Consider the following 57281-nt stretch of genomic DNA (forward strand, 5'->3'; position numbering starts at 1 on the left):
AGGACGCGCCGTCGAAGCCCTTCTTGGAGGAGTCGTAGCCGATCTCCAGGATCTTGTTGCGCACCAGCTGGGCGATCGGGGCGTACGCCTTGGTGGTGACTTCGCCCGCGACGTGCACGAGGCCCGTGGTGATCAGGGTCTCCACGGCGACGCGCGAACCCGGGTCCTCGGTGAGGAGTGCGTCGAGAATGGTGTCGCTGATCTGGTCAGCGATCTTGTCGGGGTGACCCTCGGTCACTGACTCCGAGGTGAAGAGACGGCGGGACACATCGCTCCCTGGGGTTGCAGCGGCTGCTGACTCGATCAGCTGATCATTGACGGCTTGAGTGCGGCCGGAGCTGCGTCCTGCCGCACTCTCGGGCCAGTTTATCGGTCACCCCGCTCCCGGAGTCCAGGCATCTCGCTCCGTGAGCGTGGTGTGGTCTGCGTTACCCGGGGCCGGAACGCCCCTCGCGCGGCCTGTCCGGGGGTTTGCCGGGTTTTCCCGCGTCGCATCCGCTTCGGCGCGCCGTCCACCCCTGGAGACGAGTGACCAGCATGCGGACAGAGTCGTCACGGGACGGGCAGCCGCGGCACCACGAGGTCCCAGACCGTGTCCGCGAGCGCCTCCTTGGGCCCGTACGGCACGGGGGTCTCACCGCCGTCCGCGGCGAGGACCACGGCCTCGCTCTCCTCGGCGCCGAAGGTCTTGTGCTCCCCCACCTCGTTGACGACGAGCAGGTCGCAGCCCTTGCGGCGCAGCTTCGCGCGGCCGTTGGCCAGGACGTCGTCCGTTTCGGCCGCGAAGCCGACGACGACCTGCCCCTGCGCGGGACGCTCCGTGGCCAGCTGGTGGAGGATGTCCGGGTTCCGCACGAGCGCCAGCGGCCCGGGTTCCGCGTCGTCCCGCTTCTTGATCTTGCCCTGGGCGTAGGCGGCGGGCCGGAAGTCCGCGACGGCTGCTGCCATCACCACGGCGTCCGCGTCGGCGGCCGCCTTCAGCGCGGCGTCCCGCAGTTCGAGGGCCGTGCCGACGTGGACGACGTCGGCGCCGGCCGGGTCCGGGAGGCCGGTGTTCGCCTCGATCAGGGTGACCCGCGCGCCGCGCGCCACCGCCGTGCGCGCCAGGGCGAAGCCCTGCTTGCCCGACGAGCGGTTGCCGAGGAAGCGCACCGGGTCGAGCGGCTCGCGGGTGCCGCCCGCGCTGACCACCACATGGCGGCCCGCGAGGTCGGCGGGGAGCGCCCCTCGGGTCAGCGCCGCGCGGCACACCTCGAAGATCTCGCCGGGGTCGGGCAGCCGCCCCTTGCCCGTGTCGACACCGGTCAGCCGGCCGACGGCCGGCTCGATGACGACGGCGCCCCTCCGGCGGAGTGTCGCCACGTTCTCCCTGGTGGCGGGGTGCTCCCACATCTCCGTGTGCATGGCGGGGGCGAAGACGACCGGACATCGCGCGGTCAGCAGGGTGTTGGTCAGCAGGTCGTCGGCGAGGCCGTGCGCGGCCCTGGCCAGCACATCGGCGGTGGCGGGGGCGACGACGACGAGGTCGGCGGCCTTGCCGATGCGCACGTGCGGCACCTCGTGCACCCCGCTCCAGACCTCGGTGGAGACCGGGTGGCCCGACAGCGCCGACCAGGTCGCCTCCCCCACGAAGTGCAGGGCCGAGGCCGTCGGCACGACCGTGACGTCGTGCCCCGACTCGGTGAGCCTGCGCAGCAGCTCGCACGCCTTGTACGCGGCGATGCCGCCCGCCACGCCCAGAACGACCCTCGGCCTGTCCACCATGCCTCCCGCTCCGACACTCTCGCGCGGGGCGGCGGTCCGCGCCCGCCGCTCCTGCTCCCATGACACACCACAGGCCCGGCAGTCGTCTGCCGGGCCTGTGGACAACGTGTCGATCATAGGACCGACTCGCACGCGGTGGGTCCGCGGTCCTGCCGCGCCTCCGCGGCACTCGCGGTACCGCTGGGCGTCCGCGCTCCTACTGCGCCGGGGCCTCGATGGCCTCGGACGTCAGCAGGCCCGCGTTGATCTCCCGCAGGGCGATCGAGAGGGGCTTCTCGTGCACATGGGTGTCCACGAGGGGGCCCACGTACTCCAGCAGGCCCTCACCGAGCTGCGAGTAGTACGCGTTGATCTGGCGCGCCCGCTTGGCCGCGTAGATCACCAGGCTGTACTTGGAGTCCGTGGCCTCAAGCAGCTCGTCGATCGGCGGGTTGATGATGCCCTCGGGCGGGGTCATGGAAGAGGACACTCTCTGGCCTTCCGAAGAATGAATCGAGATTGCGCGGCCACGGCCGCCCGGTCACACCGGCACCGTCACGTCCGCGCGGGGACGCCCGCACGGTCGCGCGCGGGCTCTGAATCAGGACACTTCCATCAAGGCTAGCAGCTCGCGCGCCACGTCCTCGACGGAGGTGTTGACCAGGGTGGTGTCGAACTCGGACTCGGCCGCGAGCTCGACCCTGGCGGCGGCCAGCCTGCGCTCGATCACGTCGGCGGGCTCGGTGCCCCGCCCGGTGAGCCTGCGGACCAGCTCGTCCCAGTCGGGCGGGGCGAGGAAGACCAGCCGCGAGTCCGCCATGGAGTCCCTCACCTGCCGGGCGCCCTGGAGGTCGATTTCCAGCAGCACCGGCTCACCGGCCTCGAGGCGGTCCATGACCGGGGCCCGGGGCGTCCCGTAGCGGTGCCCGGCGAACTCCGCCCACTCCAGCAGTTCCCCGTTGGCGACGAGCTTGTCGAACTCGTCGTCCGTCACGAAGAAGTACTGGACGCCGTGGCGCTCCCCGGGGCGTGGCTTCCTGGTCGTGGCCGACACCGAGAGCCACACCTCGGGATGAGCCTTGCGCATATGGGCGACGACCGTGCTCTTGCCGACCCCTGAGGGTCCGGAGAGCACGGTCAGCCGCTGCCGTGCCTCTGCTGCCATGCAGCGATTATCCAGGTTCCCGGGGGTGCCCGGAAACGTCACGCGGAGGTGCTGCCGAACTCGCGCTCCAGGGAGGCGATCTGGTTGGAGCCGAGGCCGCGCACCCGGCGGCTCTCTGAGATGCCGAGACGCTCCATGATCTGCTTGGCGCGGACCTTGCCGACGCCGGGCAGCGACTCCAGCAGCGCCGAGACCTTCATCTTGCCGATGACGTCGTTCTCCTGGCCCTGCTTGATGACGTCATGGAGGGAGGCGCCGGAGTGCTTGAGTCGATTCTTGACCTCGGCCCGCTCCCGGCGAGCCGCGGCGGCCTTTTCGAGCGCGGCTGCGCGCTGTTCAGGGGTAAGGGGCGGAAGAGCCACGCCTACGTCACCTCGGATGTCGAACTGTCGGATACGGACCGGCGCGGGGACTGCCGTCCCGCACCAGGCGAGCAACGGGCAACGCTCTGCTCGTTGGCTCTGGTGGGGAGACTATCGGCCAAGACCGCCGGAGTCAGCGAGAACAGATGAAAAGTCCCTGGTCAGCATCGCCCGACCGGTACATTTCCGACATTTTCCACCTCTTTTCGACTCCAGGTTTTACCTGAACCCCTCATTCCGGTGGTCCACGGCCGCCCTCACCTCGTCACGGAGCCGCTCCGCTGCCTCCCTCAGCTGCCCCTTACCGGGGCCGTGGCGCAGGATTCCGCGGCTCACGCTGGGCACGACACGGTCCACCGCGGCGCCGAAGACCGCCGGCAGGTCCGCGGGGGTCGCGCCCTGGGCGCCGATGCCGGGCGCGAGCAGCGGGCCGTTCACGTCGAGGTCGGCGCCCGTGTCGCCGAGGGTCGCGCCCACCACGGCGCCGACCGGGCCGAGGGGCTCGGCACCCGCGTTCTCCGCCGCGATGTGGTCGAGCACCACCTGCGCGAGCGTGCGCCCGTCGGGGGCCGTGGCGCGCTGTACCTCCGCCCCCTCCAGGTTGGAGGTCAGCGCCAGTACGAACACGCCGGCGCCGTTCGCCGCGGCCAGGTCGAGCGCGGGCCGCAGCGATCCGAAGCCGAGGTACGGGGAGAGCGTGACCGCGTCCGAGAACAGCGGGGAGCCGGCGTCCAGGTACGTCGCGGCGTAGGCGGCCATCGTGGAGCCGATGTCGCCGCGCTTGGCGTCGGTGAGGACCAGCGCGCCCGCGGCGCGCGCGTCGGCGACGGTGCGCTCCAGGACGGCGACGCCCCGGGAGCCGAACCGCTCGAAGAAGGCCGACTGCGGCTTCAGCACGGCGACCCGGTCCGCCAGCGCCTCGACCGTCGTACGGGCGAAGCGTTCGAGGCCCGCCACGTCGTCGCCGAGGCCCCAGGCGCTCAGCAGCGAGGCGTGCGGGTCGATACCCACGCAGAGCGGGCCGCGGGTGTCCATGGCGCGCCGCAGCCGCGCGCCGAAGGGCTCTGCCCGGCTCATGCGGTCGCCGCCTTCCTGACGTCCGCGCCGACGGCGTCGGCGAGGGTCGCGTACGGCCCTGCCGCGAGGCGCGCGGCGAGGCCCTTGTGGAGGGCGCGGCACCAGAACGGTCCCTCGTAGATGAAGGCGCTGTAGCCCTGCACCAGGGTGGCGCCGGCCAGGATGCGCTGCCAGGCGTCCTCCGCGTCCTGCACGCCGCCGACGCCGACCAGGGTGACCCGGTCGCCGACCCTCGCGTACAGGCGGCGCAGGACCTCAAGGGAGCGCTCCTTGAGCGGCGCGCCCGACAGGCCGCCGGTCTCGGCGGTCAGCGCGGGCGGCGACGAGAGGCCGAGGCCGTCGCGGGCGACGGTGGTGTTGGTGGCGATGATCCCGTCGAGCCCCAGCTCGACGGCGAGATCGGCGACGGCGTCGACGTCCTCGTCCGCGAGGTCGGGCGCGATCTTCACCAGCAGCGGGACGCGCCGGTCCGGTACGGCGCGGTCCGCGGCCTCCCGCACCGCGGTCAGCAGCGGCCTCAGATGGCCGACCGCCTGGAGGTCGCGCAGGCCGGGCGTGTTCGGGGAGCTGACGTTGACGACCAGGTAGTCGGCGTGCGGGGCGAGGCGCTCCGCGGAGGTGACGTAGTCCGCGACGGCCTCGGACTCCGGCACCGCCTTGGTCTTGCCGATGTTGACGCCGACGGCCGTGCGGAACACGGGCCGCCGCGCGCCGAGGCGCGCCGCCACCGCCGCGGAGCCGTCGTTGTTGAACCCCATGCGGTTGATCAGGGCGCGGTCGCGGACCAGCCGGAACAGCCGGGTGGGCGGGTTGCCGGGCTGCGGCCGCGCGGTGACGGTGCCGATCTCGACGTGGTCGAAGCCGAGCATCGCCATGCCGTCGATCGCCACCGCGTTCTTGTCGAAGCCCGCGGCGAGCCCGAAGGGGCCGTGCATCCGCAGCCCGAGCGCCTCGGTGCGCAGCTGCGGGTAGCGGGGCGCGAGGACCGCGGCCGCGTACGTGCGCAGCACCGGGACGCGCGCGGCGAGCCTGATCCACCGGAAGGCCAGGCGGTGCGCGCGCTCGGGGTCCATGCGGCGGAAGACGAGGCGGAAGAGGAGAGCGTACATGCGGCGCCTCAGTCCTCCCTCGCGGCGGTCAGGTGCTCGGCGTGCTCCTGGAGGGAGCGGACGCCGACCCCGCCGTGGTTGAGCGCGTCGATGCCCTGGACGGCGGCGGCGAGCGCCTGCACGGTCGTCAGGCAGGGCACGGCGCGCGCGACGGCGGCGGTGCGGATGTCGTAGCCGTCGAGCCGGCCGCCGGTGCCGTACGGGGTGTTGACGATGAGGTCGACCTCGCCCGCGTGGATGAGCTGGACGATGGTCCGCTCGCCGTTCGGCCCCTCGCCTTCGCTCTGCTTGCGCACGACGGTGGCGTTGATGCCGTTGCGCCTGAGGACCTCCGCGGTGCCCGAGGTCGCGAGCAGCTCGAAGCCGTGGGCAACCAGTTCGCGCGCCGGGAAGATCATCGAGCGCTTGTCCCGGTTGGCGACCGAGATGAAGGCGCGGCCCTTGGTGGGCAGCGGCCCGTACGCCCCGGCCTGTGACTTCGCGTACGCGGTGCCGAAGACGGAGTCGATGCCCATGACCTCGCCCGTGGAGCGCATCTCGGGGCCGAGCACGGTGTCGACGCCGCGGCCCTTGATGTCGCGGAAGCGCGACCACGGCATCACGGCTTCCTTGACGGAGATCGGCGCGTCGAGCGGCAGGTCGCCGCCGTCGCCGCCGCTGGGCAGCAGCCCCTCCTCGCGCAGCTGCGCGACCGTGGCGCCGAGGGAGATGCGGGCCGCGGCCTTGGCGAGCGGGACGGCCGTCGCCTTGGAGGTGAAGGGCACGGTGCGGGAGGCGCGCGGGTTGGCCTCCAGCACATAGAGGATGTCGCCGGCGAGCGCGAACTGGATGTTGATCAGGCCGCGTACGCCGACGCCGCGCGCGATCGCCTCGGTGGAGGCGCGCAGCCGCTTGATGTCGTGTCCGCCGAGCGTGATGGGGGGCAGGGCGCACGCGGAGTCGCCTGAGTGGATGCCGGCCTCCTCGATGTGCTCCATCACGCCGCCGAGGTAGAGCTCGGTGCCGTCGTAGAGGGCGTCGACGTCGATCTCGATGGCGTCGTCGAGGAAGCGGTCGACCAGGACGGGCCGGGTCGGGCTGATCTCCGTGGACTCCTCGATGTACGAGGCGAGGCGGCTCTCGTCGTAGACGATCTCCATGCCGCGGCCGCCGAGCACGTACGAGGGCCGGACGAGGACGGGGTAGCCGATCTCGTCGGCGATGGCCTTGGCGCCGGGGAAGGACGTGGCGGTGCCGTGCTTGGGCGCGGGCAGCCCGGCCTCGGCGAGGACGCGGCCGAAGGCGCCGCGGTCCTCCGCGAGGTGGATGGCCTCGGGCGAGGTGCCGACGACGGGCACGCCGTTGTCCTTGAGCGCCTGGGCGAGGCCGAGCGGGGTCTGGCCGCCGAGCTGGACGACGACGCCGGCGACCGGGCCCGCCTGGGTCTCCGCGTGCACGATCTCCAGCACGTCCTCCAGGGTGAGCGGCTCGAAGTAGAGCCGGTCGGAGGTGTCGTAGTCGGTGGAGACGGTCTCCGGGTTGCAGTTGACCATGACGGTCTCGTATCCGGCGTCGTGCAGCGCGAAGGAGGCGTGGACGCAGGAGTAGTCGAACTCGATGCCCTGGCCGATGCGGTTGGGCCCCGAGCCCAGGATGATCACCGCGGGCTTCTCGCGGGGCGCGACCTCGCTCTCCTCGTCGTAGGAGGAGTAGAAGTACGGCGTCCTGGCGGCGAACTCGGCCGCGCAGGTGTCGACGGTCTTGTAGACGGGCCGGACGCCCAGGGCGTGGCGCACCTCGCGGACGACGGCCTCGGGCAGGCCGCGGAGCGCGGCGATCTGCGCGTCCGAGAAGCCGTGCCGCTTGACCGCGGCGAGCAGTTCGGGGGTGAGTTCGGCGGCGGCCGCGATCTCGTCGGCCAGCTCCTTGATCAGGAACAGCTGGTCGACGAACCAGGGGTCGATCTTCGTGGCGTCGAACACCTCTTGCTGGGTGGCGCCCGCCCTGATGGCGCGCATCACGGTGTTGATGCGGCCGTCCGTGGGGGTGCCGGCGGCCTCCAGCAGGGCGGCCTTGTCGAGCCCGGCGGCGTCGCCGGCGAAGTCGAACTGGCTGCCCGCCTTCTCCAGCGAGCGCAGCGCCTTCTGGAGCGCCTCGGTGAAGTTGCGGCCGATCGCCATGGCCTCGCCGACCGACTTCATGGTGGTGGTGAGGGTGGAGTCGGCGGCCGGGAACTTCTCGAACGCGAAGCGGGGCACCTTGACGACGACGTAGTCGAGCGTGGGCTCGAAGGACGCCGGGGTCTGCTCGGTGATGTCGTTGGGGATCTCGTCGAGCGTGTAGCCGACGGCCAGCTTGGCGGCGATCTTCGCGATCGGGAAGCCGGTGGCCTTGGACGCGAGCGCGGAGGAGCGGGAGACGCGCGGGTTCATCTCGATGACGATGACCCGGCCGTCCTCGGGGTTGACCGCGAACTGGATGTTGCAGCCGCCGGTGTCGACGCCGACCTCGCGGATCACGGCGATGCCGATGTCGCGCAGGGTCTGGTACTCGCGGTCGGTGAGCGTCATCGCGGGCGCGACGGTGATCGAGTCGCCGGTGTGGACGCCCATCGGGTCGAAGTTCTCGATGGAGCAGACGACCACGACGTTGTCGTTGCGGTCGCGCATCAGCTCAAGCTCGTACTCCTTCCAGCCGAGGATGGACTCCTCCAGGAGCACCTCGGTGGTGGGCGAGAGCATCAGGCCCTGCCCCGCGATGCGGCGCAGGTCCTCCTCGGTGTGCGCGAAGCCGGAGCCCGCGCCGCCCATGGTGAAGGACGGGCGCACGACGACGGGGTAGCCGCCGAGCTCCTCGACGCCCGCCAGCACGTCGTCCATGGAGTGGCAGATCACCGAGCGGGCGGACTCGCCGTGGCCGATCTTGCGCCGCACCTCCTCCACCACGTCCTTGAAGAGGTCGCGGTCCTCGCCCTTGTTGATCGCCTCGACGTTGGCGCCGATCAGTTCGACGCCGTACTTGTCGAGGGTGCCCGCGGCGTGCAGCGAGATCGCGGTGTTGAGTGCGGTCTGGCCGCCGAGGGTGGCGAGCAGCGCGTCGGGGCGCTCCTTCGCGATGATCTTCTCGACGAACTCGGGGGTGATCGGCTCGACGTAGGTGGCGTCGGCGATCTCCGGGTCGGTCATGATCGTCGCCGGGTTCGAGTTGACGAGGACGACCCGCAGGCCCTCGGAGCGCAGGACGCGGCACGCCTGGGTGCCCGAGTAGTCGAACTCAGCGGCCTGGCCGATGACGATCGGTCCCGATCCGATGACCAGGACGGACTGGATATCGGTGCGCTTAGGCACGCTGGTCCTCCATGAGCTTGGTGAAGCGGTCGAACAGGTACGCGGCGTCGTGCGGGCCCGCGGCCGCCTCGGGGTGGTACTGCACGCTGAAGACGGGCCGGTCGACCAGCCGCAGCCCCTCGACCACGTCGTCGTTGAGGCAGACGTGGGTGACCTCGGCGAGGCCGTAGGGCGTCTCGGTGGCCCGGTCGAGCGGCGCGTCGACGGCGAAGCCGTGGTTGTGCGCGGTGACCTCGACCTTGCCCGTCGTGCGGTCCTGGACGGGCTGGTTGATGCCGCGGTGGCCGTACTTCAGCTTGTACGTGCCGAAGCCGAGGGCGCGCCCGATGAGCTGGTTGCCGAAGCAGATCCCGAACAGCGGGGTGCCGCGCTCCAGCACGGCCCGCACGACGGTGAGGTCGGCGGTGGCCGGGTCCCCCGGTCCGTTGGCGAGGAAGACGCCGTCGGGACGCACCGCGTAGACCTCCTCCACGGTGGAGGTGGCCGGCAGGACGTGCACCTCGATGCCGCGCTCGGCCATGCGCCGCGGGGTCATGCCCTTGATGCCGAGGTCGAGGGCGGCGACGGTGAACTTCTTCTCTCCGATCGCGGGCACGACGTACGGCTCCGCGGTGGTGACCTCGGCGGACAGGTCGGCGCCCGCCATCTGCGGGGCGCGGCGCACCCGGTCGAGGAGCGCCGCCTCGTCGGCGAGCGCGTCGCCGGAGAAGATGCCCACCCGCATGGCGCCGCGCTCGCGCAGGTGGCGGGTGAGGGCGCGGGTGTCGACGCCGCTGATGCCGACGACGCCCTGCTCGGTGAGCTCGTCGTCGAGGGTGCGGCGGGAGCGCCAGTTCGAGGGGGTGCGCGCGGGGTCGCGCACGACGTAGCCGGAGACCCAGATCCTGCGGGACTCGCGGTCCTCGTCGTTGACGCCGGTGTTGCCGACGTGCGGGGCCGTCATGACGACGACCTGGCGGTGGTACGAGGGGTCGGTGAGGGTCTCCTGGTAGCCGGACATGCCGGTGGAGAACACGGCCTCGCCGAAGGTCTCCCCCACGGCCCCGTAGGCGCGGCCGCGGAACGTGCGGCCGTCCTCCAGGACGAGTACGGCGGGGGACGCCTGGCTGAGGGCGGTTCCCCGGGTGGACGAGGCGGTCATCGTGCGGGGCCTTCCGTTGTGGCGGTCGTGGCGGGGGCGCGGCGGTCCGCCGCGTCCAGAGGCGCGTCGAGAGGGCGGAGGGAGTTGATCGCGCTCACCCACGCGGTGTGCTCGGCGGAGCGGTCGGAGCGGAAGCCGGAGTCGAGGAGCCTGCCGCCGTGCTCCCAGGTCACGACCAGCAGTCCGCCCTCGGCGAGGACCTTGCCCGCGATGCCCTTGTCGAGGCGGGCCTCGCGCAGCTTGTCCTTGGGCACGAAGAAGTCGTTCGCGCCGGGGCGCACGACTTCGAGTCCCGCGTCGGTGAGGGTCAGCTCGACGCGGCTGCGGGCGCCGAGGCCGTGGGCGACGATGCGGTCGAGCCACTGCCCCGCGCTGGTGGAGCCGTGGTAGCGGCCGGTCATGGTCAGCTCCACCGCGCCCTGCTCTGCGGGCACGGCCGGCAGCTCGGGCAGGTCCGACTGGAGGCTGCCGCGCCACTTCCAGCCCTGGCGCATCAGCCAGTAGACGAGCGCGATGAAGATAGCCAGGCCGATGACCCAGCCGATGCGGCCGCTCCAGTCCGTCACGGGCGCCGAGTGCTTTCCCTCGGCGAGGGTGGCGGCGGGCAGGAGGGCGGTGAGGTGCGCAGATGTCATGCCAGATTCCCGTCGGTGACCGTGGCCTTGCCCCGCAGGAAGGTGTGGGTGACGCGCCCCGGCAGGTCACGGCCCGCGTACGGGCTGTTGCGGCTGCGGGAGGCGAAGTCCGCGGGGTCCACCGCTCCACGGTATGCCGGGTCGACGAGGACCAGGTTCGCGGGCTCGCCAGGGGCGACGGGCCGGCCGTGGCCGGTGACCCGGCCGATGGCGGCCGGGCGGTACGCCATCCGGTCGGCGACGCCCGCCCAGTCGAGCAGACCGGTGTCGACCATGGTCTCCTGCACCACCGACAGGGCCGTCTCCAGGCCGACCATGCCCATGGCGGCGGCGGCCCACTCGCAGTCCTTGTCCTCGTGCGGGTGGGGCGCGTGGTCGGTGGCGACGCAGTCGATGGTGCCGTCGGCGAGCGCCTCGCGCAGGGCGACCACGTCGGCGTCGGTGCGCAGCGGCGGGTTGACCTTGTAGACGGGGTCGTAGGAGCGGACCAGCTCGTCGGTGAGGAGCAGGTGGTGCGGGGTGACCTCGGCGGTGACGTTCCAGCCCTTGGACTTGGCCCAGCGCACGATCTCCACGGAGCCCGCGGTGGAGAGGTGGCAGATGTGCACGCGGGAGCCGACGTGTGCGGCGAGCAGCACGTCGCGGGCGATGATCGACTCCTCGGCGACGGCGGGCCAGCCGCCGAGCCCGAGCTCGGCGGAGACGGCGCCCTCGTTCATCTGGGCGCCCTCGGTCAGGCGCGGCTCCTGGGCGTGCTGGGCGACGACCCCGTCGAAGGCCTTCACGTACTCCAGGGCGCGCCGCATGATCACGGCGTCGTCCACGCACTTGCCGTCGTCGGAGAAGACCCGGACCTGCGCAGCGGAGTCGTGCATGGCGCCGAGCTCGGCGAGCTGCCTGCCCTCAAGGCCGACGGTCACGGCGCCGACGGGCCGCACGTCGCAGTAGCCGGAGGCGAGGCCGAGCCGCCAGACCTGCTCGACCACGCCCGCGGTGTCGGCGACGGGGAAGGTGTTGGCCATGGCGTGGACGGCGGTGAAGCCGCCCTTCGCCGCGGCCTTCGTGCCGGTGAGAACCGTCTCGGAGTCCTCGCGGCCCGGCTCGCGCAGGTGGGTGTGGAGATCGACGAGGCCGGGCAGCAGGACCAGGCCACCGGCGTCGACGACGACGGCGGCGGAGCCGGCGTCGAGCCCTGTGCCGACGCGACTGATCGTCTCACCTTCGACCAGGACGTCCCGCCGCTCGCCGCCGAGGATCCGTGCGCCCCGGATCAGGGTGGTGTTCGTGCTCACTTGCTCTCCTCGGTGACGCTGGTGTCGGTGGCGCTCTGGCGGGTCGTGGCGACGGCCGGTCCGTTGCCGCCGAGCAGCAGGTACAGGACGGCCATGCGGATGGAGACGCCGTTCGCGACCTGCTCCACGATGGTGGCGCGCGGGGAGTCGGCGACCTCGGCGGTGATCTCCATGCCGCGGTTCATCGGGCCCGGGTGCATCACCAGGGCGTGTTCTGGCATGCGGCGCATGCGGTCGGCGTCGAGCCCGTAGCGGCGTGAGTACTCCCGCTCGGTGGGGAAGAAGGCCGCGTTCATGCGCTCGCGCTGGACGCGCAGCATCATCACGGCGTCGCTGCCGGGCAGCGCGTCGTCCAGGTCGTAGGAGACGTCGCAGGGCCAGCGGTCGGCGCCGACGGGCACCAGGGTGGGCGGGGCGACGAGCGTGACCCTGGCACCCAGGGTGTGCAGCAGCAGGACGTTGGAGCGGGCGACGCGGCTGTGCAGGACGTCGCCGACGATCGTGACCCGGACGCCTTCGAGGTCGCGACCGAGCCCCTCGTCGGCGCCGACGATCCTGCGGCGCAGGGTGAACGCGTCGAGCAGGGCCTGCGTGGGGTGCTCGTGGGTGCCGTCGCCCGCGTTGACGACGGCGCCGTCGATCCAGCCCGAGGTGGCGAGCCGGTAGGGGGCGCCGGAGGCGCCGTGCCGGATGACGACGGCGTCCGCGCCCATCGCCTCAAGGGTGAGCGCGGTGTCCTTCAGGGACTCGCCCTTGGAGACCGACGACCCCTTGGCGGAGAAGTTGATGACGTCGGCGGAGAGCCGCTTGGCCGCGACCTCGAAGGAGGTGCGCGTCCTGGTGGAGTCCTCGAAGAAGAGGTTGACGACGGTGCGGCCGCGCAGCGTCGGCAGCTTCTTGATCGGCCGGTCGGCGACGCGGGCCATCTCCTCGGCCGTGTCGAGGATCAGGACGGCGTCGTCGCGGGTGAGGTCGGCGGCGGAGATCAGGTGGCCTGGTGTCCGGGGGCTCGCCCCGGGGAGACGCAGCATCTCGGTGTGCTCCGGTGGGTCTGGTGCGCGGGCGCGCGGCGGCGCGCCCGCTGCCGTGTGGCAGGTCGGGACGGGGTTCGGCCCTGGGGCCCGCGGGTGCCTAGCCCTCGCCCGTGCCGAGCAGGACGGTGTCGCGCCCGTCCATCTCGCTGAGCTGGACCTTGACGGTCTCCCTGAGGGAGGTCGGGAGGTTCTTGCCGACGTAGTCGGCGCGGATGGGCAGCTCGCGGTGGCCCCGGTCGACGAGGACCGCCAGCTGCACGGCGCGGGGGCGGCCGATGTCGCCGAGCGCGTCGAGCGCTGCGCGGATGGTGCGGCCGGAGAAGAGGACGTCGTCCACGAGGACGACCAGCCTGCCGTCGATGCCGTCGCCGGGGATGTCCGTGCGCGCGAGGGCGCGCGCGGGCCGCATCCGCAGGTCGTCGCGGTACATGGTGATGTCGAGCGAGCCGACGGGCACCGCACGGCCGGAGATCTCCTCCAGCTTGGCCGCGATCCTGCGGGCGAGGAACACACCGCGGGTGGGGATGCCGAGGATGGTCACATCGCCCGCGCCCTTGGCGCGCTCCACGATCTCGTGGGCGATGCGGGTGAGCACCCGGGCGATGTCGGGCGCCTCCAGGACTGGCCGTGCGGGCGCGCCCCCCTGAGGGTGCTGCGTACTGCTGTCTGCGTCCATGGAACTCATGGAGAACGGACCTCCTTCTCCGCCTCACGGGACGGACGTTAAAGGACGTCATGATTGCGCCATGCATCCTACCAGTGGCGGTACGGCGCCCCTCGGGGGACCCTCGGTTGTATCCGGTACGGACCATCCGGCTTGACGCATCAGGGTAACGCTGCGTAACCTTACAGTGAGTTACGAGACTTCGTCCGGGGAGCTATATGTCCAGCGAATACGCAAAACAGCTCGGGACCAAACTCCGGGCCATCCGCACCCAGCAGGGCCTCTCGCTCCATGGCGTGGAGGAGAAGTCCCAGGGGCGCTGGAAGGCCGTGGTGGTCGGTTCGTACGAGCGCGGCGACCGCGCCGTGACCGTGCAGCGCCTCGCCGAGCTCGCTGATTTCTACGGTGTCCCGGTGCAGGAGCTGCTTCCCGGCACGACCCCTGGCGGAGCCGCCGAGCCGCCGCCGAAGCTGGTCCTGGACCTGGAGCGGCTGGCCCACGTGCCGGCCGAGAAGGCGGGCCCCCTCCAGCGGTACGCGGCCACGATCCAGAGCCAGCGCGGCGACTACAACGGCAAGGTCCTCTCGATCCGCCAGGACGACCTGCGCACGCTGGCCGTGATCTACGACCAGTCGCCCTCGGTCCTGACAGAGCAGCTGATCAGCTGGGGCGTCCTGGGCGCCGACGCCAGACGAGCGGTGGCCCACGAGGAGGGCTGAGGCCCCTCCCCGGGAACGCACCAGCAGAAACGTCACGTCCTGAGGGGCGGGCTCCCGGTGGGGCCCGCCCCTCGCCGTATGCGCGCACCGTGATGGCCGGGTGCGGGCCGGGGACGCCCGCGGGTCCTGGCCGCACGCCGCGCCCGGGACGCACGGCGGCCCGTGGCGGAGGCGCCCGGGGGGGCGTCCACCACGGGCCGTGAGCCGTTTCGGCGGGTGCGCGGACCGTGCCCGGCGCCGGGGGCCCGGCCGCGGGGTCAGACGCGGCGCAGGCTCGGCTTGAGGTCCTTGAAGCGGCCGAGCAGGCCGTTGACGAAGGCGGGCGACTCGTCGGTGGAGAACTCCTTGGTGAGCCGCACCGCCTCGTCGATCACCACCGCGTCCGGCGTGCCGTCGACCCAGACCAGCTCGTACGCGGCGAGCCTGACGATGTTGCGGTCCACGACCGGCATGCGGTCGAGCGTCCAGCCCACCGCGTAGGTCGAGATCAGCTCGTCGATCCTGGCCGCCTGTGTGGCGTACCCCTCGACGAGCTCCATCGTGTACTCCGTCACCGGAGGCTGGCGGTCGTCGGTCCTGGCGTGCCGGATCCAGTCGGCCATGACCGTGGTGACGGACTCGCCGCGCTGGTCGGCCTCGAAGAGGATCTGGAACGCGCGTTTCCGGGCGTTGTTCCGAGCGGCCACGGTTAGCTGTTCACCCGGCCGAGGTACTCGCCGGAACGCGTGTCGACCTTGATCTTCTCACCGGTCGTGATGAACAGCGGGACGCCGATCTCGTACCCCGTCTCCAGCTTCGCGGGCTTGGTGCCGCCGGTGGAGCGGTCGCCCTGCACGCCCGGGTCGGTGTGCTCGATGACCAGCTCGACCGCGGCGGGCAGCTCGACGTAGAGCGGGTTGCCCTCGTACATGGCGACCGTGGCCTCGAAGCCCTCAAGGAGGAAGTTCGCGGCGTCGCCGACGACCTCCCTGCTGACGTGGATCTGGTCGTAGGTGCCCATGTCCATGAAGACGAAGTACTCGCCGTCCATGTACGAGAACTGCATGTCGCGGCGGTCGACGTTGGCCGTCTCGACCTTCACGCCGGCGTTGAAGGTCTTGTCGACCACCTTGCCGGACAGCACGTTCTTGAGCTTGGTGCGCACGAAGGCCGGGCCCTTGCCGGGCTTGACGTGCTGGAACTCGACGACGGACCAGAGCTGGTCTCCGTCGAGCTTGAGCACCAAACCGTTCTTGAGGTCGTTGGTGGATGCCACGGTTGCGGATCTCCTGGACTGAAGCAGGTGGGACCAGGGGTGCACTGCTCCCGGGCCCCGGCCCCGTACGAGGAGGGGTCCTAGAGCGCGAGCAGTTCCTTGGTCGTGATGGTGAGTAGCTCGGGTCCGCCGTCCGCCTCGGGGCGGACGACGAGCGTGTCGTCGATCCGGACGCCGCCCCTGCCCGGGAGGTGGACCCCGGGTCCGACGGTGACCGGCACACAAGCGTCCAGTTTACCCATGGACCCGGGGGCCAACTGCGGCTCCTCCGCGAATTCGAGCCCCACCCCGCGCCCGGTGACCGGGTCGAGTGCCTCCGCGTGGCCCGCGGCCGTCAGCCGCTGCCGCACCGTGCGGTCCACGTCGCGGCAGCCCACGCCGGGTGCCAGCGCCTCGCGGCCGGCCCGCTGCGCCGCGAAGACCAGCTCGTACAGCTCGATCTGCCAGTCCGCGGGTGCCGTGCCGATGACGAACGTACGGGCGACGCCGCAGCGGTAGCCCCGGTATTCGGCGCCCAGCCGGACGGTGAGGAAGTCGCCCTCCTCGACCCGCCGGTCCGTCGGCCGGTGGGCTGCGCGGCCCGAGTGCGGCCCGGTGGCGACGGAGGTACGGAAGGCGGGGCCGTCCGCGCCGTGGTCGACGAGTCTGCGCTCCAGTTCGAGGGCGAGATGGCGCTCGGTGCGGCCGACCAGGATGGACTCGAGCAGTTCGCCGAGCGCCTGGTCGGCGATCTCGGCGGCGATCCGCAGCCGGGAGATCTCCTCCTCGTCCTTGACGACCCGCAGCTGCTCGACGGCGCGGCCGAGGTCGGTGAGCGCCACCCCGGGCGCCGCTGCGGCCAGCGCGCGGTGCCGTGCGACCGTCAGGTGGTCCTCCTCCACGGCCAGCGGACCCGCGGCCCCGGCCCCTGTCCCGGACTCGGCGAGCAGGCGGGCCGCGCAGAGCGCGGTATCGCTGGACCGCTCGCACACGATGGTCCGCAGTCCCTCGTCCACCCGGCTGCCCGGCCCGCCGTCCTCGGGCACCGGGGGGTACAGAAGCACGTCCCCTTCGGGCCCGAGCAGCAGGGAGGCGCCGGGGGGCGCGCCGCCCGCGAGGTAGCGCACGTTGGCGGGGCCGCAGACCAGGGCGGCGGCGCTGCCCGCGGCGCCGTACTGGTCGCGCAGCCGGGTACGGCGGGCCGCGTACACCTCTGACATGGTCCGAGCGTACGAGAGGGGGCGCGCCCCGGCCGGTCGGGCGCGTCCGACCGGGGGGCGCGGGCCGGCGGCGCGTGGCTACCAGGCGGGCGGGCTCGCGACGGACTGCGCGAGCACGTCGTCGAGGAGCCGCGCGGTGGTGGGCACGTCGAGGGCGCTGTTGTCGATGATCGGCAGCCCCGAGCCGTACCAGCCGGCCATCCGGCCGTGGATGCCCGCGACCTCCTCGTCGGCGAGGCGCCGGTTGCCCTCGCGCTTCGCGTTGCGTTCGAGCACCACTTCGAGCCCCGGCAGCAGGACCACGGGGAGCAGTCCTGGGCCCACGTGCCGCTTCCAGCCGCCGAGGCCGACGACGGGCCGGTCGGGGAAGACGGCGTCGTCGAGGATGCAGGAGATGCCGTTGGCGAGGAAGTTGCGCGCGGCGAAGCCGCAGGTGCGGCGGGCCAGCCGGTACTGGGTCTCCGAGTGCTCGTTCCAGCCGCTCTGCGGGTCGGCGAAGCCGGAGCACACCCATTCACGCACGTCGTCGAGGCTGATGTGGGCGGTGGGGACGCGGCGGGTGCGGGCCCAGTGCCTGGCCACGGTGGTCTTGCCCGCGCCCGCGGGGCCGATGAGCAGCACGGCCAGCGTGGCGGTGCCCGTGCCGCCCTCGGACGCGGCGCCGTGCACGGGCACGGGTCCGCCGGGCGGCAGGGTGACGTGCCCGGTGGAGTCGGCGGGCCGCGGCGGGGCGGCCGGGGGGCCTGCGAGCGGGCCCGGCGGATGGCCGGCCGCTGGTCCCGCAGGCTGCGAACCCGGCACGGGGGCCGCGGGCGCCTGCCCGGGGACGGGGCGCTGGGCGGGCCCGCCCGCGGGCATCGGCGGGGCGGGGGGCGGACCCGCGGGGCGCGCGGCGGCCGGCGGGTCCTGGAGGGGGAAGCCGTCGTCCTCCCCGCCGGACGGCGCCGGCCCCGGGGGCGGGCCCCAGACCGGGAGATGCCAGTCGTCCTCGGACGCGCCCATCGCCTGCTCCATCTCCTGCCACTCCGTCTCGTACGACCGGCGTGCTGCCCTCAGAACCGTACCGTCCCCGGCCCCGGGCCCGAGAGGGGTGTCAGTCCGTCAACTCCTCGGCGAGCGCGCGCAGGGCGAGCCGGTACGAGCCGATCCCGAAGCCCGCGACCGTGCCGCTGGCGACCGAGGCCACCACGGAGTTGTGCCGGAATTCCTCGCGGGTGTGCGGGTTGGAGATGTGCACCTCGATGAGGGGCGCGGTGCGCTGCGACATCGCGTCCCGCATGCCGTACGAGTAGTGCGTGAACGCGCCGGGATTGACCACGACGGGCAGCTTGGCGTCGGCCGCCTCGTGCAGCCAGCGGATCATCTCGCCCTCGTCGTTGGTCTCGCGCACCTCGACGTCGAGCCCCAGCTCCTCGCCGAGGGACCGGCAGGTCTCGACCAGGCCCGCATAGGTCGTGGCGCCGTAGATGTCCGGCTCGCGTGAGCCGAGGCGGCCGAGGTTCGGGCCGTTGAGCACGAGCACCCTGCGGGTCACGCGGCGACCTCCCCGAAGGCGGCGACCAGGAAGGCCGGGTCAGGGCCTTCGAGCACGGAGGGCTTGCCGAGCCCGTCGAGGACGATGAAGCGCAGCAGGTCGCCGCGGGACTTCTTGTCGACCTTCATCGTGTCGAGCAGCTTCGGCCACTGGTCGCCGCGGTAGGTCAGCGGCAGGCCGACCGAGCCGAGGACCGCGCGGTGGCGGTCGGCCGTCGCGTCGTCGAGCCGCCCCGCGACGCGGCCGAGCTCGGCGGCGAAGACCATGCCGACGGAGACCGCTGCGCCGTGCCGCCACGTGTAGCGCTCGTTCTTCTCGATCGCGTGGGCCAGCGTGTGGCCGTAGTTGAGGATCTCGCGCAGGCCGGACTCCTTGAGGTCGCTGGAGACGACATCGGCCTTCACCCGGATCGACCGCTCGATCAGCTCGGCGGTGTGCGGGCCCCGCGGGCTGCGCGCGCCCTCCGGGTCCGCCTCGATCAGGTCGAGGATGGCCGGGTCGGCGATGAAGCCCGCCTTGATGATCTCGGCGAGCCCGCTGACGTAGTCGTGCGTGCCGAGCGAGTCGAGCGCGGCCAGGTCGCAGAGCACCCCGGCGGGCGGGTGGAAGGCGCCCACGAGGTTCTTGCCCTCGGCGGTGTTGATGCCGGTCTTGCCGCCGACGGCCGCGTCGACCATGGCGAGCACGGTCGTCGGCACGGCGATCCACCGCACCCCGCGCAGCCAGCTCGCGGCGACGAACCCGGCGAGATCCGTGGTGGCGCCGCCGCCGACGCCGACGATCACGTCGCTGCGGGTGAAGCCGCTCTGCCCGAGCGCCTTCCAGCAGTACGCGGCGACCTCTGCGGTCTTCGCCTCCTCGGCGTTGGGCACCTGGACGGCGACCGCCTCGTACCCCTGCCCCGCGAGGTCGTCGCGCAGCGCGGTGCCCGTCTCGGCGAGCGCCTCGGGGTGGATCACGGCGACCCGCTTGGCGCGGCCGACGAGGCCTGCGAGCTCGCCCAGCAGCCGGCGCCCGACCAGCACCTCGTAGGGGTCCGTGCCCGCGGTGCCGCCGATCCCGATGCGGATGACCGGCTGCTCCGCTGTCTGCTCCGTCATGCCTTCCTCAGCTCCAGTGCGTCCAGTACGCCGTCGGCGACCTCTTCGGGGGTGCGCCCGTCGGTGGCGACGACCACCCGGGCGACCCCCGTGTACAGGTGGCGGCGCTCCTCCATCAGCCGCTTCCACTGCTGGCGCGGGTTGACGACCGCGAGCAGCGGGCGGGCCGCGTCGAGGCCGGTGCGCCGCACGGCCTCCGCGACCTCCATCGACAGGTACGCCACGGGCAGCCCGGTGAGCAGCCGCCTGGTGTCCGCGTCGAGCACCGCGCCGCCGCCCAGCGCGAGTACGCCGTCGTGCCCGGCGAGCGCCCTGGCGACGGCCGCGCGCTCCAGGGCGCGGAAGTGCGGCTCGCCGTCGTCCACGAAGATCTCGGAGATCTCCCGGCCCTCCGCGGCGACGATGTCCGCGTCGGTGTCGCGGAAGGTGGTGCCGAGGCGCGCGGCGAGCAGCTCCCCGACCGTCGACTTGCCGACCCCCATGGGGCCGACGAGCACGATGCGCGGCCCGGTCACCGGATCGCCAGGTTGTCGAGGTACGAGGTGACGTTGCGCCGGGTCTCCGCGACGTGGTCGCCGCCGAACTTCTCCGCGACCGCGTCGGCGAGCACCAGCGCGACCATCGCCTCGGCGACGATGCCCGCGGCGGGCACGGCGCACACGTCGGAGCGCTGGTGGTGCGCCTTCGCGGGCTCGCCGGTCGCGGTGTCGACGGTGGACAGGGCGCGCGGCACGGTCGCGATGGGCTTCATCGCGGCCCGCACCCGCAGCAGTTCGCCGGTGCTCAGCCCGCCCTCGGTGCCGCCGGAGCGGCCAGTCGCCCGCCTGATGCCCTGGTCGGTGACGAGGATCTCGTCGTGCGCCTGCGATCCCGGCACCCGCGCGAGCTCGAAGCCGTCGCCGAGCTCGACGCCCTTGATGGCCTGGATGCTCATCAGGGCCCCGGCGAGGCGCGCGTCGAGCTTGCGGTCGGCGTGCACGTGCGAGCCGAGGCCGACGGGCACGCCGTAGGCGAGGACCTCCACGACGCCGCCGAGGGTGTCGCCGTCCTTGTGGGCCTGGTCGATCTCCGCGACCATCGCCTCGCTGGCGTCCGCGTCGAGGCAGCGCACCGGGTCGGCGTCGAGGCGCTCCACGTCGGCGGGGACGGGCAGCACACCGCGCGGCGCCCTGGCCGCGGCGAGTTCCACGACGTGCGAGACGATCTCGATCCCCGCGGTCTCCTTCAGGTACGAGCGGGCGACGGCGCCGAGCGCGACGCGGGCCGCGGTCTCGCGTGCGCTGGCGCGCTCCAGGATCGGGCGCGCCTCGTCGAGGCCGTACTTCTGCATGCCCGCGAGGTCGGCGTGGCCGGGGCGCGGCCGGGTCAGCGGGGCGTTGCGCGCCAGCTCGGCGAGGATCGCGGGGTCGACCGGGTCGGCCGCCATGACCTGCTCCCACTTGGGCCACTCGGTGTTGCCCACCATGACCGCGACCGGGGAGCCGAGGGTGAGGCCGTGGCGTACGCCGCCGAGGAAGGTCACCTCGTCGCGCTCGAACTTCATCCGCGCGCCGCGCCCGTACCCGAGACGCCGGCGGGCCAGGTGGTCCGCGACGACGTCCGTGGTGATCGGCACGCCGGCGGGAAGGCCCTCCAGCGTCGCGACGAGTGCGGGGCCGTGCGACTCCCCCGCCGTCAGCCAGCGCAACCTGCTCAACGGTGCTCCTCATCTCCGCGCCTGGAATACTGCGGCGCGGCCGGGCATGGGGCCCGGACGGCCGTGCCCCGATCCTCCCACGCCCGGCGCGGCGGCCCGGGCGCCGGTCCACAGGACGGACGAATCGTCCGGGAGCCGGACAGGGCCCGCCAGGACCCGGCCCGGCGTGCGGCGCTACGCGCCCCGCTCGGCCAGCGCGCGCTCCCCCGCTGTCCGCATCGCCGCGAGCGGCGCCTCGGGCAGCCCTGTCATCAACTCGACCTGGAGCGCCGCCTGGTGCACCAGCAGGTCGAGCCCGGAGACGACCTGTCCGCCGACCGCCGACCAGGCCGCGGCGAGCGGCGTGGGCCACGGCTCGTACAGCACGTCGAAGAGGGTGCCAGGGCCCGGCGGCACACCGCCCGCGAGCGCGTCCGCCGCCCCCGCCGGGGTGGTCGCGATCACCAGCTCGGCCGCGAACGCCTCGGCCGCGCGCTCCCACGGCGCGGTGCGCACGTCCACGCCGAGCCGCTCGCCCCACTGCCGCATCTCGGCGGCGCGCGCCTCGCTGCGCACGTACGCCGTCACCCGGCCGCCGCACACATTGGAGAGCGCGGCGAGCGCGGAGGAGGCGGTGGCGCCCGCGCCGAGCACGGCCGCCGAGCCGGCGGAGCGCACGCCGCGCTCCGCGAGCGCGGCCACCATGCCGGGGATGTCGGTGTTGTCGCCCCGTGCGTACCGCCCGGGGCCGAAGGTGACGGTGTTGACGGCTTCGACCGCCGCGGCCGTGTCGCCGACCTCGTCGAGCAGCGGGATCACGGCCCGTTTCAGCGGCATGGTCAGCGAGAAGCCGGCCGGCCTCGCGTCCCCGGCCCGGTCGGGGAAGGCCTTGAAGAAGCCGGGGAGGGATTCCTCGTCCACCTCGTGCCGCTCGTAGCGCCACTCGGTGAGGCCGAGTTCCGCGTAGGCGGCGCGGTGCAGGACCGGGGAGAGCGAGTGCGCGATCGGCGAGCCGAGGACCCCCGCGAGGTGCGGCCCGCGCAGGGTCCCGTCCTGGTGGGTCATCCGCCGAGGCCCTTCTGCTTGTCGTTGAACTTCTGCTTGAGCGCCTGGAACTCGGCGTACGTCTTGGCGAACTCGGTCTTGTCGTCGCCGTCCGTCGCGACGAAGTACAGCCAGCCGTCGTGGGTGGGGCTGATCGCCGCCGCGAGGGCGTCCTCGCCGGGGTTGCCGATGGGGCCGGGCGGCAGCCCCTTCTGCGTGTACGTGTTGTACGGGTCGTGGTTGCCGTTGACCTCGGCCTCGCTGATGTTGATGTGGCTCTGGCCCTTGAGGTAGTTGTACGTCGAGTCGAACTGGAGCAGTTGGTGGGTCTGCTCGTTGTCGGGCTCGAGCCGGTTGTAGACGACCTCGGCCATCTTGCGGAAGTCGTCGTGCGTCTTGCCCTCGGCCTGGACGAGGCTGGCGACCGTCAGCAGTTGCCAGGGGTCGTCGAGCCCCACCGACTTCGCCTTGGTCTGGAGGCCGTACTTGGCGTACTCGGCGTTGGCGCGGGCCACCATCTTCTTCAGGACGTCCTCGGGCTTCGAGTCCCGCGCGACCGGGTAGCTGGCGGGGAAGAGGAAGCCCTCCAGCGGGTCCTTGATGTCCCTGCCGTCGTCGGCCCAGCTCGGCAGGCCGAGGTTCTTCGTCTCGTCGAAGGCGACCGACCTGGTCGTGCCGGCCTTGAGCCCGAGCTTCTTGTCGATCATCGCGTAGACGGTCGCGTCGCGGGTGCCCTCGGGGATGATCAGCGCGTTGCGGCTGCCGGGGCTGAGCATCAGCGCGACGGCGTCCTTGCCCGACATGTGCCGTTTCAGCGTGTAGACGCCCGCCTGGATGGTGTTGCCCTTGGGATTGTGGTTCTGCGCCACGACGAACGCGCCGGCGCTCTTGACCACGCCGCTCTTGAGCAGCAGCGACGCGATGTCGGAGCCGTTCGCGCCGTCCGGGACGGTGATCTGGACCGTCCCCGTGCCCGTCCCGGTGAAGTCCGGCGGCGGGCCGAACCTGTGCTGGTAGAAGGTGTATCCGAAGTAGCCGAGCCCGCCGACGCCCCCGACCAGCACCACGGCGACGACCAGGCAGGCCACCCCGCTGCGGCCCTTGCGTTTCTTGCCGCCGCCTTGGCGGTCGTCGTACGTGTCGGGGTCGTCGTGTCCGTCGTCGTACGCGTCTTCGTCGTCGCGCCCGTCGTACCCGTCGCGGCCCGCGCGTCCGCCGCGCCCCCCGGACCGCCCGGCGGCGCGGCCCGGGGCGTCCTCGCCGGTGAAGAAGGGGTGGGTCTCCTCCGGCGGGTCGTCCCAGTCGAACCCGTCGGGCGCAGGCCCCTGCGGGCCTGGCTGCTGCTCCGGCTGCTGCTGGTCGGGCTGGTGCGGGCCCGGCTGCTGCTGGTAGGCGGCGGGCTGCTGGTGCGCGCCGGTGTCCCAGCCGCCCTGCGCGGGGTCGTACTGCGGCTGCGCGTACGGGTCGTGTCCCTGGCCCGGGTAGCCGCCCGGGACCTGCCCGTACGCCTGCGGCTGCTGCTGTTGCCAGCCGCCCTGCGGATAGCCCTGGCCGCCGTCGCCGTAGGCGAGATCCTGCTGCCCCGGGTACGGCTGCCCGTACTGCTGCTGGTCCTGGTAGCCCTGCTGCGGGTACGGCCCGTCCTGGTAGGGCGGGTACTGCGGGGCCGCGTACCCCTGCTCCTGGTAGCCGGGGTGGCCGGGCTGCTGCGGGTACTGCTGGTAGGGGTCGTGGCCTGCGCCGTAGGGGTCCTGCTGCTGCCCGTACTGGTGCTGCGCTCCGCGGTCCTCGCCGGCCTGCGGTGCCTCCCACCCCTGCTCCCCGTACAGGGGGTCGTCGGGGTGCCAGGGTGCGGAGCCTGAGCCCCGGCCATAGTCGGTCATCGATCCCCAAAATGCCGCGAGGGGTCGGCCGTGCGCCGAAGCGCCACGGCCGCGCCGCCTCTTTCTTGTGCGGCAGCTGTTCGAATCGCCGTCGCATCGCGCGGAACGTTACCGTACCGCGATCAGCCGGCCGCTTCGACGGGTTCGCCCGGGGCAGCGCCCGAGGTGCGCTCGGTCTCCAGCGCGCTCTGGAGGATGACGACGGCCGCGGCCTGGTCGATGACGGAGCGGCCCTTGCGGGAGGTGACGCCCGAGGCCCGCAGGCCGCCCGCGGCCGTCACGGTCGACATGCGCTCGTCCACCAGCCGCACGGGTACGGGGGCGACGCCGCGCGCGACCTCGCGGGCGAAGGCGCGCACCTTGGCGGCCGCCGGGCCCTCGCCGCCGCGGAGCGAGCGGGGCAGCCCGACCAGCACCTCCAGCGGCTCGTACTCCTCGACCAGAGTCCGCAGGCGCCGGTGGGCGGCCGGGACGTCGCGTCCCTGCACGGTCTCCACCGGCGTCGCGAGGATGCCGTCGGGGTCGCAGGACGCGACCCCGATCCTGGCGTCCCCCACGTCGATCGCGAGGCGGCGTCCGCGCCTCACGAGCCCTCGGCCACGAGCCGCTCGACCGCGGCGATCGCGTCGCCGACCGCGCCCGCGTCCTGCCCGCCGCCCTGGGCGACGTCCGGCTTGCCGCCGCCTCCGCCGCCGAGGGTCTTGGCCGCGGTGCGGACCAGGTCGCCGGCCTTGAGGCCGCGTTCGCGCGCGGCCTCGTTGGTGGCGATGACCGTCAGCGGGCGGCCACCCGTGGTGGTGAACAGGGCGACGACGGCCGGCCGGGAGGCCGGGATGCGGCCCCGCACGTCGAGCACGAGGCGGCGCAGGTCGTCCGCGGAGGTGCCGTCGGGGACCTGGCCGGTGACCAGAGCCGTGCCGCGCACGTCCTTGGCGCCCTCGGCGAGTCCGCCGGCGGCGGCGAGCACCTTCTCCGCGCGGAACTTCTCGATCTCCTTCTCGGCGTCCCTGAGCTTGCCGAGCATGCCGGAGACCCGCTCGGGGAGCTCGTCGGGGCGGGCGCCCTTCAGCAGCTCCTGGAGCTGGGCGACGACGGTGTGCTCCTTGGCGAGGAAGCTGTACGCGTCGACGCCGACCAGGGCCTCGATGCGGCGCACGCCTGAGCCGATGGACGACTCACCGAGCAGCTTCACCAGGCCGAGCTGGGCGGTGTTGTGCACGTGGGTGCCGCCGCACAGCTCCTTGGAGTAGTCGCCGATCGTCACGACGCGCACGCGCTCGCCGTACTTCTCGCCGAACTCGGCGATGGCGCCCTGCTTCTTGGCCTCGTCGATGCCCATCACCTCGGCCTGGACGTCCAGGTCGCGGGCGAGCACCTCGTTGATCTTCTGCTCGACGTCGGTGAGGACCGTGCCGGGCACGGCGGCGGGCGAGCCGAAGTCGAAGCGGAAGCGGCCGGGGCTGTTCTCGGAGCCCGCCTGCGCGGCGGTCGGGCCGAGGGCGTCGCGCAGCGCCTGGTGCGTGAGGTGGGTGGCGCTGTGGGCGCGGGCGATGGCCCTGCGCCGGTGGGTGTCGATGGCGGCGAAGGCGGACGCGCCCACGGTCACCTCGCCGACCTGCACGGTCCCCTTGTGCACGTAGACGCCGGGCACGGGCTGCTGGACGTCGCGGACCTCCACGACGGCGCCGCTGTCGAGCCTGATGCGGCCCTGGTCGGCGAGCTGGCCGCCGCCCTCGGCGTAGAACGGGGTCCGGTCGAGGACGACCTCGACCTCGTCGCCCTCGGAGGCGGCGGGCGAGGAGACGCCGTCGACGAGCAGGCCGACGACGGTCGACTCACCCTCGGTGAGGCTGTAGCCGGTGAACTCCGTGGCGCCGTGGGCGTCCGCGACCTCGCGGTAGGCCCGCATGTCGGCGTGGCCGGACTTCTTGGCCCTGGCGTCGGCCTTGGCGCGCTCCCGCTGCTCCTTCATCAGGCGGCGGAAGCCGGCCTCGTCCACGGAGAGGCCCTGCTCCGCCGCCATCTCCAGGGTGAGGTCGATCGGAAAGCCCCAGGTGTCGTGGAGCAGGAAGGCCTTGTCGCCGGGGAGGACGGCGGAGCCCGCGGCCTTGGTCTCGGTGACGGCGGTGTCGAGGATGTTGGTGCCGGCCTTGAGCGTCTTGAGGAAGGCGGCCTCCTCGGCGAGCGCCACCGTCTCGATGCGCCTGCGCTCGGTCTCCAGCTCCGGGTACTGCTGCCCCATCGTCTTGATGACCGTGTCGACGAGCTCCTGGACCACGGGTCCGGTGGCGCCCAGCAGGCGCATGTTGCGGATGGCGCGGCGCATGATGCGGCGCAGCACGTAGCCGCGGCCCTCGTTGCCGGGGCTGACACCGTCGCCGATGAGCATCACCGAGGTGCGCATGTGGTCGGAGACGACACGCAGCGACACGTCCGAGGCGTGGTCGGCGCCGTAGCCGACGCCGGTGAGGTCGGTGGCCTTCTTGATGACGGCCATCGACGTGTCGATCTCGTACATGTTCTGCACGCCCTGCAGGATCATCGCGAGGCGTTCGAGTCCGAGGCCGGTGTCGATGTTCTTCTGCGGCAGGTCGCCGAGGATCTCGTAGTCCTTGCCGGTGCCCTCACCGCGGATGTACTGCATGAAGACCAGGTTCCAGATCTCCACGTACCGCTCGTCGTTGACGGCCGGGCCGCCCTCGGCGCCGAACTCGGGGCCGCGGTCGTAGTTGATCTCGGAGCAGGGGCCGCAGGGACCCGGCACGCCCATGTCCCAGTAGTTGTCCTCCTTGCCGAGCCGCTGGATGCGGTCGGGCGAGACGCCGACGACGTCGCGCCAGATGCGCTCGGCCTCGTCGTCGTCCTCGTAGACCGTGATCCACAGCCGGTCGGCCTCCAGGCCGTAACCGCCCTTGTCCTGGGGGGTGGTGAGCAGCTCCCAGGCGTACTGCGCGGCGCCTTCCTTGAAGTAGTCGCCGAAGGAGAAGTTGCCGCACATCTGGAAGAACGTGCCGTGCCGCGTGGTCTTGCCGACCTCTTCGATGTCGGGGGTGCGCACGCACTTCTGGACGCTGGTGGCGCGGTCGAAGGGGGGTTTGACCTCGCCGAGGAAGTAGGGCTTGAAGGGGACCATGCCGGCGGGGACGAGCAGCAGAGTCGGGTCGTCCGCGATGAGCGACGCCGAAGGGACGACGGTGTGCCCGCGCTCCTCGAAGAAGCTCAGCCAGCGGCGGCGAATTTCAGCCGACTCCATCAGTGGTCCTCATTCCGGTTGTTTTCGTGGGAAGGGTGGGGGGTCTCGGGGCCCGCGGCGCGCCGTCCGCGCGCGCTCCCGCCGGCCGGGCGCCCCCGGTCGACGGCCCTGACCAGGCGGGGACCGGCGGCGGGCAGGGCGCGGTCCTGGGGCGCCTCGATGCCGAGCGCCTCGCCGAGTTCGGCCTCGCGCCTGACCATGCCGGTCCGCACGTCGAGGGCGAAGCCCTTGAGCCGGTGCCCGGCCTCGACGGCGCGGTTCGCGGCCTGCGCCGCGAGGCTCTCGGGGGTGAGCTGCCTGATCTTCTGGTTGACCTTGGTGGTGGCCCACACGCCGGCCGCTGCGCCCGCGGTGAACCAGAACGTACGGCGGAACATCGCTGCGTCAGCCCTTCCTCTTCTTCCTGCGTCGCGCGGCGGGCACCGTGCGGCCGACGAGCACCCGGCGGCGCTCGGGCTCCGGCTCGGGCGCCGCTCCCCTGCGGGACATCGCCTGGCGCACGCCGTAGCCGAACGCGGCGACCTTCACCAGCGGCCCGCCGAAGGTGGAGGCGACGGTCGAGGAGAGCGCGGAGGCGTTGGAGGTGACCTCCTGGACGTCGGACGCGATGGAGTCGACCCGTTCGAGCTGGGTCTGCGCCGTGCGCACCGTCGCCGAGGCGTCCGCGAGCAGCGGCACCGCCTGTTCCGTCACATCCGCCACGAGCTTGGTGGTCGCCTTGAGCGTCTGCGCGAGCCTCACCAGCACCACGGCGAGGAACGACACGAGGATTGCCCAGAACACGGCCACCAGGATCCCGGCAACCTCTCCACCGGTCACACCGCACCGCTTCCTGCTTGGTCACGGACACCCGACGGGGTCCGAAGAGTCGTGCTCCGACCCTATCGCGCCACCGCCCGGGGCCCGAACCGGATTGGGGGGCGCGCGCGGTGCCCGCGGGCGCCCTCCCGGAGGGCGCCGGCGCGCCCCGGTACCGGCCCCGTACGGCGAAGGCCCGCCCCTCCTGCGCCGGAGCGCGGGGAGCGGGCGGGCCTCGGCGCGGCTACCGCGTCCGGGTCAGCGGGCGTAGTACTCGACGACGAGCTGCTCGTCGCAGATCACCGGGATCTCCTTGCGCTGCGGGTCGCGGTCCAGGCGGAACGCCAGGGCCTTCAGGTTGACCTGCAGGTAGCGCGGGGTCTCGCCCTCGGTGTCGTTGCCGCCCTCGCGGGCCACCTGGAAGGGGACCTTGCTGCGGCTGCGCTCGCGGACCATCACGACGTCGTCGGGACGCACGCGGAACGACGGCTTGTCGACCTTGTGGCCGTTGACCTCGATGTGGCCGTGGACGACCATCTGGCGGGCCTGGTAGATCGTGCGGGCGATGCCGGAGCGCAGGATCAGCGCGTCGAGGCGGCGCTCCAGCTCGATGACCAGGGCCTCGCCCGTCTTGCCCTCGGCCTTGCGGGCGCGGTCGTAGGCGCGCGCCATCTGGCGCTCGCTGATGTCGTACTGCGCGCGCAGGCGCTGCTTCTCCAGCAGACGGACCTTGTAGTCGCTGTTCTGCTTGCGGCCGCGGCCGTGCTCGCCCGGCGGGTAGGGACGGGCCTCGAAGTACTTGACGGCCTTCGGCGTCAGCGCGATACCGAGCGCGCGCGACTTCTTGACCTTGGGACGCGACTGGTTAGGCACGTTCTCCAGACCTCCGTTGTAGGTTAGGTTAGGCTCACCTTACTTAAGGAGATCGCATGTCTCGCCCTGGGAACACCACGCGCATCACAGACGGCCCCGACAAGAGGCAGGGCACCGAATCGACGGAGGTCCGATCAGCTCATGGTCAGCCGCGTCCCTGCCACGACCACGGACGAGAGGACGACCGGGACCGGGGCAACGGGCTTGAGATCGCCCGGATGCCGTCAGCAGCCGAGCGCACACGAACTCTCGTACAGAGTACATGCTCCGCGGTACTGCTCCTGCCGGGCCTCGAACAGGCCCCGCCCTACGCGATGGTGCCGGAGGAACGCGCCGTCGGGCAGGACGGCGAGGTGCTGCTCGTGTTCCCCGAGCGCTCCCCCGCCGTGCGGGCCGCCTCCCACGCGCACGACGACGAGCTGGGCGCGGTCCTCGAAGTGACCGACGTCGCGCCCGTCGCCGTCCCCCACCGCATCCGCGGGCGCGCCTGGGTCTCCGGCTGGCTCACCCGCGTGTCCGTCAGGGCCGCGCCCGGCACCGCGACCCTGCGGCTTGAGACCGGCGACGTCTCCGTCGACGACCTGTGGGGCACCGAGGCCGTCGAGGCCGAGGAGTTCGCCGCGGCCGAGCCCGACCCGCTCGCGGAGCACGAGGCGGAGCTGCTCCAGCACCTCGCCGCCGCGCACGGCTCCGAGGTGCAGCTGCTGCGCGGCCTGCTCGGCGAGCGCACCGGCGCCCGCTGGGCCGCGGGCACCGTCGCCGTCCCCCTCGCGCTCGACCGCTTCGGGCTGCGGGTGCGGTTCGTCGGGATGCGCACCTTCGACGCCCGCTTCGACTTCCCCGAGCCCGTCACCGGGGTCGGCGGGCTGCGCCGGGCCATGCGGACGCTGTTCGAGGCTGCGGCGGGCTGACCGGGGCGGCGCTGCGGGCGGGCACCCGGCCCGGCCGAGGCCGCCGGGCCGGCCCCGAGCGCTCAGGCCCCCTCGCCCCGCAGCCGCTCGCGCACCCGCTCCACCACGTCCGCGTACCGCGCCTCGGCGCCGTAGCGCGTCGGGGAGTAGTACGTACGCCCCCGCAGCGCGTCCGGCAGGTACTGCTGGGCCGCGATGGCGCCCGGCACGTCGTGCGGATAGACATAGCCTTGCGCGTGGCCCAGCTTGGCCGCGCCCTTGTAGTGGCCGTCCCGCAGATGTGCCGGCACCTGCCCGGCCGCGCCCTTCTTCACGTCCTCAAGCGCCGCGCCGATCGCGAGCGTCGCCGCGTTCGACTTCGGCGCGAGGGCCAGGGCGATCGTCGCGTGGCTGAGGGTGAGGGCCGCCTCGGGGAAACCGATCATGGCCACGGCCTGGGCGGCGGCGACCGCGAGCGGCAGCGCCGTCGGGTCGGCGAGGCCGATGTCCTCGCTCGCCGAGATCATCAGGCGCCTGGCGATGAACCGCGGGTCCTCTCCCGCGTCGATCATCCGCGCCAGGTAGTGCAGGGCCGCGTCCACGTCGGAGCCCCTGATCGACTTGATCAGCGCGCTCGCCACGTCGTAGTGCTGATCGCCGTCCCTGTCGTAGGTGACCGCGGCGCGGTCGACGGTCTCCTCAAGCGTCGCGAGCGAGATCTCCGCCTCGCCCTTGTCCAGCGCGGCGCCCGCCGACGCCTCCAGCGCGGTCAGCGCGCGCCGGGCGTCGCCGCCCGCGATGCGCAGCAGGTGCGCCTCGGTGTCCTCGGGCAGCGCCACGGCGCCGCCGAGCCCCCGCTCCTCGGTGAGCGCCCGGCGCAGCAGCCCGCGCAGGTCGTCGTCGGTGAGGGGTTCGAGCGTCAGGAGCAGCGAGCGGGAGAGCAGCGGGGAGATCACCGAGAAGTACGGGTTCTCCGTGGTGGCCGCGACCAGGGTCACCCAGCGGTTCTCGACGGCGGGCAGCAGCGAGTCCTGCTGGGCCTTGCTGAAGCGGTGGATCTCGTCGAGGAAGAGGACGGTCTCCTTGCCGTACCCGCCGGAGGCGCGGCGGGCGCCGTCGATGACGGACCTGACCTCCTTGACGCCCGCGGTGATGGCGGAGAGTTCGACGAAGCGCTTGTCGGTGGCGCGGGAGACGACGTACGCGAGGGTGGTCTTGCCGATGCCGGGCGGGCCCCAGAGGATCACCGAGGAAGGACCCGCGGGGCCGCTGCCCTCGCCGACCAGGCGCCGCAGGGGCGAGCCCGGCCGCAGCAGGTGCTGCTGGCCGACCACCTCGTCCAGGGTGCGCGGGCGCATCCTGACCGCCAGCGGACTGCTGGAAGGATCTTTCTCCTGGCGGTCTTCCGCCGCTGCGGTAAAGAGGTCGGGCTCCACGCCTCAAAGCCTAAGGCAGGGCGCTGACAGCGCGGCGGGCGGCGGCCCGGCAGGTCAGCTGGTCCAGAAGCTCCACCAGTTCGTGAGGATCAGCAGGCCGATGATGGCGAGGTGGAGGGTCGGCAGGATCCAGGTGAAGTCGGCGAAGAAGGAGCGCAGCCAGCGCGGCGCCGGGATGACGCCGCTGCGCACGTTGTGCGAGAGCGTGTACCAGAACATGATCACCGTGCCGACCCAGGCCAGCATGCACCACAGGCACAGCGCGTGGATGCGGTACAGGGACTGGAACTGGAGCCAGGTCACGAAGCCGACACCGAACAGCGTGCCCGCCTGGAGGCCGAGCCAGTACCACCGCTGGTGCCTCGCGCCCGCCAGGACCGCGAGGCCGATGCCCATGACGACCGGGTAGGTGGCGAGTCCCAGCATCGGGTTGGAGAACCCGAAGACATGGGCCTGGTCGCTTTTCATGACGCTGCCGCAGGAGATGACCGGATTGAGGCTGCACCCGGGGACGAACCCGGGGTCCTTCAGCAGCTTGAACTCGTCCAGGGTGATCACCCAGGCGGCGAGCAGCCCGGCGGCGCCGGTGAGGACGAGCAGTATTCCGAAGGCACGGCTGCCGGCGACCGGCGCTCCGCCGAGCCGTTTCGTCTCCCCCGTGGAGGAGACGGAGTCCAGCGTGGTGGTCATATCCCTGTCCGGTCGCTAGGAAGGCGGTGTGGGCAGGGCCATTGTGCCGTACGAGTGAGGCGGCGCACCGTTCGGACGGGATAAGCGCGAGCTGCGGGGACCGGCCCCGGGCCGGTCCCCCTCGGCTGCGCCCGCGCGTCAGCCGTGGCCGAGCAGCGCGCGCACCTTGTCGACCACCGCGTCGAGTGCGACGGCGTACTGCTCGCCCGACTCCATGTCCTTGAGCTGGGCGACGCCTTCCGCGAGGTCGCGCTCACCGACGACGAGCGTGTAGCGCGCGCCCGACCTGTCGGCGCTGCGCATCGCGCCCTTGATGCCCTTGCGGCCGTAGCCGAAGTCCGCCGCGACGCCCGCCCTGCGCAGCCCGGTGACGACGGAGAACAGCGCGCGGCGCGCCTCGTCGCCCAGCGGCACCGCGAACACGCTGGTGGTGGGCGGCAGTTCGAGGGTGATGCCCTCGGCCTCCAGCGCGAGGACCGTGCGGTCCACGCCGAGCGCCCAGCCGACGGACGGCAGCGCCGGGCCGCCGATCATCTCCGAGAGGCCGTCGTAGCGTCCGCCGCCGCCGACCGCGGACTGGGAGCCCAGGCCGTCGTGGACGAACTCGAAGGTGGTGCGGGTGTAGTAGTCGAGGCCGCGCACCAGCCGCGGGTCGTCCTCGAAGGGCACGCCCTGCGCGGTCAGCAGCTCCCTGACCTCGTCGTGGTAGGCGCGGCACGCGTCGCACAGGTAGTCGCGCAGCAGGGGGGCTCCGGTGAGCTGCCGCTGCACCTCGCGCCGCTTGTCGTCGAGGACCCGCAGCGGGTTGATCTCGATGCGGCGGCGGGTCTCCTCGTCCAGGTCGAGTCCGCGCAGGAACGCCTGGAGCGCCTCGCGGTAGACGGGGCGGCACTCGCGGTCGCCGAGCGAGTTGAGCAGGATGCGGAAGCCGCGCAGCCCTAGCGAGCGGTACGCCTGGTCGGCGAGGATGATCAGCTCGGCGTCGAGCGCCGGGTCCTCGGCGCCGATGGCCTCGGCGCCGACCTGGGAGAAGTGCCGGTAGCGGCCCTTCTGCGGGCGCTCGTAGCGGTAGTACGAGCCGGAGTACCAGAGCTTGACGGGGAGGTTGCCCGCCTTGTGGAGGTTGGCTTCGAGCGCGGCGCGCAGCACGGACGCGGTGCCCTCGGGGCGCAGCGCGAGCCGGTCTCCGCCCTTGGTCTCGAAGGCGTACATCTCCTTGGTGACGATGTCGGTGGACTCGCCGACACCGCGCGCGAACAGCTCGACGTTCTCGAATCCCGGCGTCTCCGCGTAGCCGTAGCCGGAGCGGCGCAGCGGCGCGGCGAGGGCGTCGCGGACCGCCAGATACGTGGCGGAGGCGGGCGGGAGCAGGTCGTAGGTGCCCTTGGGGGCCTGGAAGGTGCTCATGGGGATCGCTGGGTTCACATTCCTCGTCGCGGTGGCGCGTCCTCGGCGTCCCCGCCCGCGCGGGCGGCTGCCGCCCTGCGGAGGTAGGGGTTGCCTGCGCGCTCCTGGCCGATGGTCGTCTGGGGGCCGTGGCCCGAGAGCACCACGGTCGAGTCGTCGAGCGGGAGGCACACCCGGCCCAGCGACTCGAACAGCTCGTCGGGGTCCCCGCCCGGCAGGTCGGTGCGTCCGACGGAGCCGGCGAACAGCAGGTCGCCGGAGAAGAGGATCGGCGGCACGCCGCCGTCCGCGGTCTCCGGCAGCCCGAAGGTCACCGACCCCTTGGTATGGCCGGGGGCGTGCGCGACGGTCAGGTCGAGGCCCGCCAGCCGGAGCGCAGCGCCGTCGGACAGCTCCCTGACGTCGTCGGGCTCCCCGACGGTCAGCTCGCCCATCAGCTGCGCGCCGACCGAGCGGCCGAGCGCCTTTTCGGGGTCGCTCATCATGAAGCGGTCGGCGGGGTGGATCCAGGCGGGCACGCCGTGGGCCCCGCACACCGGCACCACCGAGGCGACATGGTCGATGTGGCCGTGGGTGAGGATGGCCGCGACGGGCTTGAGCCGGTGCTTCGCCAGCGTCTCCGCGACGCCCTCGGCGGCGCGGTGGCCGGGGTCGATGATCACGCACTCCTCACCGGCGGCGGGGGCGACCAGGTAGCAGTTGGTCCCCCAGGCCCCGGCGGGGAACCCGGCAATGAGCACGGTCGTCCTTCATGTCGTCGAGCGGTCGTCGGTGTGCGCGCCGCCTGCCCGCGGGCGGCCCACCGGTCGGCGCCCGCTGCCGCGGCGGCTGGTCACGGGCGGGCGTCGCGGCAGATCACAGGCAGTGCACAGACCCTACCGGGACCGCGAATTCCACAGCGAACCCATATAGCGTACGGGGTCAGTCCTGCCGGACGGATCCGACATCCGACATCCGAACACCTAGGGAGTAGACCCGGTGGCCAACAACGACCAGCGGCGGCGGCAGCTTGCCAGGGAGAAGTTCGAGCGGCAGCAGCGGCGCAGGATGGAGGCGCGCAGGCGTGCCAAGCGCCGCAACGCGGTCATCGCCTCCGTGGTGGGCGCCGTGGTGGTGATCGGCGGTGGCGGCACCGCGTTCGCCGTCATCGGCGGCAAGGACGACGGGAAGAAGACCGACGCGGCCGCCTCCCCGGCCGCGGCCCCGTCCCCGTCGGCCTCGGCGTCGGCCGCGCCCGAACCGAAGATGACCGTCGACAGGACCGCGAAGTACACGATGGACCTGAAGACGAACCGGGGGACGATCGGGATCGCGATGGACGCGGCGAAGACCCCGCACACGGTCAACTCGTTCAAGTACCTCGCGGACAAGAAGTTCTTCGACGACACCAAGTGCCACCGGCTCACCGACGACGGCATCTTCGTCCTCCAGTGCGGCGACCCGAAGGGCGACGGCACGGGCGGTCCCGGCTACACGATCCCCGACGAGAACCTGACCGCGCTCGGCAAGGCGGGCGCGGACGGCTCGGTGACGTACAGGGCGGGCACGGTGGCGATGGCCAACACCGGCCAGCCGCACACCGGCGGCAGCCAGTTCTTCCTCGTCTACAAGGACTCCAAGCTGCCGCCGAGCTACACGCCGTTCGGCACCATGGACAGCGCGGGGCTGAAGGCCGTGCAGGCCGTGGCGAAGGCGGGCGTCGCGGGCAGCACCGCGAAGTCGCCGGTCCACGACGGTGCGCCCAAGGACGCGGTGACGGTGCAGAAGGCCACCGTCGACAAGCAGTGACCCGCTGTAGCGGCCAATGAATTTCGGCCGTGCGGAGTGCGGACAGCCGGGTGGCCGTTCGCCTATGTTGGCGTTATGCAGGGCGGGCGCTGCCCGCCCCGGGAACCGTGGACGACGCCGGGGGGACGCTGGTCCCTCCGGGTGTCAGCTGGAGGAGGCGCTGTGAGCAGCGACCCGTGGGGCCGTGTCGACGAGACGGGCACCGTGTACGTGCGTACGGCCGAGGGGGAAGTGGTCGCCGGGTCCTGGCAGGCGGGATCGCCGGACGAGGCCCTTGCCTACTTCGAGCGCAAGTACGAGGGCCTGGCCGTCGAGATCGGCCTCCTTGAGCGCCGGGTGAGGACCACCGACCTGTCCGCGAAGGACGCGACAGCCGCCATCGACCACCTGCGCGGCCAGGTGGACGAGCACCACGCGGTGGGCGACCTGGACGCGCTCAGGAAGCGGCTCGACGCCCTCGTCGCGACGGTGGAGGCACGCCGCGAGGAGCGCAAGGCACAGCGCGCGCGGCAGACGGACGAGGCCCGGCGGTCGAAGGAAGCCCTGGTCGCCGAGGCCGAGGAGCTGGCGCAGAGCGACCAGTGGCGGGTCGCGGGCGAACGCCTGCGGGGCCTTGTGGACACGTGGAAGGGGCTGCCGCGGCTCGACCGCAAGTCCGACGACGAGCTGTGGCACCGCTTCTCGCATGCGCGCTCGGCGTTCTCCAAGCGCCGCAAGGCGCACTTCGCGGCGCTCGACGCGCAGCGCGAGGAGGCGCGGCAGGCCAAGGAGGCGCTGGTCGCGGAGGCCGAGGCGCTCTCGGGCTCCACGGACTGGGGCGGCACGTCGGCGCGCTACCGCGAGCTGATGACGGCGTGGAAGGCCGCGGGGCGTGCGCAGCGCGAGGCGGAGGACGACCTGTGGAACCGCTTCCGCGGCGCGCAGGACGTGTTCTTCGCGGCGCGCGGCGAGGTGTTCGCCGAGCGGGACGCGGAGCAGGCGGAGAACCTCAAGCTCAAGGAGGAGCTCGCGGAGGAGGCCGAACGCCTGGTGCCGGTGCGGGACCTGAAGGCGGCGCGGGCCGCGTTCCGCGCGCTCAACGAGCGCTGGGAGGCCATCGGCCATGTGCCGAGGGACGCCCGCCCGAGAGTCGAGGGCCGCATGCAGGCGGTGGAGCGGGCGCTCCAGGAGTCCGAGGAGCGCGAGTGGCGCCGTACGAACCCCGAGGCGCGGGCGCGCGCCGAGGGGCTCACGGGCCAGCTCCAGGCGGCCGTGGACAAGCTGCGCGGCCAGATCGACCAGGCGCGGGCCGCGGGCAACAACGCGCGGGCCGACAAGCTCACCCAGGAGCTCGAGGGTCGCCAGGCCCTGCTCGACCAGGCCCTCAAGGGGCTGGAGGAGTTCGGCGGCTGAGACAGACCGCAGGACCGTAGGACACGGCAGCGGCGGGCCCCGCGGAACACCCCGCGTTCCGCGGGGCCCGCCTCGTGTGCCCGCCGGGGCGTCGCGTCAGGGTCTGCGCGCCGAGGTGACGCGGTAGACGTCGTAGACGCCCTCCACGCCGCGTACGGCCTTGAGGACGTGGCCCAGGTGCTTCGGGTCGCCCATCTCGAAGGTGAAGCGTGAGGTGGCGACGCGGTCGCGGGAGGTCTGGACCGCCGCGGACAGGATGTTCACGTGCTGGTCGGAGAGGACCCGCGTGACGTCCGACAGCAGCCGGGACCTGTCGAGCGCCTCGACCTGGATCGCGACGAGGAACACCGACGACTGGGTCGGCGCCCACTCGACGTCGAGAATCCGTTCTGGCTGCTGCGAGAGCGAGTCCACGTTGACGCAGTCGGCGCGGTGCACGGACACACCGCTCCCCCGCGTCACGAAGCCGATGATCGGGTCGCCAGGCACCGGCGTACAGCAGCGCGCGAGCTTCACCCACACGTCGTCCGCGCCCTTGACGACCACGCCGGGGTCGGCGTTGGAGCGGCGCTTGGCCCTGCTGCGCGCCGGCGGCGCCGTCTCCTCGATGTCCTCGGTGGCCGCCTCCTCGCCGCCGAGCGCCTGCACCAGCTTCTGCACGACGCCCTGCGCGGCGACATGGCCCTCGCCGATCGCCGCGTACAGCGACGAGATGTCCGGGTAGCGCATCTCGTGCGCGAGGGTCACCAGCGAGTCGCCGGTCAGTATCCGCTGGATCGGCAGGTTCTGCTTGCGCATGGCCCGCGCGATGGCGTCCTTGCCCTGCTCGATGGCCTCCTCGCGGCGCTCCTTGGAGAACCAGCCGCGAATCTTGTTGCGGGCCCGCGGGGACTTGACGAAGCCGAGCCAGTCGCGGGACGGACCGGCGCCCGACGCCTTGGAGGTGAAGACCTCCACCAGGTCGCCGTTGTCGAGGGTGGACTCCAGGGGCACAAGGCGGCCGTTGACCCGCGCGCCGATGGTGCGGTGCCCGACCTCCGTGTGCACGGCGTACGCGAAGTCGACGGGCGTCGCGCCCGCCGGCAGCGCTATCACGTCGCCCTTCGGGGTGAAGACGAAGACCTCGTTGCGCGACAGGTCGAAGCGCAGGGACTCCAGGAACTCGCTGGGGTCCTCCGTCTCCTTCTGCCAGTCGAGCAGCTGCCGCAGCCACGCCATGTCGTTGACGGTGTCCTGGCCGCCCTTGCCCGAGGCCCGCGGCACGTCCGTGCGGACCTTGGAGGCGCCCGCGACGGCGTCCTGCTTGTACTTCCAGTGCGCCGCGATGCCGTACTCGGCGCGGCGGTGCATGTCGAACGTGCGGATCTGGAGCTCGACGGGCTTGCCGCTCGGCCCGATGACCGTGGTGTGCAGCGACTGGTACATGTTGAACTTGGGCATCGCCACGTAGTCCTTGAACCGCCCCGGCACCGGGTTCCACCGGGCGTGGACGGTGCCGAGCGCCGCGTAGCAGTCGCGGACGGTGTCGACCAGGACGCGGATGCCGACCAGGTCGTAGATCTCCGCGAAGTCTCGGCCACGGACGATCATCTTCTGGTACACGCTGTAGTAGTGCTTGGGGCGGCCGGTGACGGTCGCCTTGATGCGGGCGGCCCGCAGGTCGGCCTGGACCTCGTCGGTCACTATGGCCAGGTACTCGTCGCGCTTGGGCGCCCGCTCGGCGACGAGCCGGACGATCTCGTCGTACATCTTCGGGTAGAGGATCGCGAAGGCGAGGTCCTCCAGCTCCCACTTGATGGTGTTCATGCCGAGCCGGTGGGCGAGCGGCGCGTAGATCTCCAGCGTCTCGCGGGCCTTCTTCTCCTGCTTGTCCCGCTTGAGGAAGCGCATGGTGCGCATGTTGTGGAGCCGGTCCGCGAGCTTGATCACCAGGACGCGCGGGTCCCTGGCCATGGCGACGACCATCTTGCGCACGGTCTCGGCCTGGGCGGCCTCGCCGAACTTGACCTTGTCCAGCTTGGTGACGCCGTCGACCAGCGCGGCGACCTGGTCGCCGAAGTCCTGGCGCAGCGTGTCGAGGCCGTACTCGGTATCCTCGACGGTGTCGTGCAGCAGCCCCGCCATCAGGGTGGCCGGATCCATGCCCAGCTCGGCGAGGATGGTGGTGACGGCGAGCGGGTGGGTGATGTACGGGTCGCCGCTCTTGCGCTTCTGGCCGCGGTGCCAGCGCTCCGCGACCTGGTACGCGCGCTCGATCTGGCGCAGCGTGGCCGTCTCGATCTTCGGGTCGTTGCCCCGCACGGTCCGCAGCAGCGGTTCGAGCACCGGGTTGTACGGGGACGAGCGCTGCACGCCGAGGCGCGCGAGCCTGGCCCTCACCCGGTTGGACGAGCCGGAGCGCGGCGGCGCGGCAGGGAGCGGCTTGGGCGCCGTGGGCGGCGTGTGGTTCGGCAGGACGGGCGGGGCGCCCGCGGCGCCTGGCTGCGCGTCGGAGCCGCGCGGGACCGGCCCGGCGTCGCCCGCTCGGGCCTGCTGCTGCGTCTGGGGCTCCGCCTGGGCCCGGTCGGCGTGCGGCTCGGGCGTGGCGGCCAGTGGCTTGGCCTCGTCTGGCAAGAGGGCTCCTCGTGCGGATCTGGGACCACCCGTTCAGCTCCGGAAAGGTCCATGGTAGCGATCCCGGCCATTTCGGTCGCTCCGGGAACAGCTGATCGCCCGGCGCGGGCCGGCCCGCCTCCCCCTCGAAGGGACGGAACGGCGGACGGGCACCCGGTTGTTCCCGAGTGCCCGCCGTCACACGTCCGGGGGACGGCTCAGACCGTGAGCAGGGCGGTCAGCGGGGCGCCCCGCAGCACCTTCTCCAGCCGGGCCCTGCCGTCGAGGAACCCGAGTTCCATCAGCACGGACACCCCGGCGACCTCGGCCCCGGCCCGTCTGATCAGCTCGACGGCCGCCTCTGCGGTACCGCCGGTGGCGAGCACGTCGTCGATGACGGCGACCCGGTCGCCCTCGGCGAGGTCCTCGGCGTGGACCTCGATCTCGGCGGTGCCGTACTCCAGGTCGTAGCCCTGGGAGAGCGTCGCGCCGGGCAGCTTGCCCGCCTTGCGCACCGGTACGAAGCCGATGCCGGCCGCGACCGCGACCGGCGCGGCCAGGATGAAGCCGCGCGCCTCAAGTCCGACGATCTTGGTGGCGCCCGACCTGCGGCACTCCTCGACCAGCGCGCCGGTGAGCGCCCGGAACGCGTCCGGGTCCGCGAGCAGCGGGGTGATGTCCTTGAACATGACCCCGGGCTGCGGGTAATCCGCGACGTCCCTGATGCGGCTGAGCAGCAGCTCCCGCAACTCCTCCGCGGTCACTTGCGCCTCCCCGAGGAGCGGCCGCCTCGGGAGGAGCGGTCGCGCGGGCCCGCCACGGCGGGGGTGGGGCCGTCCGGGGCGATCCCGCTCCCCTGGGCGCCGGGCCCGTCCGCGGCGGCCTCCTGCTCCGCCTTGGCCCGCTTGGCGAGGACGCGCTTGCGCAGCGCCCTCATCTGGGGCTCGCGCTCCTTGAGCTCAGCGACCAGCGGGGTCGCGATGAAGATCGAGGAGTACGCGCCGGCCGCGAGGCCGACGAACAGCGAGAGCGCGATGTCGTTGAGGTCGCCGGCGCCGAGGAAGCCGCCGCCGATGAACAGCAGGCCCGCGACCGGGAGCAGCGCCACGACGGTGGTGTTGATCGACCGGACCAGGGTGGAGTTGATCGACTGGTTGGCGACCTCGGAGTACGTGTACTTCGTCTGCTTGGTGATGCCCTTCGACTGCTCCTTGAGGCTGTCGAAGACCACGACCGTGTCGTACAGCGAGTAGCCGAGGATGGTCAGCAGGCCGATCACCGTGCCGGGCGAGACCTGGAAGCCGACCAGCGCGTACACGCCGACGGTGATGACGATGTCGTGGAGCAGTGCGACGAACGCGGCGACGGCCATGCGCCACTCGAAGGCGATCGCCAGGTAGATCACCACAAGCACCAGGAAGATGACCAGACCCGTCCACGCCTTGTTGGCGATGGTGGAGCCCCAGCTCGGGCCGACCAGGTCGGCGGTGATCTGGTTCTGGTCGACCTTGAGGTCCTTGGCGAGCTGCGCCTTGATCGGATCGGACTGCTTGGTCGTGATCTCGGCGATCTGGATGCGCAGCGAGCCGTTGCCGAGCTTCTGGACGACGGCCGTCTTGCCGGACGCGTCCTGCGCGTCGCTGACGGCCTCCTCGACCGAGACGCTCGTCTTCGGGGTGGTGAAGACCGCGCCTCCCTTGAAGTCGATGCTCTCGTTGATGCCGCGCACGGCGAGCCCGACGATCGCGGTGATCGCGATGAGCACCGAGATGCTGTACCAGATCTTGCGCTTGCCCACGAAGTCGTAGCCGACCTCGCCGCGGTAGAGACGAGCGGTGAAATCACCGATCCGCGACATCTCACGCCTCCTTCGGGTGGTCGGACGAGGAAGCGCCACCGACCCGGCGGGAGCGGCGCAGGGGCGGCTTGGCTCCGAGCCGCTTGGGGTCGAGTCCCGACCACGGGCTGCCGCTGGCGAAGAACTTCCGGCGGGCCAGCAGGGTCATCACGGGCTTGGTGAACAGGAAGACCACGACGACGTCGAGGATGGTGGTCAGGCCGAGCGTGAACGCGAAGCCCTGCACCTTGCCGACCGTGACGATGAAGAGCACGGCGGCGGCGAGGAAGGAGACGAAGTCGGAGACGAGGACCGTGCGCCGGGCGCGCGGCCAGGCGCGCTCGACGGCGGGCCGCAGGCTGCGGCCCTCTCTGATCTCGTCCCTGATCCGTTCGAAGTACACGATGAACGAGTCGGCGGTGATGCCGATCGCGACGATGGCGCCGCAGACGGCCGGCAGGTTCAGCGCGAAGCCGATACCGGAGCCGAGGAGCGACATCAGGGTGTACGTGAGGATCGCGGAGGCCACGAGGCTGAGCACCGCGATCGCGGCGAGCCCCCGGTAGTACGCGATGAGGTAGATCAGCACCAGGGCGAAGCCGACACCGCCCGCGATCAGGCCCGCCTTGAGCTGCTCGCTGCCGAGCGCGGCGGTGACGGTGGTGACGGTCTCCTCGTGGAAGGAGAGCGGGAGCGCGCCGTACGACAGGACGTTGCCGAGGTCCTTGGCGGACTGCTGGTCGAAGCTGCCGGAGATCTGGGCGCTGCCGCTGAGGGTCTGGCTGACCGAGGGGGCCGACTCCACGTTGCCGTCGAGGACGATGGCGAACTGGTTCATCGGGGACTGCTGCTGTGACAGCTGGCTGGTGATCTTCGAGAACTTCTTGCTGCCGGAGCCGGTGAAGTCCAGCGTGACGATCCACTGGGCGTTCTGGGTGTCGAAGACGCCCTGGGACTTCTTGACGTCGGTGCCTTCGAGGGCGGCCGGGCCGAGGACGTACTTCTCCCACTGCTTGTTGGAGTCCTGGCCGCAGGCGACGATGGTGTCCTTGGGTCCCGCGCCCTGGTTGGCCTTGGTGCGCTGGGCCTTGTTGCTGCAGTCCAGGGACTCGAACTTCTTCTGGAGCGCCGCGGTCGCCGCGTCGGGCGGGGTCGAGGCGTCACCGGTGGCGGGCGGGGTCGCGGGGGCGCTCGCCCCGCCGGAGGCGGAGGGGGAGGGCGCCTTCTTGAGGGCGCTGGTGACGGCGCGGCCCTGGGTGCTCGAACCGGCAGAGGGAGAGCCGGAGGACCGGTCGGAGGCGGTGGAGCCGCCGGAGCCCGCGGAGGCGGAGGCCGACGCGGAGCCGCCGGGGGACGCGCTCGCCGAGCCGCTCGGCGTGGCCTTGGAGGACCCGCTCGCGGACGGCTGGGGCGTGGGCGCGCCGGCCGCGACGGACAGCACGGGCCTGAAGTACAGCTGGGCGGTCTGGCCGACCTGCGAGCGGGCCTGGGCCTCGTTGGTCCCCTTGGGGATGTTCACGACGATGTTGTCGTTGCCCTGCGTCTGGACCTCGGCCTCGGACACGCCGAGACCGTTGACACGGCGGTTCATGATGTCGACCGCGGTGTCCATGTTGGTCTTGTTGATCGCGTTGGGCTTGCCCGGCGTGTTCTGCGCCTTCAACGTGATCGTCGTGCCGCCCGCGAGGTCGATGCCCAGGCGCGGCGCGGTGTCTCCCGACCAGAACATGCCGCCCACGAGGGCGGCGGTGACGATCAGGAACAGTGCAAGGGTGCGGCCCGGCCTGCCCGGCGACCCCGCAGGCCTCCGCCCCTTCTTGGGTGCTGCCACCTTCTCGATTCTCCCTGTCCAACCGCCTGTCGTCCGGTGGTGAGCGCCGGCGTGGGCGGCCACGAAGTGGTGTGGGGACCTGCCCCGCCAAGTTCGTTGCGGCCCGCGCACCGCCGGCAGCCGCGGTGCGGCGGCCCGCGGTCGCGGAGGTGACTACTTCGTTCCGGTCTCGCCGTCGGTCTTCGCGTCGCCCTTGCCGGTCTTCTGCTCGGCGGCCTCGTCCTGCTGAGCGGCGGTGCCGCTCTCCGCCCCTGCGGAGTCCTTCGCGGCCGCGTCCTCGGGCTCGGCCGGGGCGTCGGCGGCGGGCTCGGCGTCGTCGGAGCCCTTCTTGGTCAGGTCGGCGCCGGGCTTCTTGCCGAGGTCGATCCCCGAACCGCCCTCGGTCAGCGACGAGGCGTCGTCGGGCACGACGGGCGCGTCGAGGCCGAGGTCCGCCGCGGACGGCTCCTCGCCGTGGACGATGCGGTTGTACTCCTCGTCGTCGAGGACGGCGCCGATCGCGTTCTTCGCGTAGACCGCGTGGACGCCGGGCGCCACCTCGAGGAGGACCATCTCGTCGTGGACCTCCTTGACGGTGGCGAACATGCCGCCGATCGTGCGCACGCCCACGCCGGGCTGCACCTCGTTGCGCATCGACGCCGCGGCCGCCTGCTTCTTCTTGGCGGACCGCGTCATCAGGAACATGGCCCCGATGAGCACGATGAAGGGGAGAAGGGTCGCGTAACTCACGGGAGGGAACTTCCTTCGCACGACCGCCGTGCTGGACGGACGGCCTGGTATTCGGGGGTGGGGACGCCGACCGGAAGGGCGGCATCGGCGGAGTCTAGGCGAGTCCGCATCGTTGGAACAACGCCCAGCATGGCACCCGGGTTCCGCCCGGGGCGACTATCCGTGTTCTCAGGCCCCGAACAGGCCCTCTTGTCCGCTTGCTCCCGGTGCGTGCCGCGGGGCCGTGAGGCCCAGGTGCGCCCAGGCGGCGGGGGTGGCGACCCGGCCGCGCGGCGTGCGCGCGAGCAGTCCCTCCCGTACCAGGAAGGGCTCGGCGACCTCCTCGACCGTCTCGCGCTCCTCCCCCACGGCGACCGCGAGGGTGGACAGGCCGACGGGTCCGCCGGAGAACAGCTTGAGCAGTGCGTGCAGCACCGCGCGGTCGAGGCGGTCGAGTCCCCGCTCGTCCACCTCGTACACCCCGAGGGCGGCGGCCGCGACCTCTCTGTTGACGAAGCCGTCGCCCTTGACCTGCGCGTAGTCGCGCACGCGGCGCAGGAGGCGGTTGGCGATGCGGGGCGTGCCGCGGGAGCGCCCGGCGATCTCGGCCGCGCCCTCCGCGTCGATCTCCACGTCGAGGAGCTGCGCGGAGCGGTGCAGGACGCGCTCCAGTTCGCCGCTCGCGTAGAACTCCATGTGGCCGGTGAAGCCGAAGCGGTCGCGCAGGGGCGGCGGCAGCAGGCCGGCCCTGGTGGTGGCGCCGACCAGGGTGAAGGGCGGCAGTTCGAGCGGGATGGCCGTGGCGCCTGGCCCCTTGCCGACGATGACGTCGACCCGGAAGTCCTCCATCGCCATGTACAGCATCTCCTCGGCGGGCCTCGACATCCGGTGGATCTCGTCGAGGAACAGCACCTCGCCCTCCTGGAGCGAGGAGAGGATCGCGGCGAGGTCGCCGGCGTGCTGGATCGCGGGGCCCGAGGTGATGCGGATCGGGGCGCCCATCTCGGCGGCGACGATCATCGCGAGGGTGGTCTTGCCGAGGCCCGGGGCGCCGGAGAGCAGGACGTGGTCGGAGGTCGCGCCGCGGGCGAGCGCGGCCCTGAGGACGAGGTCGAGCTGCTCCCGTACGCGCTCCTGGCCGACGAACTCGGACAGCGACTTCGGGCGCAGCGCGGCCTCGACGGCCTGGTCCTCGCCGTCCGCGGAGGCGCCGACGAGCCGGTCGCCGGCGTCGGCTCCTGCGTCGGCGTCCGCTCCTGCGTCGGTGGCGTCCCAGTTCACTGCGTGCCCTTCGGTGGTGCCTCGTGGTCGTGCGGGTCGTGCGGGTGCCGCGGTGGGCTCAGCGCGCGCGGTTCAGGCTCTGGAGCGCGGCCCGCAGCAGCTGCGGCACGGGCGGTTCGGTGCCCTCCGCGAGGGCCGCCTCGGCCTGCGGGGTGACCTGCACGACGGCCTCCTCCGCCTCGCGGCTCTGGTAGCCGAGCCCGACGAGCGCGGAGAGCAACTGGTCGCTCCAGGGCGCGGGCCCGCTCGCCACGGCGCCCGAGCGGGCCGCCGCGCCGGTGCCGAGCGGGGCTCCGAGCCGGTCCCTCAGTTCGAGCAGGAGCTTCTGTGCGCCCTTCTTGCCGATGCCCGGCACGGCGGTGAGCGCCTTCTCGTCGCCGGTGGCGACGGCGGTGCGCAGGGCGTCGGGACTGTGCACGGCGAGCATGGCCTGGGCGAGCCTCGGCCCGACGCCGCTCGCGGTCTGGAGCAGCTCGAAGACCTGCCGCTCGTCGTCGTCGGCGAAGCCGTAGAGGGTGAGCGAGTCCTCCCGTACGACGAGGGAGGTGGCGAGCCTGGCCTGCTCGTCCATGCGGAGCCCGGCGAGGGTGGCGGGCGTGCACTGCACGGCCATGCCGACGCCGCCGACCTCGATCACGGCCGTGGTGGGGGCGAGCGCGGCGACCCTGCCGCTGACGAACGCGATCATGGGATGACCTTCCGGACGGTTGTACCGCCGCCCGGCAGCCGGGCGGGCCGTGCGGCGCGCGCCGCGGCCTCGGCCTGCTGGAGGCGGGAGGTGGCGGGGGCCCGCCAGATGTGGCAGATGGCGAGGGCGAGCGCGTCGGCGGCGTCGGCGGGCTTCGGCATGGCGGCGAGCCGGAGCAGCCGGGTCACCATGGCGCCGACCTGCGCCTTGTCCGCGCGGCCACTGCCGGTGACGGCGGCCTTCACCTCGCTCGGGGTGTGCAGGGCGACGGGGATGCCGCGGCGGGATGCGCAGAGCACGGCGACGGCGCTTGCCTGTGCCGTGCCCATCACCGTGCGCACATTGTGCTGGCTGAACACCCGCTCGACGGCGACGCGCTCCGGCCGGTGCTCGTCGAGCCAGGCTTCGATGCCCTGCTCGACGGCGACCAGCCGCGAGCCGAGGTCGCCGTCCGGCGGGGTGCGGACGACGCCGACGCCGAGCATCGTCAGCGGGCGGCCCGCGACGCCCTCGACCACGCCGATGCCGCACCTGGTGAGACCGGGGTCGACGCCCAGAACCCGCACCGCGCACTCCCCCTTCGGTCAACTGTTCCCGCCGCCTGGCACCCTAGTGGCCGCCGCCGACAAAGCGACGGACCGACGGAGACACGCTCCGTCGGCCCGTCGGATGCCTGGTGCCGGCCCTGGGCCGTGTCTGCGAAAGCCCGTCAGGCGTCGACCTTCTCCATGACCTCGTCGGAGACGTCGAAGTTCGCGAAGACGTTCTGCACGTCGTCGCTGTCCTCCAGCGCGTCGATCAGCTTGAAGATCTTCCGCGCGCCCTCCTCGTCCAGCTCGACCTGCATGGTCGGGACGAAGTTGGCGTCGGCCGAGTCGTAGTCGATGCCGGCCTCCTGGAGGGCGGTGCGCACCGCGACCAGGTCGGTGGCCTCGCTCAGCACCTCGTAGGAGTCGCCGAGGTCGTTGACCTCCTCGGCGCCCGCGTCGAGCACCGCGCCGAGCACGTCGTCCTCGGCCAGCTCACCCTTGGGGACGACGACGACGCCCTTGCGGTTGAACAGGTACGACACGGAGCCGGGGTCGGCCATGGAGCCGCCGTTGCGCGTCATCGCGACGCGCACGTCGGAGGCGGCGCGGTTGCGGTTGTCGGTGAGGCACTCGACGAGCACCGCGACGCCGTTCGGGCCGTAGCCCTCGTACATGATCGTCTCGTAGTCGGCGCCGCCCGCTTCGAGGCCGGCGCCGCGCTTGACGGCCGAGTCGATGTTCTTGTTCGGCACCGACTGCTTCTTCGCCTTCTGCACGGCGTCGAACAGCGTCGGGTTGCCCTCGATGTCGGCGCCGCCGGTGCGCGCCGCGACCTCGATGTTCTTGATCAGCTTCGCGAAGAGTTTGCCGCGCTTGGCATCGATCACGGCCTTCTTGTGCTTCGTCGTAGCCCATTTAGAGTGGCCGGACATCTGCCTGTCTCCTTCACGTAACCGATGCAGCTCTGTTCGCTGGAGATCCTACCGGGATCCGCTCATGCTACGGATCGCACCATCTCCGTGAACAGCCGGTGTACGCGGTGGTCGCCGGTGAGTTCGGGGTGGAAGGAGGTGGCGAGCGCGTTGCCCTGGCGCACGGCGACGACATGGCCCGCGTGCTCGGCGAGGACCTCGGCGCCCGCGCCCACCGACTCCACCCAGGGCGCCCGGATGAAGACGCCCTCGACGGGGCCGCCGTCGACGCCCGCGACCTCGACGGCCGCCTCGAAGGACTCGTTCTGCCGGCCGAAGGCGTTGCGGCGGACGATCATGTCGATGCCGCCGACGGTCTCCTGGCCGGACCTGGGGTCGAGGATCTTCTCGGCGAGCAGGATCATCCCCGCGCACGTCCCGTAGACCGGCAGCCCGGCCGCGACCCGCTCGCGCAGCGGCTCCATCAGGCCGAAGAGGACGGCGAGCTTGGACATGGTGGTGGACTCGCCGCCCGGGACGACGAGCCCGTCCACGGCGGCCAGCTCCTCGGGGCGGCGCACCGCGGCGGCGGTGACGCCGGACGCGGTGAGCGCCGCGAGGTGCTCGCGCACGTCGCCCTGGAGGGCGAGGACGCCCACCGTGAGGTCCCTACCAGCCACGGTTCTCGAACCGCTCGGCGTCGGGGGCCGCGTCCAGGTTGATGCCGACCATGGCCTCGCCGAGGTTGCGCGACGCGTCGGCGATGATCTTCGGGTCGTCGTAGAAGGTGGTGGCCTTGACGATCGCGGCGGCGCGCTTGGCCGGGTCGCCCGACTTGAAGATGCCGGAGCCGACGAACACGCCCTCGGCGCCGAGCTGCCGCATCAGCGCGGCGTCCGCGGGGGTGGCGACGCCGCCCGCGGAGAACAGCACGACGGGCAGCTTGCCGAGCTCGGCGACCTCGCGGACGATCTCGTACGGCGCGCGCAACTCCTTCGCCGCGGCGTACAGCTCGTTGCTGTCCGCGCCGCGCAGGCGGGCGATCTCGCCCTTGATCTGGCGCAGGTGGCGGACGGCCTCCACGACGTTGCCCGTGCCGGCCTCGCCCTTGGAGCGGATCATGGCCGCGCCCTCGGCGATGCGGCGCAGGGCCTCGCCGAGGTTGGTGGCGCCGCACACGAACGGGGTGGTGAACGCCCACTTGTCCGAGTGGTTGGCCTCGTCGGCGGGGGTGAGCACCTCGGACTCGTCGATGTAGTCGACACCGAGGGACTGGAGGACCTGCGCCTCCACGAAGTGGCCGATCCTCGACTTGGCCATGACCGGGATCGAGACGGCCTCGATGATGCCCTCGATCATGTCGGGGTCGGACATCCGCGCGACACCGCCGTGCTTGCGGATGTCGGCGGGGACCCGCTCCAGGGCCATGACGGCGACGGCGCCCGCGTCCTCGGCGATCTTCGCCTGCTCGGGCGTGACGACGTCCATGATCACGCCGCCCTTGAGCTGCTCGGCCATGCCGCGCTTCACTCGGGCGGTACCGGTCTCGGGCGTCGTCTGGGGGGCGGCCTGCGGAGCAGTGGACACAAGGGCCTCGCTGGGGTGGTGTGGGAACGGGAACCTGCACAGGCGAGGAAACGCCGGGTGAAGGGCGGCCGACAAGAGCCAATGCGGGGCCGGTGGACTCCTCGGGGTGCGGTCCACGTCACGTCGGGCGGCCCACCCGCGTGCGCGCGCCCGCACCACCTCCGGCCCCTGCCAGGACGAAGCGGCGGTCCACCCGCGCGTGTACGGGCCCGCACGGTGGCCCGCTCAGAGCCCGAACCGCCCCCGGGGCCCGGACCACCCTCGGGGGGCCGGACCACCCTCAGAGCCCGGACCGCCCCCAGAGCCCGGACCACCCTCGGGGCCCGGACCGCCGCCCAAGCCGCTCGGGGCGGCTCAGGGCCGCTCCGGGGGGCCGGGCCGGTCCGGGTCCGCCGACCCGGCCGCCGGCTCCCCGGCGCCCTCCGTGAGGCGGCGGCCGAGCGCTGCCACGAGGTCGCGCAGCGCGGCGGGCCGCTCGACCGTGAAGGGGCAGTCGAGCGCGGCGAGAACGGCGGGGATCCACTCAAGCCGCTCGGCCCGCACCCGGACGCGGACCCACCCGGACCCGCCGCCCTCCGGGTCCTCGGCCGCCGCCAGGGCCGCCAGGTCCGCCGGGAAGTGGCGGCGCACCCGCTCGACGCTCCCCTGCACGCGCAGGGCCACGTCGTGGGTCCAGGGGGCCCGCGCGAGGCGGTCGAGCACGGTGGCCACCGGGTCGAAGCCCGGCGGCGCGGCGAAGGAGCCCGGCTGCACGGCCAGGCCGGTGATCCGGTCGGCGCGGAAGACCCGCACCCCGCCCGCGGCCCGGTCGGCCCCCGCGACGTACCAGCGCTCGCGGTGCGCCACGAGACCGTACGGCAGCACGGTGCGCTCGCTGCCGCGGCCGCCCCTGTCCCGGTAGGCGAAGCACACGGGCCTGCGCTCGCTCACGGCCTCGGCCAGGCCGAGCAGCACGCCCGCCTCGGGCAGCGCGGCGGGCCGGGGCGGGGCGGTGAAGCCGGCGGTCTCCCTGAGCACGTCGAGGCGCCTCCTCAGGGGCCTGGGCAGCACCCTGCGGAGCTTCGCCGCCGCGGAGGCTGCGGCGGTGGTGTACGGCGGCGCGTCCTCGTCCGCCGCGAGGCCGAGGAGGACGGCGAGCGCCTCCTCCTCCGTGAGCATCAGCGGGGGCATCCGGTGGCCCGGCGCGATCCGGTAGCCCCCGTGGCGCCCGCGCAGCGACTCCACGGGCACGCCGAGTTCCACCAGGTGGCCCGCGTAGCGCCGGACGGTGCGCTCGTCGACGCCGAGCCTGCCGGCCAGCTCGGGCACGGTGCGCACGCCGCCCGCCTGGAGGATCTCCAGCAGGCCGAGCACCCGGGCGGTCGATGTGGTCACGTGCCGAAGTCTGCCGGAGATACCGGGCGGATTCCGCCCGGTATCGGTTCTAGCGTGCGACGGGTCCGCTCGTCCGGCCCCGCCCGTGGGGCCCGCTGGAAGGAAGCACACTCATGGACTTCGCCTCGATCCGCGTCATCACCGGCGACGCGCCCCGGCTCGTCGCGTTCTACGAAGAGGTCACCGCCGTCACGGCGACCTGGTACTCGCCGGACTTCGCCGAGCTCGTCCTGCCGTCCTGCACGCTGGCGGTGGCGAGCGACCGCACGCTCGCGCTCCACGGCGACGGCGTCGCACGGCCCGCCGCCAACGAGTCGGTGATCGTGGAGTTCCGCGTGGCCGACACCGACGCGGAGCACGAGCGGCTCGCGGCCCTCGGCCGCACGGTCGTGCAGGAGCCGACGACGATGCCCTGGGGCAACAGGTCGCTGCTCCTGCGCGACCCCGACGGGAACCTCGTCAATCTCTTCACGCCCGTCACGGAGGCCGCCAGGCGGCGGCTGGAGCGCTGACCTCCGCCGGCCGGGCCGCCGCCGCGGCGCTACGCGGCCCGGTCGGCGAGCGCGAGCGGCGGCTCGTCGTCCATCTCGAAGGCGAGAGGGCGCGGCGCGTGGCCCGCGAGCCGGAACCAGCGCACCTTGCGGTGCCTGCGCAGGGCGCGCGCGGCGCGCACCGCGTCGTTGTAGAAGCGCCGGGCCATCGGCACGCGCCGTACCGCGGCGGCGAGTTCGTCCGCGGCCTCCACACCGCCGGGCGCCGCCCGTACGGCCTCGACCTGCGCGGGCTCCCCGAACACGGCGCGCAGGGCCTGGCTGAGCTCGCTCTCGGCGACCTCGCGCTGCTCCTCCTCGGCCTGCCGGGCCGCGTGGGCGGCCTCGTACAGCACGATCGACGCGGCCGGGTCGAGCACACCCGAGGTGGCGACCTCCTGGGCGACGGACGCCCTGCGCAGCAGGGTCGCGTCGAGGGACGCGCGGGTCGCGTCCGTCCTCGCGTGCAGCCGGTCGAGCCGCCCCGCGGTCCAACTCAGGTACAGGCCGAAGGCGATGAGCACGACGACGGCGACGCCGATCCAGGAGAAGGTCTCGATCACGCGAGCAGGCTACCGGGCCGCGCCGCACCGGCACCGGCCCGCAGCCGGGCGCGCGGTACTCCGCTACCGGCCCGCTCCGCGCTCCACCGCGGCCACTTGGGCCGCGCCGTCGGTGACCGTCTCGTAGACCGCGAGGATGTCGGCGCCCACCGTCGACCAGTCGAAGCGCCGTACGTGCACGGAGGCGCGGGCCCGCAGGGCGGCGCGGCGCGGGGCGTCGGCGAGGAGTTCGAGGGCCGTGGCGGCCAGCGCGTCCGCGTCCCCGCCCGGGAACAGGACGCCCGCGCTGCCCTGCCCGAGCACCTGGGCGAAGGCCTCCAGGTCGCTCGCGAGGACCGGCGCGCCCGCCGACATCGCCTCGACGAGGATGATGCCGAAGCTCTCACCGCCGGTGTTGGGCGCCACGTACAGGTCGACGCTGCTGAGGAAGCGCGCCTTGTCCTCGTCGCTGACCATGCCGAGGAACTCGACGCGGTCGCGCAGTGCGCGGGGCAGCGGGGCCACCGCCTCCTTGGGGTCGCCGCGCCCCGCGACCAGCAGCCGGGCCCCCGGGCTCCGGTCGAGGATCGCGGGCAGTGCCCGCATCAGGACGGGAAGGCCCTTGCGCGGCTCGTCGATGCGGCCGACGAAGCCGATGGTCGGCGCGCCCTCGCGGCCCTGCCAGTCGGGGTGCGGCTCGGCGCGCGCGAAGAAGCCGACGTCGACGCCGTTGGGGATCACCACGGCGTCGCCGCCGAGGTGTTCGACCAGGGTGCGCCGGGCGTACTCGCTGACGGCGATGCGCGCGCTGATCTTCTCCAGCGCCGCCTGGAGGATCGCGTACGCGGCGATCATCGCGCGCGAGCGCGGGTTGGAGGTGTGGAACGTCGCGACGATCGGGCCCTGCGCCGCCCAGCAGGTGAGCAGCCCGAGCGAGGGCGAGGAGGGCTCGTGGATGTGCACCACGTCGAAGCCGCCCTCGTGCAGCCACCTGCGGACCCGGGCGGCGGAGAGGAAGCCGAAGTTGAGCCGGGCCACGGACCCGTTGTACGGGACGGGCACCGCGCGCCCGGCGGAGACCACGTACGGCGGCAGCGGCGTCCCGTCGTCGGCCGGCGCCAGTACGGACACCTCGTGGCCGAGGCCGATCAGGTGCTCGGAGAGGTCCCTGATGTGGAACTGCACGCCTCCCGGCACGTCCCAGGAGTACGGGCAGACGATGCCGATCCTCATGTCCCCGACGCCCCCGCGTCCGGCGCGGGGCGCCTGTCCGGGTCGAGGTCCGCGAGCCAGAGCCGCTGCAGCATGTGCCAGTCCTCCGGGTGGTCGGCGATGCCCCGGGCGAAGACGTCGGCGAGCGCCTGGGTCATGGCGGACGTCTTCTCGGTCCTGTCGCCCGTTTCGGGGACCTCGACGGGCGGGTGGACCGTGCCGCGCATGACGGGCGTCTCGTCGTACCAGAGGGTGACGGGCAGCAGGGCGGCGCCGGTGTGCTGGGCGAGGATCGCCGGGCCCGCCGGCATGGTGGCGCGTTCACCGAAGAAGTCGACCCCGACGCCCGAGGCGGACAGGTCACGGTCGGCGACCAGGCACACCATGCCCCCGGACCGCAGCCGCCTGGCGAGCGTGCCGAAGGCGGAGCCGCCGGAGTGCGGCAGGACCTCCATGCCGAGGCTCTCGCGGTAGGCGACGAACCGGTCGTAGAGCGTCTCGGGCTTGAGCCGTTCCGCGACGGTGGTGAAGTTCCGGCCGAGTGCCTGGGCCACCCAGGCTCCCGCGAGGTCCCAGTTGGCCAGGTGGGGCAGCGCCATGACGACGCCGCGCCCGGCGGCGAACGCCTCGTCGAGGTGGTGCAGGCCCTTCGGCGTGAAGCCGTCCACCACCCGCTCCTTCGAGTAGGTGGGCAGCCGGAAGGACTCCATCCAGTACCGCAGGTACGAGCGCATGCCGGCCTTCGACAGTTCGGCGAGGCGCTCGGGGCCCGCGTCGGGCACCACCCGGGCGAGGTTGCGCTCCAGTCGCAGCACGCCGTGGCCGCGGCGCTTCCACGCCGTGTCGGCGACGGCCCTGCCGAGCGAGCGGGCGACGGGCTCCGGCAGGGTCTTGACCGTGGCCCAGCCGAGTCCGTAGAGGGCGTCGGTCGCGCGGTCCCGCGCGCCGCTCACGACGCGCCGCCCGCGGAGGAGCCGCCTGCGGGCGCGGTCGCCGCCTCCGCGGCGCGCGCCGCGTCCTCCTCTGCGGCCTCCCGCCGTACGGTGACGACCCGCTGACAGAGGGTCACCAGCGAACCCGCGGCGACGATCCACAGCGCGATCGGCAGCAGGATCTGGATGCCGGGGACGCCGAAGGTGCGGTGGAAGCCCGCGAGGCCGCCGAGCACCAGCGTGATCACCAGCCGCTCCGCGCGCTCCACCAGGCCGTTGACGGCGACGGGAAGGCCGATCGACTCGCCGCGCGCCTTGGTGTACGAGACGACCTGGCCGCTGGCGAGGCAGAAGATGGCCACGGCGCACATCATGTCGTTGTCGCCGGTGCCCGCGTACCAGAGCGCGAAGCCGCCGAAGATCGCGCCGTCGGCGACCCGGTCGAGCGTGGAGTCGAGGAAGGCGCCCCAGCGGCTGGAGATCTGGGCCTGCCTGGCCATGTTCCCGTCGACCAGGTCGGAGAAGACGAAGACCGTGATGCAGATGGTGCCCCAGAAGAACTCACCCCGGGGATAGAACACCAGCGCGCCCGCCACCACCCCCGCCGTGCCGATCAGCGTGACCGTGTCCGGGCTCACCCCCCGGCGGAGCAGGAGCGCGGCGAACGGCGTGAGGACACGCGTGAAGAACGCACGCGCGTACTTGTTCAGCATGGCTTTCCCGGGGTCGGTGCGCCGGACGGCCCCGGTGGCCGTCGGCTGGCCCATCGTAGCCACGACCGCCGCCCGCCAGTGCCGGGTCCCCGGCGCGCGCCCCGGACGTGCGGGGCGGCCTGCGTATGGACGTGACCTGGCCCGGGTGCGAAGCTCGAAGGACACCGTGGGCACCGCCGGAGCTGCCTGGGCGGCTCTCCCTTGTCCGCGCCCTCCACAACCCCTCACCGCGCGATCACATCCGGGAGGCAGGACACCATGGGCGACAGGGCGAAGACACACATCGGGGCCGCCGGAGGGGCGACGACAGCCGACCGGCCCGCCACCGTACGGAACGTGGTCCTGGTCGGCCACAGCGGCTCGGGCAAGACGACGCTCGTCGAGGCGCTGGCGCAGACCGCGGGGGCGGTGGTGCGGCCCGGCAGGGTCGAGGACGGGGGGACCGTCTCCGACTACGACGAGATCGAGCACCGGCAGCACCGCTCGGTACAGCTGTCGCTGGTCCCCGTCGAGTGGGGCGGGTACAAGGTCAACCTCCTGGACACTCCGGGATACGCCGACTTCGTCGGCGAGCTGAGGGCCGGTCTGCGGGCCGCGGACGCGGCCCTCTTCGTCGTCTCGGCCGCGCAGGAGGCCGAGGCCGTGCCCGACGTGACGCGGGCCGTGTGGGACGAGTGCGCGGCAGTGGGCATGCCGCGGGCCATCGTGGTGACGCACCTGGACACCGCGCGCACCGGGTTCGAGGCGATGACACGGGTGTGCGGGCGGCTGTTCGGCGGGGACGACCCGGACGCCGTCGTACCGCTCCACCTGCCGGTCCTCGGGCCCGAGGGCCCTGACGGGCACGCCCGGGCGACGGGCCTCGTGGGGCTGCTGTCGCGCCGGGTCTTCGACTACGCGTCGGGCGAGCGCAGGGCGGGGCCGCCGTTTGACGACGAGCTGCCGGCGGCCGAGGCGGCCCGCAACCGGCTCATCGAGGGGATCATCGCGGAGAGCGAGGACGAGACCTTGATGGACCGCTATCTGGCGGGCGAGGAGCTGGACGTCGGGACGCTCACCGCGGACCTGGAGAAGGCGGTGGCCCGCGGGGTGTTCCATCCGGTGCTCGCCGCGGCGCCCGCGGCGCCGGGCGGCTCCCAGGGCCTCGGCACGGTGGAGCTGCTCGACCTGGTGACGGGCGGCTTTCCCTCACCGCTGGAACGCGCCGCGCCCCGGGTCACCACGGTGCGGGGCGCGGCGCGCGAGAGGATCGGCTGCGACCCGGCGGGGCCGCTGCTCGCGGAGGTGGTGAAGACGGCCTCCGACCCGTACGTGGGCCGGATGTCGCTCGTGCGGGTCTTCTCCGGCACGCTGCGCCCCGACGCGACGGTGCACGTGTCGGGCCGCCGCCCGGCGGACGGGCACGCCCCGGCGGGTCCCGGCACGGACGGCGAGCCGGTGGCGCACGACGCGGACGAGCGGGTCGGCGCGCTGTCCTCGCCGTTCGGCAAGCAGCAGCGCGTCCTGCCGGAGTGCCGCGCGGGCGACCTCGCGTGCGTGGCGAAGCTCGCGCACGCGGAGACCGGAGACACCCTGTCGGCGCCCGAGGACCCGCTGCTGGTGGAGGCGTGGCCGATGCCGGAGCCGCTGCTGCCGCTCGCCGTGGAGGCGCACGGCAAGGCGGACGAGGACAAGCTGTCGCAGGCGCTCGCCGGGCTGGTCGCGGAGGATCCCACGCTGCGCCTCGAACAGAACCAGGACACGCACCAGTTGGTGCTGTGGTGCCTCGGCGAGGCGCACCGGGAGGTGGCCCTTGAGAGGCTACGCGCCCGCTACGGCGTACGGGTCGACGCCGTGCCGCACAGGGTGGCGCTGCGGGAGACGTTCGGCGCGCCGGCGTCAGGCCGCGGGCGGCATGTGAAGCAGTCCGGCGGGCACGGGCAGTTCGCGATCTGCGAGATTACGGTGGAGCCGCTGCCGCCCGGCTCGGGTGTCGAGTTCGTCGACGAGGTGGTGGGGGGCGCGGTGCCGCGGCAGTTCGTCCCCTCCGTCGAGAAGGGCGTACGGGCGCAGGCGGAGCGCGGGGTCGCCGCCGGGCATCCGCTGGTGGACGTGCGGGTGACGCTGCGCGACGGCAGGGCGCACTCGGTGGACTCGTCGGACGCCGCGTTCCAGACTGCGGGCGCGCTCGCACTGCGCGAGGCGGCCGCCGCCGCGCCGATCCACCTGCTCGAACCGGTCGCCGAGGTGGCCGTGCTGGTGCCCGACGAGCACGTCGGCCCGGTGATGAGCGACCTGTCGGGCCGCCGCGGCCGTGTCGTGGGGACCGAGCCCGCGGGTTCCGGGCTCACGGTGGTGCGTGCCGAGGTGCCCGAGCTGGAGATCGGCAGGTACGCCGTCGACCTCAGGTCGCTCGCGCACGGCACGGGCCGCTTCAGCCGTACGTACGCGCGGCACGAGCCGATGCCGCGGGCGGTGGCCGAAAAGCTGCGGGAACGGAGCTTGATCGACGCGTAGTTGACATAGGACTGCCAAGAGCGGGGCACCACGGATACGCTGGGGTGCCCAGCTCAGCAGGCGTGCGGGCCCGCGGGGCGGGAAGTGGCGGCACAGCGGAACCTCGGCGACGGGTGGGGGCGGTCAGGCAGTGAGCGACGGGTTCGACTTCAGCCCTGGGGCACAGGTGCCCCTGATGGGCGCGGCGGGCCAGACCGCGGCGACCCAGGCGCTGGCCTCGGCCGCGTACCGCGACAGCGATCTCACGGAGATCCTCAAGGCGGACAACGAGTGGCACCAGTCCACGATCAAGGGCGGCTCGCGCACCAAGGAGGGCAGGACCAACATCTTCGCCCCCAACCTGGGCGAGGCGTTCGCGCGCGCCGTGCAGACGCGGACCCTCGGCGGGGGGCGCGCCGCGCTCATCCAGTCCTTCGGCATCGAGGCGCAGACGGTGGTGGAGCACTGCCTGGCCGCGAACCACATCCGCAAGGAGCGCGACCAGCGGCTCACCGTGATCACCGTGGTCTTCGGCGTGCTGTTCCTGCCGGGGCTGCTGCTGTGGCTCGGGGTGTTCGCGCTGCGCCGCGGCCTCGCGTCGGGTGCGCGCAAGAGCGCGGGCGCCATCGGCACGCTGCTGCTTGTGGCGGTCGGCGTGCTCGCGGTGATCTTCCTGCTGTTCCTGCCGTTCAACGGCGTCGTCGGGTGGTACATACGCGGTGTCATCCTGATGCCGCCCGTCGGCTGGTACCTCGCCAAGCGGGTCTCCGAGTCGACCGCCAAGGACCTGCGCGGCCGGTGGGACGCGCTGCTCTCGGGCGGCGGCATCGGTGCCAAGGTCCCGGACGCGGTGCCGGGGCACCCGGGCGAGTCGGCCCGCGAGGAGCTGCGGCAGGGCCTCCAGAAGCTCACCGCGGAGCAGCAGTCGAACGTCGTCTTCTACGCGGGCCCCAAGGGCATACTCGGCATGGGCACCCGGTGGGGCAGCTGGCAGCTGGCCGAGCAGCTCGTCCCGAAGGACCCGGGCAAGGAGATACACGGCTTCCGCAGCTGG

55 protein-coding genes (2 of these 55 cut by a window edge) are annotated in these 57281 nt (G+C 72.8%); 7 read left to right on the forward strand and 48 right to left on the reverse strand.

The features are described from left to right. The 13 genes from metK to pyrR all read right to left on the reverse strand — a co-directional run. On the reverse strand, positions 1-268 hold the 5' end (the start) of the coding sequence (metK, locus tag ABEA77_RS14760) for a methionine adenosyltransferase (RefSeq protein WP_345646544.1). Its footprint begins 956 nt before the window's first position; only the first 268 of its 1224 coding nucleotides appear in the window; its start codon is at positions 266-268; the stop codon falls past the left edge of the window. Positions 269-552: 284 nt separating this feature from the next. Continuing rightward, positions 553-1764, reverse strand: coding sequence for a bifunctional phosphopantothenoylcysteine decarboxylase/phosphopantothenate--cysteine ligase CoaBC (gene coaBC / locus ABEA77_RS14765; RefSeq protein ID WP_345646545.1), 1212 nt, complete (start codon positions 1762-1764; stop codon positions 553-555). A 196-nt stretch (positions 1765-1960) separates the two neighbouring features. Continuing rightward, complete coding sequence (gene rpoZ, locus ABEA77_RS14770; RefSeq protein ID WP_030907161.1) at positions 1961-2233, reverse strand: DNA-directed RNA polymerase subunit omega; 273 nt, start codon at positions 2231-2233, stop codon at positions 1961-1963. A 111-nt stretch (positions 2234-2344) separates the two neighbouring features. Then, complete coding sequence (gene gmk / locus ABEA77_RS14775; protein WP_345646549.1) at positions 2345-2908, reverse strand: guanylate kinase; 564 nt, start codon at positions 2906-2908, stop codon at positions 2345-2347. A gap of 38 nt (positions 2909-2946) precedes the next feature. Next, positions 2947-3270: an integration host factor gene (locus ABEA77_RS14780; protein ID WP_345646552.1), complete on the reverse strand. Its 324-nt coding sequence runs from the start codon at positions 3268-3270 to the stop codon at positions 2947-2949. A 219-nt stretch (positions 3271-3489) separates the two neighbouring features. Beyond that, on the reverse strand, positions 3490-4347 hold the full coding sequence (pyrF, locus tag ABEA77_RS14785) for an orotidine-5'-phosphate decarboxylase (RefSeq protein ID WP_345646554.1): 858 nt from the start codon (positions 4345-4347) through the stop codon (positions 3490-3492). Beyond that, positions 4344-5456, reverse strand: a complete 1113-nt coding sequence (locus ABEA77_RS14790) for a quinone-dependent dihydroorotate dehydrogenase (RefSeq protein WP_345646556.1) — start codon at positions 5454-5456, stop codon at positions 4344-4346. The genes pyrF and ABEA77_RS14790 overlap by 4 nt, the downstream gene beginning before the upstream one ends. Before the next feature lie 8 nt (positions 5457-5464). Continuing rightward, positions 5465-8782, reverse strand: coding sequence for a carbamoyl-phosphate synthase large subunit (carB, locus tag ABEA77_RS14795; RefSeq protein ID WP_345646559.1), 3318 nt, complete (start codon positions 8780-8782; stop codon positions 5465-5467). Further along, positions 8775-9923, reverse strand: a complete 1149-nt coding sequence (gene carA, locus ABEA77_RS14800; RefSeq protein ID WP_345646562.1) for a glutamine-hydrolyzing carbamoyl-phosphate synthase small subunit — start codon at positions 9921-9923, stop codon at positions 8775-8777. Before carA ends, carB begins: the two co-directional genes overlap by 8 nt. After that, positions 9920-10558, reverse strand: coding sequence for a PH-like domain-containing protein (locus ABEA77_RS14805; RefSeq protein WP_345646565.1), 639 nt, complete (start codon positions 10556-10558; stop codon positions 9920-9922). Before ABEA77_RS14805 ends, carA begins: the two co-directional genes overlap by 4 nt. Continuing rightward, complete coding sequence (locus ABEA77_RS14810; RefSeq protein WP_345646567.1) at positions 10555-11850, reverse strand: dihydroorotase; 1296 nt, start codon at positions 11848-11850, stop codon at positions 10555-10557. The genes ABEA77_RS14805 and ABEA77_RS14810 overlap by 4 nt, the downstream gene beginning before the upstream one ends. Beyond that, positions 11847-12881 carry an aspartate carbamoyltransferase catalytic subunit gene (locus ABEA77_RS14815; protein ID WP_345646569.1) on the reverse strand — a complete coding sequence of 345 codons (1035 nt, stop codon included), beginning with the start codon at positions 12879-12881 and terminating at the stop codon, positions 11847-11849. The genes ABEA77_RS14810 and ABEA77_RS14815 overlap by 4 nt, the downstream gene beginning before the upstream one ends. A 100-nt stretch (positions 12882-12981) precedes the next feature. Next, positions 12982-13560: a bifunctional pyr operon transcriptional regulator/uracil phosphoribosyltransferase PyrR gene (gene pyrR / locus ABEA77_RS14820; protein WP_345646695.1), complete on the reverse strand. Its 579-nt coding sequence runs from the start codon at positions 13558-13560 to the stop codon at positions 12982-12984. 206 nt (positions 13561-13766) lie between these two features. Here pyrR and bldD point away from each other — a divergent pair, with 206 nt between their 5' ends. Continuing rightward, positions 13767-14267, forward strand: a complete 501-nt coding sequence (gene bldD, locus ABEA77_RS14825) for a transcriptional regulator BldD (protein WP_225022367.1) — start codon at positions 13767-13769, stop codon at positions 14265-14267. Positions 14268-14524: 257 nt separating this feature from the next. Here the strand turns inward: bldD and nusB are convergent, their stop codons facing one another. The 15 genes from nusB to rpsD all read right to left on the reverse strand — a co-directional run bounded on the left by nusB (position 14525) and on the right by rpsD (position 28881). Next, positions 14525-14953 (reverse strand): transcription antitermination factor NusB, encoded by a 429-nt coding sequence (nusB, locus tag ABEA77_RS14830; protein ID WP_345646576.1) that lies wholly within the window; start codon positions 14951-14953, stop codon positions 14525-14527. A gap of 2 nt (positions 14954-14955) precedes the next feature. Continuing rightward, complete coding sequence (gene efp / locus ABEA77_RS14835) at positions 14956-15522, reverse strand: elongation factor P (RefSeq protein ID WP_345646579.1); 567 nt, start codon at positions 15520-15522, stop codon at positions 14956-14958. An 80-nt stretch (positions 15523-15602) separates the two neighbouring features. Next, the gene (locus ABEA77_RS14840) at positions 15603-16721 is read right to left on the reverse strand and encodes a M24 family metallopeptidase (protein ID WP_345646582.1); all 1119 of its coding nucleotides are present in this window, start codon (positions 16719-16721) and stop codon (positions 15603-15605) included. 78 nt (positions 16722-16799) lie between these two features. After that, positions 16800-17735, reverse strand: a complete 936-nt coding sequence (locus ABEA77_RS14845; protein ID WP_425588276.1) for an AAA family ATPase — start codon at positions 17733-17735, stop codon at positions 16800-16802. Between the two features lie 79 nt (positions 17736-17814). Beyond that, positions 17815-18255, reverse strand: coding sequence for a type II 3-dehydroquinate dehydratase (gene aroQ, locus ABEA77_RS14850; RefSeq protein WP_345646584.1), 441 nt, complete (start codon positions 18253-18255; stop codon positions 17815-17817). Beyond that, positions 18252-19355, reverse strand: a complete 1104-nt coding sequence (gene aroB / locus ABEA77_RS14855) for a 3-dehydroquinate synthase (protein ID WP_345646587.1) — start codon at positions 19353-19355, stop codon at positions 18252-18254. The genes aroQ and aroB overlap by 4 nt, the downstream gene beginning before the upstream one ends. Continuing rightward, on the reverse strand, positions 19352-19837 hold the full coding sequence (locus ABEA77_RS14860) for a shikimate kinase (protein WP_345646701.1): 486 nt from the start codon (positions 19835-19837) through the stop codon (positions 19352-19354). The genes aroB and ABEA77_RS14860 overlap by 4 nt, the downstream gene beginning before the upstream one ends. 29 nt (positions 19838-19866) lie before the next feature. Next, a complete protein-coding gene (gene aroC, locus ABEA77_RS14865; protein ID WP_345646589.1) occupies positions 19867-21051 on the reverse strand; it encodes a chorismate synthase in 1185 nt (394 codons plus the stop codon). A gap of 174 nt (positions 21052-21225) precedes the next feature. Next, positions 21226-22095: a shikimate dehydrogenase gene (locus ABEA77_RS14870; RefSeq protein ID WP_345646591.1), complete on the reverse strand. Its 870-nt coding sequence runs from the start codon at positions 22093-22095 to the stop codon at positions 21226-21228. Further along, positions 22092-23957, reverse strand: a complete 1866-nt coding sequence (gene mltG / locus ABEA77_RS14875) for an endolytic transglycosylase MltG (RefSeq protein ID WP_345646593.1) — start codon at positions 23955-23957, stop codon at positions 22092-22094. The genes ABEA77_RS14870 and mltG overlap by 4 nt, the downstream gene beginning before the upstream one ends. A gap of 122 nt (positions 23958-24079) precedes the next feature. Continuing rightward, on the reverse strand, positions 24080-24544 hold the full coding sequence (ruvX, locus tag ABEA77_RS14880; protein WP_345646596.1) for a Holliday junction resolvase RuvX: 465 nt from the start codon (positions 24542-24544) through the stop codon (positions 24080-24082). Next, a complete protein-coding gene (gene alaS / locus ABEA77_RS14885) occupies positions 24541-27210 on the reverse strand; it encodes an alanine--tRNA ligase (RefSeq protein WP_345646599.1) in 2670 nt (889 codons plus the stop codon). The genes ruvX and alaS overlap by 4 nt, the downstream gene beginning before the upstream one ends. After that, on the reverse strand, positions 27210-27587 hold the full coding sequence (locus tag ABEA77_RS14890) for a hypothetical protein (protein ID WP_345646602.1): 378 nt from the start codon (positions 27585-27587) through the stop codon (positions 27210-27212). The genes alaS and ABEA77_RS14890 overlap by 1 nt, the downstream gene beginning before the upstream one ends. Before the next feature lie 7 nt (positions 27588-27594). Beyond that, the gene (locus tag ABEA77_RS14895) at positions 27595-28029 is read right to left on the reverse strand and encodes a DUF948 domain-containing protein (RefSeq protein ID WP_345646605.1); all 435 of its coding nucleotides are present in this window, start codon (positions 28027-28029) and stop codon (positions 27595-27597) included. A gap of 237 nt (positions 28030-28266) precedes the next feature. Then, positions 28267-28881 carry a 30S ribosomal protein S4 gene (gene rpsD, locus ABEA77_RS14900; protein WP_345646608.1) on the reverse strand — a complete coding sequence of 205 codons (615 nt, stop codon included), beginning with the start codon at positions 28879-28881 and terminating at the stop codon, positions 28267-28269. A gap of 218 nt (positions 28882-29099) precedes the next feature. Here rpsD and ABEA77_RS14905 point away from each other — a divergent pair, with 218 nt between their 5' ends. Beyond that, on the forward strand, positions 29100-29792 hold the full coding sequence (locus ABEA77_RS14905; protein ID WP_345646704.1) for a DUF2470 domain-containing protein: 693 nt from the start codon (positions 29100-29102) through the stop codon (positions 29790-29792). 62 nt (positions 29793-29854) lie between these two features. Here the strand turns inward: ABEA77_RS14905 and ABEA77_RS14910 are convergent, their stop codons facing one another. The 4 genes from ABEA77_RS14910 to ABEA77_RS14925 form a co-directional block, all read right to left on the reverse strand. Beyond that, entirely contained in the window at positions 29855-31207 is a 1353-nt protein-coding gene (locus ABEA77_RS14910) for a replication-associated recombination protein A (RefSeq protein ID WP_345646611.1), read from the reverse strand. Between the two features lie 54 nt (positions 31208-31261). Next, the gene (locus ABEA77_RS14915; protein ID WP_345646614.1) at positions 31262-31897 is read right to left on the reverse strand and encodes a vitamin K epoxide reductase family protein; all 636 of its coding nucleotides are present in this window, start codon (positions 31895-31897) and stop codon (positions 31262-31264) included. A 138-nt stretch (positions 31898-32035) separates the two neighbouring features. Beyond that, positions 32036-33304, reverse strand: coding sequence for a histidine--tRNA ligase (gene hisS, locus ABEA77_RS14920; protein WP_345646616.1), 1269 nt, complete (start codon positions 33302-33304; stop codon positions 32036-32038). Positions 33305-33318: 14 nt separating this feature from the next. Then, complete coding sequence (locus tag ABEA77_RS14925) at positions 33319-34044, reverse strand: MBL fold metallo-hydrolase (RefSeq protein WP_345646618.1); 726 nt, start codon at positions 34042-34044, stop codon at positions 33319-33321. Between the two features lie 238 nt (positions 34045-34282). Between ABEA77_RS14925 and ABEA77_RS14930 the strand changes: the two genes are divergently transcribed. Beyond that, positions 34283-35092, forward strand: a complete 810-nt coding sequence (locus ABEA77_RS14930) for a peptidylprolyl isomerase (RefSeq protein ID WP_345646621.1) — start codon at positions 34283-34285, stop codon at positions 35090-35092. Positions 35093-35254: 162 nt separating this feature from the next. Then, positions 35255-36484, forward strand: a complete 1230-nt coding sequence (locus tag ABEA77_RS14935) for a DUF349 domain-containing protein (RefSeq protein ID WP_345646624.1) — start codon at positions 35255-35257, stop codon at positions 36482-36484. Positions 36485-36580: 96 nt separating this feature from the next. Here ABEA77_RS14935 and ABEA77_RS14940 read toward each other — a convergent pair whose 3' ends face one another. The 12 genes from ABEA77_RS14940 to ABEA77_RS14995 all read right to left on the reverse strand — a co-directional run bounded on the left by ABEA77_RS14940 (position 36581) and on the right by ABEA77_RS14995 (position 49823). After that, positions 36581-39097 (reverse strand): RelA/SpoT family protein, encoded by a 2517-nt coding sequence (locus ABEA77_RS14940; RefSeq protein WP_345646627.1) that lies wholly within the window; start codon positions 39095-39097, stop codon positions 36581-36583. A 197-nt stretch (positions 39098-39294) separates the two neighbouring features. After that, positions 39295-39840 (reverse strand): adenine phosphoribosyltransferase, encoded by a 546-nt coding sequence (locus tag ABEA77_RS14945; RefSeq protein ID WP_345646630.1) that lies wholly within the window; start codon positions 39838-39840, stop codon positions 39295-39297. Continuing rightward, positions 39837-40934: a protein translocase subunit SecF gene (gene secF, locus ABEA77_RS14950; RefSeq protein ID WP_345646633.1), complete on the reverse strand. Its 1098-nt coding sequence runs from the start codon at positions 40932-40934 to the stop codon at positions 39837-39839. The genes ABEA77_RS14945 and secF overlap by 4 nt, the downstream gene beginning before the upstream one ends. 1 nt (position 40935) lies before the next feature. Further along, positions 40936-42744, reverse strand: a complete 1809-nt coding sequence (secD, locus tag ABEA77_RS14955; RefSeq protein WP_345646636.1) for a protein translocase subunit SecD — start codon at positions 42742-42744, stop codon at positions 40936-40938. A gap of 153 nt (positions 42745-42897) precedes the next feature. Then, positions 42898-43473, reverse strand: coding sequence for a preprotein translocase subunit YajC (gene yajC, locus ABEA77_RS14960; protein ID WP_345646639.1), 576 nt, complete (start codon positions 43471-43473; stop codon positions 42898-42900). 168 nt (positions 43474-43641) lie between these two features. Then, a complete protein-coding gene (ruvB, locus tag ABEA77_RS14965) occupies positions 43642-44733 on the reverse strand; it encodes a Holliday junction branch migration DNA helicase RuvB (RefSeq protein ID WP_345646642.1) in 1092 nt (363 codons plus the stop codon). Positions 44734-44791: 58 nt separating this feature from the next. Next, a complete protein-coding gene (gene ruvA / locus ABEA77_RS14970; RefSeq protein WP_345646645.1) occupies positions 44792-45421 on the reverse strand; it encodes a Holliday junction branch migration protein RuvA in 630 nt (209 codons plus the stop codon). Then, positions 45418-45987: a crossover junction endodeoxyribonuclease RuvC gene (gene ruvC, locus ABEA77_RS14975; RefSeq protein WP_345646648.1), complete on the reverse strand. Its 570-nt coding sequence runs from the start codon at positions 45985-45987 to the stop codon at positions 45418-45420. Before ruvC ends, ruvA begins: the two co-directional genes overlap by 4 nt. Positions 45988-46130: 143 nt before the next feature. Beyond that, positions 46131-46883, reverse strand: a complete 753-nt coding sequence (locus tag ABEA77_RS14980; RefSeq protein ID WP_345646650.1) for a YebC/PmpR family DNA-binding transcriptional regulator — start codon at positions 46881-46883, stop codon at positions 46131-46133. A gap of 62 nt (positions 46884-46945) precedes the next feature. Then, entirely contained in the window at positions 46946-47542 is a 597-nt protein-coding gene (gene pdxT / locus ABEA77_RS14985; protein WP_345646652.1) for a pyridoxal 5'-phosphate synthase glutaminase subunit PdxT, read from the reverse strand. Next, positions 47532-48449: a pyridoxal 5'-phosphate synthase lyase subunit PdxS gene (gene pdxS / locus ABEA77_RS14990; RefSeq protein WP_345646655.1), complete on the reverse strand. Its 918-nt coding sequence runs from the start codon at positions 48447-48449 to the stop codon at positions 47532-47534. Before pdxS ends, pdxT begins: the two co-directional genes overlap by 11 nt. Before the next feature lie 354 nt (positions 48450-48803). Further along, positions 48804-49823 (reverse strand): helix-turn-helix transcriptional regulator, encoded by a 1020-nt coding sequence (locus ABEA77_RS14995; protein ID WP_345646657.1) that lies wholly within the window; start codon positions 49821-49823, stop codon positions 48804-48806. Positions 49824-49936: 113 nt separating this feature from the next. Between ABEA77_RS14995 and ABEA77_RS15000 the strand changes: the two genes are divergently transcribed. Continuing rightward, the gene (locus ABEA77_RS15000; RefSeq protein WP_345646660.1) at positions 49937-50335 is read left to right on the forward strand and encodes a VOC family protein; all 399 of its coding nucleotides are present in this window, start codon (positions 49937-49939) and stop codon (positions 50333-50335) included. 29 nt (positions 50336-50364) lie between these two features. Here ABEA77_RS15000 and ABEA77_RS15005 read toward each other — a convergent pair whose 3' ends face one another. From ABEA77_RS15005 to pgsA, 4 genes are all read right to left on the reverse strand, one after another. Beyond that, positions 50365-50916 carry a LemA family protein gene (locus ABEA77_RS15005; RefSeq protein WP_345646663.1) on the reverse strand — a complete coding sequence of 184 codons (552 nt, stop codon included), beginning with the start codon at positions 50914-50916 and terminating at the stop codon, positions 50365-50367. Positions 50917-50979: 63 nt separating this feature from the next. Beyond that, positions 50980-52128: a glycosyltransferase family 4 protein gene (locus ABEA77_RS15010; protein ID WP_345646666.1), complete on the reverse strand. Its 1149-nt coding sequence runs from the start codon at positions 52126-52128 to the stop codon at positions 50980-50982. After that, a complete protein-coding gene (locus ABEA77_RS15015; protein ID WP_345646669.1) occupies positions 52125-53060 on the reverse strand; it encodes a phosphatidylinositol mannoside acyltransferase in 936 nt (311 codons plus the stop codon). The genes ABEA77_RS15010 and ABEA77_RS15015 overlap by 4 nt, the downstream gene beginning before the upstream one ends. Next, positions 53057-53806, reverse strand: a complete 750-nt coding sequence (gene pgsA / locus ABEA77_RS15020) for a phosphatidylinositol phosphate synthase (RefSeq protein WP_425588277.1) — start codon at positions 53804-53806, stop codon at positions 53057-53059. The genes ABEA77_RS15015 and pgsA overlap by 4 nt, the downstream gene beginning before the upstream one ends. A 204-nt stretch (positions 53807-54010) precedes the next feature. Between pgsA and ABEA77_RS15025 the strand changes: the two genes are divergently transcribed. Further along, the gene (locus ABEA77_RS15025; RefSeq protein ID WP_345646671.1) at positions 54011-56248 is read left to right on the forward strand and encodes an elongation factor G-like protein EF-G2; all 2238 of its coding nucleotides are present in this window, start codon (positions 54011-54013) and stop codon (positions 56246-56248) included. A 175-nt stretch (positions 56249-56423) separates the two neighbouring features. Then, positions 56424-57281: the 5' portion of a hypothetical protein gene (locus ABEA77_RS15030; RefSeq protein WP_345646709.1), read on the forward strand. Its footprint extends 768 nt past the window's final position; 858 of the gene's 1626 nt are visible here — the first part of the coding sequence; it begins with the start codon at positions 56424-56426; its stop codon lies off the right edge, out of view.

Origin of the sequence: Streptomyces tremellae, assembly GCF_039540215.1 — a bacterium.
Taxonomy (GTDB): Bacteria; Actinomycetota; Actinomycetes; order Streptomycetales; family Streptomycetaceae; genus Streptomyces; species Streptomyces tremellae.

Coding starts and splice junctions, on each gene's coding strand:
- coaBC (WP_345646545.1), bottom strand. CDS start 1,764: ATGGTGGACAGGCCGAGGGTCGTTCTGGGCGTGGCGGGCGGCATCGCC.
- gmk (WP_345646549.1), bottom strand. CDS start 2,908: ATGGCAGCAGAGGCACGGCAGCGGCTGACCGTGCTCTCCGGACCCTCA.
- pyrF (WP_345646554.1), bottom strand. CDS start 4,347: ATGAGCCGGGCAGAGCCCTTCGGCGCGCGGCTGCGGCGCGCCATGGAC.
- ABEA77_RS14790 (WP_345646556.1), bottom strand. CDS start 5,456: ATGTACGCTCTCCTCTTCCGCCTCGTCTTCCGCCGCATGGACCCCGAG.
- carA (WP_345646562.1), bottom strand. CDS start 9,923: ATGACCGCCTCGTCCACCCGGGGAACCGCCCTCAGCCAGGCGTCCCCC.
- ABEA77_RS14805 (WP_345646565.1), bottom strand. CDS start 10,558: ATGACATCTGCGCACCTCACCGCCCTCCTGCCCGCCGCCACCCTCGCC.
- ABEA77_RS14815 (WP_345646569.1), bottom strand. CDS start 12,881: ATGCTGCGTCTCCCCGGGGCGAGCCCCCGGACACCAGGCCACCTGATC.
- pyrR (WP_345646695.1), bottom strand. CDS start 13,560: ATGGACGCAGACAGCAGTACGCAGCACCCTCAGGGGGGCGCGCCCGCA.
- bldD (WP_225022367.1), top strand. CDS start 13,767: ATGTCCAGCGAATACGCAAAACAGCTCGGGACCAAACTCCGGGCCATC.
- ABEA77_RS14840 (WP_345646582.1), bottom strand. CDS start 16,721: ATGTCAGAGGTGTACGCGGCCCGCCGTACCCGGCTGCGCGACCAGTAC.
- ABEA77_RS14845 (WP_425588276.1), bottom strand. CDS start 17,735: ATGGAGCAGGCGATGGGCGCGTCCGAGGACGACTGGCATCTCCCGGTC.
- aroB (WP_345646587.1), bottom strand. CDS start 19,355: ATGACGGAGCAGACAGCGGAGCAGCCGGTCATCCGCATCGGGATCGGC.
- ABEA77_RS14860 (WP_345646701.1), bottom strand. CDS start 19,837: ATGGGGGTCGGCAAGTCGACGGTCGGGGAGCTGCTCGCCGCGCGCCTC.
- ABEA77_RS14870 (WP_345646591.1), bottom strand. CDS start 22,095: ATGACCCACCAGGACGGGACCCTGCGCGGGCCGCACCTCGCGGGGGTC.
- mltG (WP_345646593.1), bottom strand. CDS start 23,957: ATGACCGACTATGGCCGGGGCTCAGGCTCCGCACCCTGGCACCCCGAC.
- alaS (WP_345646599.1), bottom strand. CDS start 27,210: ATGGAGTCGGCTGAAATTCGCCGCCGCTGGCTGAGCTTCTTCGAGGAG.
- ABEA77_RS14890 (WP_345646602.1), bottom strand. CDS start 27,587: ATGTTCCGCCGTACGTTCTGGTTCACCGCGGGCGCAGCGGCCGGCGTG.
- ABEA77_RS14905 (WP_345646704.1), top strand. CDS start 29,100: ATGCCGTCAGCAGCCGAGCGCACACGAACTCTCGTACAGAGTACATGC.
- ABEA77_RS14915 (WP_345646614.1), bottom strand. CDS start 31,897: ATGACCACCACGCTGGACTCCGTCTCCTCCACGGGGGAGACGAAACGG.
- hisS (WP_345646616.1), bottom strand. CDS start 33,304: ATGAGCACCTTCCAGGCCCCCAAGGGCACCTACGACCTGCTCCCGCCC.
- secF (WP_345646633.1), bottom strand. CDS start 40,934: ATGTCGCGGATCGGTGATTTCACCGCTCGTCTCTACCGCGGCGAGGTC.
- ruvA (WP_345646645.1), bottom strand. CDS start 45,421: ATGATCGCGTTCGTCAGCGGCAGGGTCGCCGCGCTCGCCCCCACCACG.
- ABEA77_RS14980 (WP_345646650.1), bottom strand. CDS start 46,883: ATGTCCGGCCACTCTAAATGGGCTACGACGAAGCACAAGAAGGCCGTG.
- ABEA77_RS15000 (WP_345646660.1), top strand. CDS start 49,937: ATGGACTTCGCCTCGATCCGCGTCATCACCGGCGACGCGCCCCGGCTC.
- ABEA77_RS15010 (WP_345646666.1), bottom strand. CDS start 52,128: ATGAGGATCGGCATCGTCTGCCCGTACTCCTGGGACGTGCCGGGAGGC.
- pgsA (WP_425588277.1), bottom strand. CDS start 53,806: ATGGGCCAGCCGACGGCCACCGGGGCCGTCCGGCGCACCGACCCCGGG.
- ABEA77_RS15025 (WP_345646671.1), top strand. CDS start 54,011: ATGGGCGACAGGGCGAAGACACACATCGGGGCCGCCGGAGGGGCGACG.